The following is a 55,291-nucleotide window of genomic DNA, read 5'->3' as shown; positions in this document are numbered from 1 at the left end:
CCAGCTCAGGCTGGAGGGCGGCTTCAAGCCTGCCAACTGGGCCTGCAAAGGCAGCAAAAGGCTGTGCCAAGGGCTGTCGCCACCTTGACCCAGGCCGATCCAGCGGGCCACGGAAAACCCGAGTCCCAGCAGACCACAGGCCCAGGTCAGGCCGTTGAGCAGGCGCGAGAGGCGTTGGAAGGCCGGGGATTGGAGCGTGTTGTTCATGGGGTGTAGACAGGCATTAATTTCTGTAAAACAATAATATTTTGTTGATTTGCAGAAATTTAGTCAAACCCTGAGAGGTATGCTTATGTCTTTTGTGCGTCTTTGTGTGCCGCTTGGGCGGGCTTTTTCAGTGGCCTTGCTGGTGCTGGGGTTGGCCGGCTGCGGCAGCGTGCCCTTGGCCTCGTTGTGGAAGTTGCGGGCCTTGCAGCTGGAGGAACTGGACCCTGGCGCCGTGCGTGCGGCCCTGGTGGCGCCTGCGTCCTTGCGCCTGAGCCCGCTTTCCATGACCCTGGACGTGACGGTGGCCCGCGAGCTGCCCCCCGTGAACGGGCAGGCCGCCTGGGAGACGCTGGAGGAGAAGCTGCCGCTCGAAGAGTTGCGGGGCGCGGCCGAACTCAGTCCCTTGGCGGGCGAGGTGGGCCCAGGGCTGCAGTTGCATGTCTGGCGCATCGCACCGACCAGCCTGGCCCGCCTGCAGGCCTTGCGCAGCCGGGCCCTGGGCTGGAAAGGCAGTGAGGGCAAGCGCCGGCTCGGCCTGGGCCTGGCCTTTGAGGGCTGTCAGCCGCCGGGGGCGTCGCGCAGCCTGCGGGTGAGCACGCTGCTGCGCTTCCAGGCCCAGGGCGAGTACATCGCCGTGCTGCGCGATGCCGACCTGAGCACCCTGCTGCCGAAGGAGGAGCAGGCCCGGCGCTTCCCGAGCTGTGCCCCGTGATCAGTCGGGCTGGCGCTCCAGCAGCATCGCATCCCCATAGCTGAAGAAGCGGTACCGCTGGTCGATGGCGTGGCGGTACAGGGCCATGATGCGTTCGTAGCCGGCCAAGGCGCTGACCAGCATCATCAGCGTGCTCTTGGGCAGGTGGAAGTTGGTGATCAGCACATCGACCACCTTGAAGGCAAAGCCGGGCGTGATGAAGATCTGCGTGTCGCCCGAGGTCTGGCCCGACTGGGCCCAGGATTCGAGGGTGCGCACGGTGGTGGTGCCCACGGCGACCACGCGGCCGCCGCGCTGGCGGCAGCGCTCCAGGGCGGCCAGGGTCTCGAGCGGCACCTGGTACCACTCGCGGTGCATCTTGTGTTCGGCCAGGTTCTCGGTCTTCACGGGCTGGAAGGTGCCGGCGCCCACATGCAGGGTGACGCTGGCGCGCTCAATGCCGCGCGCGGCCAACCGGGCCAGCAGGGGCTCGTCAAAGTGCAGGGCGGCCGTCGGGGCGGCCACCGCACCGGGGTGGCGGGCGAACACGGTCTGGTAGCGCTGCTCGTCCTCGGCCGAGTCGCCGTGCTCGATGTAGGGCGGCAGGGGCACATGGCCGTGGGCGGCCATCAGGGCATGGGGCTCGCCGCTGAAGCGAAAGCGGAACAACGCGCCGTCCTCATCCGGCCAGCGGCCCAGCAAGGTGGCGCTGAAGCCGCCGACCATCTCCAGCGTGCTGCCCACGGGCGGCTTTTTGCTGACCTTCATGTGGGCCACCACCTCGTGGTCTTGCAGCACGCGCTCAACCAGCAATTCGACCTTGCCGCCGGTGGATTTCTCGCCGAACAGGCGGGCCTTGATCACCTGGGTGTCGTTGAACACCAGCAAGTCGCCCGCGCGCAGCAGATCAGGAAGTTCTTTGAAGATGCGGTCGATGGGCGAGGGGCCGGTGCCATCGAGCAGGCGGGAGGCGCTGCGCTCGGCAGCGGGGTGTTGGGCGATCAGTTCAGGTGGCAGCTCGAAGTCGAAATCAGCCAGGGTGAACGGACGGGATGCGGGATGAAGCGTCATGGTGCTTGAGGGCCTGACAGGCCCGTGCCAAGGTGGAAAAGGCGGAGATTTTCTCACGGGGTGGACGCACAGCTTGAAAGACTGGGTAAAAATACAGTCATGGCCCCCAAGCCCTCCGCCCCACTGCCGTCACCAGCCAAGCCTGCCAAGGCGGATCCAGCCGCTCCGGCCGGGCGTGAACTCTCGCCGCCGCAAAAAGCCCTGCTCAAGATGGGGCTGCGCCGTGACATCGACCTGGCCCTGCACCTGCCGCTGCGCTACGAGGACGAGACCCGCATCACCTTGCTGCGCAACGCCCGCGATGGCGACACGGTGCAGATCGAGGTCACGGTGGTGAAAAGCGAGATCACCATGCGCCCGCGCCGCCAGTTGGTGGTGACGGTGGAGGATGAGAGCGGCAGTTGCGAACTGCGGTTTTTCAGTTTCTACCCTTCGCACCAGAAGACGCTGGCGGCGGGTGCGCTGTTGCGCGTGCGGGGCGAGATCAAGGGCGGCTTCTGGGGGCGGCAGATGCTGCACCCTGCGTTTCGCCTGGCCGGGGGTGAACTTCCCACGGCGCTGACGCCGATCTACCCCACGGTGGCCCAGTTGCCACAGCCCTACCTGCGCCGTGCCGTGCAGTCGGGTCTGATGCGCGCCGACCTCAGCGAGACCATCCCGCCCGAGGTGCTGCAGGGCATCGATTTTCTGCGCCTGTCGGATCTGCGTTCAGCCCTGTCCTTTCTGCACCACCCCACACCGGATGTGTCGCTGGCCGCGCTGGAGGACCACAGCCACCCGGCCTGGCAGCGCCTGAAGGCCGAAGAGTTGCTGGCGCAACAGCTGTCGCAGCTTGAATCCAAGCGCGAGCGGGCGCGTCTGCGCGCCCCGGCGCTGCAGCCCCGGCACCAGCGAGGTGTGCTGTCCTTGCACGAGCAGTTGCTGTCGGTGCTGCCTTTTGCGCTGACGGCCGCGCAGCGCCGGGTGTGTGAGGAAATCGCCCACGATCTGGCGCGTGGCGTGCCCATGCACCGGCTGCTGCAAGGCGACGTGGGCTCAGGCAAGACGGTGGTGGCGGCGCTGGCGGCCGCGATCTGCATCGACGCCGGCTGGCAATGCGCCTTGATGGCCCCGACCGAAATCTTGGCCGAGCAACACTTCGGCAAGCTGGTCGGCTGGCTCGAGCCCCTGCTGGCGCCCCTGGGCAAAAAGGTGGCCTGGCTGGCGGGCGCCCAGAAAAAGAAAGAGCGGGGCGCGGCCCTGGCCCTGGTCGAAAGCGGCGAGGCCGCCCTGGTGGTGGGCACGCACGCGGTGATCCAGGATCAGGTCAAGTTCAAGAACCTGGCCCTGGCCCTGATCGACGAGCAACACCGCTTCGGCGTGGCCCAGCGCCTGGCCCTGCGCAGCAAGCTCGATGACGGCAGCGGGCGTGAGCCGCACCTGTTGATGATGAGTGCGACACCCATCCCGCGCACCCTGGCCATGAGCTATTACGCCGATCTGGATGTGTCCACCATCGACGAACTGCCACCGGGGCGCACCCCCATCGTGACCAAGCTGGTTTCCGACAGCCGGCGCGATGAGGTGGTTGCCCGCATTGCCGATCAAATTGCTCAAGGGCGCCAGGTCTATTGGGTTTGCCCGTTGATCGAAGAGAGCGAGGCCCTGGACCTGAGCAACGCCACGGCCACCCATGCCGACCTCAGCGATGCCTTGCCCGGCGTGATGGTGGGGCTGCTGCACTCGCGCATGCCCACGGCCGAGAAGAAGGCGGTGATGGAACTCTTCACCAGCGGCCAGATGGGCGTGCTGGTCAGCACCACCGTGATCGAGGTGGGGGTGGATGTGCCCAATGCCTCGCTGATGGTGATTGAGCACGCCGAGCGCTTCGGCCTGAGCCAGTTGCACCAGTTGCGTGGCCGGGTGGGGCGCGGCGCGGCGGCATCGGCCTGTGTGTTGCTGTATGCCACCAACGAGAGCGGGCGCCTGGGCGAAACGGCCCGCGAGCGCCTGCGCGCGATGGCCGAGACCGGCGACGGCTTTGAGATTGCCCGGCGCGACCTGGAGATCCGGGGGCCGGGGGAGTTCCTGGGCGCGCGTCAATCGGGGGCGCCGCTGTTGCGTTTTGCCGATCTGGCCACCGACACGGTGCTGCTGGACTGGGCCCGGGAGGCCGCGCCGCTGATGCTGGACCGTTACCCTGAAAAGGCCCAGACGCACGTGAGCCGCTGGTTGGGAGGAAAATCGGAGTTCCTCAAAGCCTGAGGACTGGCCGGGCCCCTTCGGACCCGGCGTGCAGCGAAGACCTTCATGACCCTGACTGAACTCAAATACATCGTGGCCGTGGCGCGCGAAAAGCACTTTGGCAAAGCGGCCGAGGCCTGCTTTGTCTCGCAGCCCACCTTGTCGGTGGCGATCCGCAAGCTCGAAGACGAGCTGGAGGTGAAACTGTTCGAGCGCAGCGCCAACGAGGTCAGTGTCACCCCGCTGGGTGAAGAGATCGTGCGCCAGGCGCAGAGCGTGCTGGAGCAGGCCGCCGCGATCAAGGAAATCGCCAAGCGTGGCAAAGACCCTTTGGCCGGCGCCTTGAAGCTCGGGGTGATCTACACCATCGGCCCCTACCTGCTGCCCGATCTGGTGCGCCAAGCCATCTCGCGCACGCCTCAGATGCCCCTGATGCTGCAGGAGAACTTCACCGTCAAGTTGTTGGAGATGCTGCGCACCGGCGAGATCGACTGCGCCATCATGGCCGAGCCCTTTCCGGACACCGGCCTGGCGCTGGCGCCGCTGTACGACGAGCCCTTCATGGCCGCAGTGCCCAGCACCCATGCGCTGGCTGCGCGCAAGAGCATCACAGCCGAGGAGATGAAGAGCGAGACCATGCTGCTGCTGGGCAACGGCCATTGCTTCCGTGACCATGTGCTGGAGGTGTGCCCCGAGTTCGCCCGTTTTTCAAGCAATGCCGAGGGCATCCGCAAGAGCTTCGAGGGCTCCTCGCTGGAAACCATCAAACACATGGTGGCCGCCGGCATGGGCGTGACCCTGGTGCCTCGCCTGAGCGTGCCCAAGGACGCCCTGGCCCCGCGCACGCGCCGGCGCAAGAGTGACGACGAGGCCCACGTGGTGTACCTGCCCTTTGAAGGCGATGTCCCCTACCGCCGCGTGGTGCTGGCCTGGCGCCGCAGCTTCACCCGTTACGAGGCGATTGCCGCCCTGCGCAACTCGATCTACGCCTGCGAGTTGCCCGGCGTCAAACGCCTGTCGTGATGCCTTGAGCGTTCGTCCTACGTGTACGACCTTCTGGCGCCGTTACATTGAATCCTCTGATTACAAATGGCTTGCCGTCCATCCCCCTGAGCATGGCGGTCCAAGCCCTTGTGGATGGTTTGTTTTTCAACACTGAAGGAGTGACCCCATGGCCAAAGCCCCCCGCAGCACCCCCAAGTCGGTGCCCGCGATCAACATCGGCATCAGTGACAAGGACCGAGCCGCCATTGCGAAGGGCCTGTCGCGCCTGCTGGCCGACACCTACACCCTGTACCTGACCACGCACAACTTCCATTGGAACGTGACCGGGCCGATGTTCAACACCCTGCACACCATGTTCATGGTGCAGTACACCGAACTGTGGAATGCGGTGGACCCGATTGCCGAGCGCATCCGCTCGCTGGGCCATGTGGCGCCAGGCTCGTACGCTGATTTTGGCAAGCTGGCCACCGTGCCCGACGCCCCGGGCACCCCGCCCAAGGCGCTGGAGATGGTGCGCATCCTGGTCACCGGCCACGAAGCAGTGGCGCGCACGGCGCGCGAGCTGTTCCCCTTGGCCGACAAGGCCAGCGATGAACCTACGTCCGACCTGCTGACCCAGCGCCTGACGGTGCATGAGCAGACCGCCTGGATGCTGCGCTCGCTGCTCGAAGAGTGATTTCGCGGTTCTGAACGGTTCCAGGTGGATCCGGCCCGGGGCGGCTTGCTGCGAAAATCGCCACCGCCCTTCTTTGACCGAGTCCGCCCGCGATGACCGCCTCCGCCCCCCCTTCTTCTCCCAAACCGACTCCCGCTTCGTCTTCGAGCCGACTGGCGCTTTACCTCAGCCTGATCCGCTGGGACAGGCCGGCCGGCTGGCTGTTGCTGCTGTGGCCCACGCTGAGTGCGCTGTGGGTGGCCAAGGGCGGCTTCCCGGGCTGGCACCTGCTGCTGGTGTTCACGCTGGGCACCATCTTGATGCGCAGTGCCGGGTGCTGTGTGAACGACGTGGCCGACCGCGGCTTTGACCGCCATGTGAAGCGCACGGCCAACCGGCCTGTCACCTCGGGGGCCGTCTCGGTGCGCGAGGCCCTGGTGGTAGGGGCCGTGTTGGCCTTGGTGGCCTTTGGCTTGGTGCTGACCACCAACGGGCCCACCATCCTGTGGTCTTTCGGTGCTTTGGCGGTCACCTTGTTCTACCCGTTTGCCAAACGCCTGGTGTCCATGCCGCAGGCCGTTCTGGGGGTGGCCTTCAGTTTTGGCATTCCGATGGCCTTCACGGCACAGGATGTGCCTTTGTCGCCACTGGTGGGCTGGTTGGTGCTCAGCAACCTGCTGTGGGTGCTGGCTTATGACACTGAATACGCCATGGTGGACCGCGACGATGACTTGAAGATCGGCATGAAGACTTCGGCCATCACGCTGGGCCGCTGGGATGTGCTGGCCGTCACCGCCTTTTATGTGCTGAGCCTGCTGATTTGGGGGCTGGTGTTGCAAGGGCGCGTGCCGGCGGTCTTTTTGGGTGGGGGGCTGCTGGTGGCCCTGGCCCAGGTTGGCTGGCATGTGGGCCTGATCCGGCACCGAAGCCGGGACGGCTGCTTCAAGGCCTTTCGCGCCAACCACTGGTTGGGCGCGACCTTGTTTGCCAGCCTGTTGCTGGCCGGCTGGCTGGCCTGAATGAAAAGGCCCGCTCGGGGCGGGCCTGTTCGATGCAGAGCGCTTAGGCCCTCAGAAGGTGTGAGCCTTGGCCTTGTGCGCGCTCTTGGCGTGCTTGGCATGCTTGCTCTTGGCCTTCTTGCCGTGTTTGCCGGCTTTTTTGGCATGTTTGCCCGAGGCCTTGGCGCTGTGCGGCGTCTTGGCGGCGGCTTCGGTGCTGGTCAGGGCCAGGGGCATGACCACCAGGGCGGCCGAGAGAATCGCGGTAAGCAGTTTTTTCATGTTGTGTCTTGGTTGGTTGAGGGTTGGCCGCCACGGCACCGTGCCGTATGGCTGCTGGCGCCTTGACGGGGGTATTTTCGCTGAAGTTGGACCGTCGCCAGGTTCAGGCCGCGCCGAATTCATCGCCCAGCTCCTGGGCGCGGGCGCGTGCCTTTTCCATGGCTTGCATGAAATGGGCCTTGACCTGGCTTTCTTCCAGCGAGCACAGGGCGGCGTAGGTGGTGCCCCCCTTGGAGGTGACGCGCTGGCGCAGCACCTCGGGCGGCTCGGTGGAGGCCCGGGCCAGTTCGGCCGCCCCCACAAAGGTGCCGATCGACAGCTTGAGGGCCTGGGCTTCGGTCAGCCCCATCTGGGCGCCTGCCGCCGCCATCGCCTCGATGAAATAGAACACATAGGCCGGGCCCGAGCCCGACAGGGCGGTGACCGCGTCGAGGTGGCTTTCTTCACTCACCCACAGCGAGTCGCCGGTGGTCTGGATCACCTGCTCGACCAGACTGCGGTCGGTCGGGGTGACCGCGGCGCGGGCAAACAGGCCGGTCATGCCTTTGCCCACCAGGGCGGGCGTGTTGGGCATGCAGCGCACCACGCGCTCGGTGCCGGTCCATTGGGCAATGCTGTCGCTGCGGATGCCGGCGGCCACGCTCAGGTGCAGGGCCTGGGTGGTGTGGGCACGCACCGCCAGGGCCGCGTCGCGGAAGGTTTGCGGCTTGACGGCCCAGACCACCAGGGCCGCTGGCGCCAGGCGGGCATCGGCGGTCTCGAAGGCCTGGATGCCGAAATCACGGGCCAGGCGCTCGCGGGCCTCGGCAAAGGGCTCGACGACCAGGATGTCCGAGGCCTGACGCCCCTGCTTGAGCAGGCCGCCAATGATGGCGCTGGCCATGTTGCCGCCGCCGATGAATGCGATTTGGGAGGTCATGAGGGTGCGTCCTGGTATTCGAAAGCTAGAAATTGGGTGATCTGGATCGGGCTGAAATTGTCGTCGCTCAGCACCACCAGGCTGCGCCGCCCGTTGCTCAGGGTAGGCCCCCAGCACAGGCATTCGCTGTTGTCCAGCCGGCTGATGCCGAGGCTGGCAAAGTCAGCGACCAGGGTTTTGGGCGCCACCGGCGCACTGGGCGGCAGGGTGCTGAGGTTCAGCACATCAGGCGCCTGGCGGGTGTCGATGCGGTACAGCGCCAGAGAGACTCCCACCCCCGTCATGTAGGCCCGCTCAAGCAGCAGCAGGTGGTGCTCGTCGGCCATGAGGATCTCGCTGATGCCGTTGTCGGCGGGTGCGCCCGGGGGCAGCGGGCTGCGCGGCACGGCATCGGGCTGGTAGGCAATCTGCCGGTCGGCCTGGCCGGTGCGCAGGTCAAAGCGGGTCAGCCGGCAAGGGCCGCCGCGTTGCCCTGCGGAAGGCAGCGGACCGTCCTGCACCAGCGGGGCTTCCATGGATACCCAGGCGTAGCGGCCACTGGGGCTCAGGGCCAGGCCTTCAAACGCGAGGTTGTTGCGCGGGCCGTGGGCATCGTCGGCACCCAGCTTCAGCACGTCGGGCAGGGTGAACTCACGCAGCAGTCGCCCGTCCAGCGACATTTCGCGCAGCGCGGGCGGCAGGCCGCGGTTGACATCGCCTTCGCTGGTCCAGAGCAGGGTGCCGGTCTCAGGCCGGAATCGGATCGACTCGGGATCGGGGATCTCGGGTCGGCTGGCATCAGCCTGTTTGCGGTTGGGGTAAGTGCGGCCCTGGGCGTCGCGCAGCAGGGTCACGTTCTGGACGGCCAGGCCGGTGATGCCAGCTTCGGACACCTTCATGGCGAGGGTGTAGAAGCGCGCCGGGTGGCGGTCGGAGCGGTCGTCGCTCAGGGCATACCAATGACCGCTGACCGGATCGCGGTCGAGGCCGGACAGGCCTCCCACCGTGGTGTCTTCAAATTTCAGGTGGTAGGGCAGACGCTCTTCGCCCAGCAGGCGCAACTGCGGCCGCAGCCCGGCGTTGCCGGGGCGCAGGCCCAACGGGGTGCAGCCTGGCAGGGCACTGGCCAGCAGAGGGGCAGCGCCCCATTTCAGCCATTGGCGGCGGGACAGTCCCCGGGCGCCCGGAAGGGAGGTGTTACTGGGAAATTTCACGGGCCGAAGTCTAGGCGCTTTTTAAAACGCCTAGCCTGCGGTGGGTGCTGCATCACAGATTTTCAGGTCGCAGTCGCCTGGCGCACGGCTCGTTCCCAGTGGGCGATGCGTTCGGTGGCCTGGTCGCGCGCCATTTGCGGCACGAAGGTGCGTTCGGCGCGCCATTGTTGGCTGAGTTCGTCCAGCCCGGCGTAAAGGCCCGAGCCCAGCCCGGCCAGGTAGGCCGCGCCCAGGGCCGTGGTTTCGATCACGGCGGGCCGAACCACGGGGATGCCCAGCAGATCGGCCTGCATCTGCATCAGCAGGTCGTTGACGCAAGCGCCGCCGTCCACGCGCAGTTCGGTGACCGGGCTGCCACCGGCGGCCACGGCGTCGCGGCTCATGGCCTCAAGCAGGGCGGTGCTCTGGAAGGCAATGCTCTCCAGCGCGGCGCGGGCAATGTGGGCCAGGGTGGTGCCACGGGTGATGCCGGTGATGGTGCCGCGCGCCTCGGGGTTCCAATACGGGGCGCCCAGACCGGTGAAGGCGGGCACCATCATCACACCGCCGGCGTCAGGCACGCTCTGGGCCAGTTGCTGCACTTCGCTGCTGGACTGGATGGCGTTGAGTCCGTCACGCAGCCACTGCACCACGGCGCCGCCCACGAACACGCTGCCCTCGATGGCGAACTCGGCACGTGGGCTGGCCTGGGCGGCACTGGTGGTCAACAGCCCATTTTGGGAGGTCTGGAAGCGCTCGCCGGTGTGCATGAGCATGAAGCAGCCCGTGCCATAGGTGTTCTTGGCCATGCCGGGGTGGAAACAGGCCTGCCCGAACAAGGCACTTTGCTGGTCACCCGCCACCCCATTGATGCGGATGGCCTGGCCCAGCAGATCGGGGCGCACCAGGCCGAAGTCGGCGTTGGAGGGGCGCACCTCGGGCAGCAGTTGGCGCGGGATGCCGAGCAGGGCCAGCAAGTCGTCGTCCCACTGATTGGTGCGGATGTTGAACAGCATGGTGCGCGAGGCATTGCTGACGTCGGTGACGTGCACGGCGCCGCCAGTGAGTTGCCACATCAGCCAGCTGTCGACGGTGCCGAAGGCCAGTTCGCCGGCCTCGGCCTGGGCCCGCGCGCCGGGCACGTTGTTCAGGATCCATTGCAGCTTGGTGCCCGAAAAATAGGCATCCACCAACAGGCCGGCGCGCTGCTGGATGAGGTCCGAATGGCCTTGTTCGCGCAATTGGGCGCAAGCTGGTTCGGCTCGGCGGTCTTGCCAGACGATGGCGTTGTGGATGGGCTGGCCGGTCTTGCGGTTCCAGACCACGGTGGTTTCGCGCTGGTTGGTGATGCCCAGGGCATGGATGTCACTCGCCTTGAGGCCGGCCTTCTGCAGCACGGCGCGAGCGGTGTCGAGCTGGGTCTGCCAGATCAGCATGGGGTCATGCTCAACCCAGCCGGGTTGAGGGTAGATCTGGGGCAGCTCTTGCTGGGCCTGGGCCACCACATGGCCAAGGGCGTCAAAAACAATGCTGCGTGAGCTGGAGGTGCCCTGGTCGAGGGCCAAGAGGTAGGTCATGTCGGGGTCCTGGAGATCCGGTCGGGCTGGGCGTTCAGGTCAGGCAGACGTCCAGGCGCACGCCGGCGTCTTCCAGCAATTGGGGGAAGGGGGCGGGGGGGGAGGCGTCGGTGAACAGGCGGTCGATCTGCGACAGGGTGGCGGCCTCGACCATGGCGGGGCGATTGAACTTGCTGGCATCGGCTGCCAGCCAGACCTCGCGTGCGTGTTCGATGATGGTCTGGGCGACTTTCACCTCCCTGTAATCGTAGTCACGCAATGATCCGTCGGACTCGATGCCGGAGATGCCGATGATGGCCAGGTCGACCTTGAATTGCCGGATGAAATCGACCGCTGCCTCACCCACGATGCCGCGGTCGCGGGGGCGCACCACACCGCCAGCCACGATCACTTCGAAGCTGGGGTTGCGGCACAGGATGGTGGCCACGTTGAGGTTGTTGGTGATCACCCTCAGGCCCTGGTGCTGCAGCAAGGCCTCGGCAATCGCCTCGGTGGTGGTGCCGATGTTGAGGATCAGTGAGCAGTCATCGGGCACCTGCTGGGCCACGGCGCGCGCAATGCGGGCCTTGCCCTCGGCGTGCAGCCCCTGGCGTTGCGGGTGGGCGATGTTTTCAGTGGTGGAGCTGGGAACGCGCACGCCGCCATGGAAGCGGCGCAGGGCGCCACTCTCGGCCACTTTTTGCACGTCGCGCCGCACGGTCTGCAGGGTGACTGACAGCTGTTCGGCCAGTTCTTCCACCGTGGCCGAGCCGCGCTCGCGGACCACTTCAATGAGTTTGAGTTGTCTGGGGTTGAAGTTCACGGTTCGCAGTCTGGCAGGGTTCGAGGCAGCGACTTTAAATGGAAAAAAAAGGAACGCGTTAGGGGAAAACCAGAATCAAAAACGAAAAAAAAGGAACAATAATCGAAAAGTTGCGAACATTCGAAGCCCCTGCCAGCGCGCAACAACTGGTGGCGGGACCCGAGACAAACAAGTGGAAAGGTTGCGTGATGCAGCTTGAATTGGAAGGCATCGGCAAGACGATGGGGGCGGAGACTTGGCTCCACCCCATGAATCTGGCCTTGCGAAGCGGCGCTGTGACGGTGCTGCTGGGGGCGACGCAGGCGGGCAAGACCAGCCTGATGCGCATCATGGCGGGGCTGGACACGCCAAGCCAGGGCCGTGTGCTGGTGGATGGCAAAGACGTGACCGGGATGCCGGTGCGTGAGCGCGATGTGTCCATGGTGTACCAGCAGTTCATCAATTACCCGTCGATGACGGTGGCGCGCAACATCGCGTCGCCGCTGCTGTTGCGCAAGGCCCCCAACATCGATCAGCGTGTTCGGGAGCTGGCGACCAAGCTGCACATCGAGATGTTCCTGGAGCGCCTGCCGGCCGAGCTGTCGGGCGGGCAGCAGCAGCGCGTGGCTTTGGCCCGGGCGCTGGCCAAGCAAGCCCCGCTGATGCTGCTGGACGAACCCCTGGTGAACCTGGATTACAAGTTGCGCGAGGAGTTGCGCGAAGAGCTGACCTCACTGTTTGCCAGCGGTGACTCGACCGTGGTGTATGCCACCACCGAGCCCGGCGAGGCTCTGCTGCTGGGGGGCTACACCGCGGTGCTGGATGAGGGTGAACTGCTGCAGTACGGCCCCACGGCCGAGGTGTTCCATCGCCCGCGTTCGCTGCGCGTGGCACGCGCTTTCAGCGACCCGCCGATGAACCTGCTGCAGGCCGATGCCTGCGAAGGGGGCGTGCGCCTGCGCGGCGGGCCGGCGTTGCCGCTGGCCCTGCCAGCATCGGCCGGAGCTGCCCAGATGACGGTGGGTCTGCGCGCCAGTGCGCTGCGGGTGCATGGCCGCCCGGGTGATGTCAGCCTGCCGGGCACGGTGGAGTTGGCCGAGATCTCGGGCTCGGACACCTATGTTCATGTGCACACGCTGGTGGGTGAACTGGTGGCGCAACTGACCGGGGTGCATTACTTCGAGCTGGGGGCTCCGATCACCTTGTACGTGAGCCCCGCACAGGCCTATGTCTTTGATGCCATCGGTCAACTGGCCCTGGCCCCCGAACGCGCAGGAGGACACTGAGCATGGCCCGCATCGAACTCGATCTGGCGCATGCCTACCGCGCCAACCCGCAGCAGGACAGCGATTACGCGCTGCTGCCGCTCAAAATGACCTTCGACGACGGCGGCGCCTATGCGCTGCTGGGGCCTTCGGGCTGTGGCAAGACCACCATGCTCAACATCATGTCGGGGCTGCTGCAGCCTTCGCATGGCAAGGTGCTGTTCGACGGCCAGGACGTGACCCGCCTGAGCCCGCAGCAACGCAATATTGCGCAGGTGTTCCAGTTCCCGGTGATCTACGACACCATGACAGTGGCCGAGAACCTGGCTTTCCCGCTGCGCAACCGCAAGGTGCCTGAAGCGCAGATCAAGAAACGCGTGGGTGAGATTGCCGAGATGCTGGACATGAGCGGTCAGCTCAACCAGCGCGCTGCCGGACTGGCGGCCGACGCCAAACAGAAGATCTCGCTGGGCCGTGGCCTGGTGCGGCCTGACGTGTCAGCCGTGCTGTTCGATGAGCCACTGACGGTGATCGATCCGCACTTGAAATGGCAGCTGCGCCGCAAGCTCAAGCAGATCCACCACGAGCTCAAGCTGACCCTGATCTATGTGACGCACGACCAGGTCGAGGCCCTGACCTTTGCCGACCAGGTGGTGGTGATGACCCGTGGCCGGGCCGTGCAGGTGGGGCCGGCAGACGCTTTGTTCGAGCGCCCTCAGCACACGTTTGTGGGCCACTTCATCGGTTCGCCCGGCATGAACTTTCTGGCCGCTGACGTGGCTGGTGACAAGCTGGAGCTGGCGGGGCGGCACCTGCCGCTGCCAGTGGGCAAGGCCCTGCCGGATGGGGTGCTGAAACTGGGCATTCGCCCTGAGTACCTGACCCTGGCCAGCGCTGGGACACCCGGGGCCGTGCCGGCGCGGGTGCGCCAGGTGCAGGACGTGGGCACCCACCTGATGCTGAGCGCGGAGGTGCAGGGCACGGTGCTCAAAGCCCGTCTGGGGGTGGAGTGGCTGAAGCTGGCGGTGGGCGATGAGGTCTGGCTGCAGCTGTTGGGGCAGCACACCTGCTTTTACGTGAATGAGGAGCTGGTGTCATGAGCGCCGTGAACAAACCCGTGAACCAGAAGGCCTGGTTCCTGATCTTGCCCGTCATCCTGTGTGTGGCGTTTTCTGCCATCCTGCCCTTGATGACGGTGGTGAACTATTCGGTGCAGGACATCATCTCGCCCGAGCGCCGCGTGTTCGTGGGGACCGAATGGTTTGCTGCCGTGATGCGCGACGAGGAGTTGCATGGCGCGTTGCTGCGTCAATTGCTGTTCTCGTTGTCAGTGCTGCTGGTGGAGCTGCCGCTGGGTGTGCTGCTGGCGCTGTCGATGCCGGCGCAGGGCTGGAAATCATCAGCCGTGCTGGTGGTGGTGGCGCTGTCCTTGCTGATCCCCTGGAACGTGGTGGGCACCATCTGGCAGATCTACTGCCGTGACGACATCGGTTTGCTGGGCCACACGTTGCAGCAGATGGGCATCGAATACAGCTACACCGGCAACTCGACCCATGCCTGGCTGACGGTGCTGGTGATGGATGTCTGGCATTGGACGCCGCTGGTGGCCTTGCTGGGCTATGCCGGCCTGCGCAGCATCCCGGATGCTTACTACCAGGCGGCCCGCATTGATGGGGCCAGCAAGCTGGCGGTGTTCCGCTACATCCAGCTGCCCAAGATGCGTGGCGTGTTGATGATCGCGGTGCTGCTGCGCTTCATGGACAGTTTCATGATCTACACCGAACCCTTTGTGCTGACCGGGGGCGGCCCGGGCAATGCCACGACCTTCCTGAGCCAGTACCTGACACAGAAGGCGGTGGGTCAGTTTGACCTGGGGCCGGCGGCCGCTTTCTCGCTGATTTATTTCCTGATCATCTTGTTGCTCTGCTTCATCCTCTACAACTGGATGCAAAGCGTGGGCACGCAGAACCCGGAGGAGACCGGTCATGCATGAGAACCGCTTCCACAAGCGCTCGCTGTTCCTGCTGGCGTACATCGTGTTTGCCCTGTTGCCCATCTATTGGATGATCAACATGAGCTTCAAGACGAACGAGGAGATCCTGTCGAGCTTCTCGTTCTTCCCGGTTCACTTCACCTCGGCCAACTACGGGCTGATCTTCACCGACGCCTCGTGGTACTCGGGCTACATCAACTCGATGATCTATGTGGCCATCAACACCGTGATCTCGGTGTCCGTGGCCTTGCCGGCAGCGTATGCGTTCTCGCGCTACCGCTTTCTGGGTGACAAGCATGTGTTCTTCTGGCTGTTGACCAACCGCATGACCCCGCCCGCGGTGTTTCTGTTGCCCTTCTTCCAGCTCTACACCACGGTGGGACTGATGGACACGCACATCGCTGTGGCGCTGGCGCACCTCTTGTTCAACGTGCCGCTGGCGGTGTGGATTCTGGAAGGCTTCATGGGCGGCATCCCGCGTGAGATCGACGAGACCGCCTACATCGACGGCTACGGCTTTCCGCGTTTCTTCCTGACCATCTTCCTGCCCCTGATCAAGGCCGGGGTGGGGGTGGCGGCCTTCTTCTGCTTCATGTTCAGTTGGGTGGAGTTGCTGCTGGCGCGCACGCTGACCAGCGTGAACGCCAAGCCCATCGTGGCCACCATGACGCGCACGGTGTCGGCTTCGGGCATGGACTGGGCCACCCTGGCGGCGGCCGGCGTGCTGACCATCGTGCCAGGGGCCATCGTGATCTGGTTTGTTCGTCACTACATCGCGAAGGGTTTCGCGATGGGTCGAGTCTGAGGAGATTGGCATGTTTGAGTGGATGGCCTGGACCTTGCCGGTCGCCGTGTTCTTCAGTTGCATCGTGCTCATGCTGATTGGCATGACGGTGTGGGAAATCCGATCGCCCACGGTCGAGCGCAAAGGCTTTTTGCCGCTGCGCACCACGCGGGGGGATCGTCTGTTCATCGGGTTGCTGTCGGCGGCCTATGTGAACCTGGCCTTTGTCGGCCTGAGTGAAAAGCTGCAGGGGTGGTTGCACCTGGAGGCCGAGCCTTCGGTGTGGATCAGCTTTGTGCTGTCCATGGCCGTGCTGGCCCTGGTCATGCGCAAGGGTTGAGCACCACCCCCACGAATCAAGACAGGCATTCGGCTCGACCATTCCCCGGGGCCGGACGACTTCAACATCAACCGGGGATTTGCATCTGAGGAGACATCTCATGAAATTGCGTTACACGGCGCTTGCGCTGGCAGCGGCCCTGGCCGCCGGGTCATACGCCCACGCGGGAGAGGCTGAGGCGAAGAAATGGGTCGACAACGAGTTCCAGCCTTCGTCGCTTTCCAAGGACAAGCAGTTGGCCGAAATGAAGTGGTTCATGGAGGCCGCCAAGAAGCTGCAGGCCAAGGGCGTCAAGGAAATTTCGGTGGTGTCCGAAACCCTGACCACCCACGAATACGAGTCCAAGACCCTGGCCAAGGCCTTTGAGGAGATCACGGGCATCAAGGTCAAGCATGACCTGATCCAGGAAGGTGACGTGGTCGAGAAGCTGCAGACCTCGATGCAATCGGGCAAGTCGATTTACGACGGCTGGATCAGCGATTCCGACTTGATCGGAACCCACTACCGCTACGGCAAGATCATGAATCTGACCGATTACATGAGCGGCGCTGGCAAAGAGTTCACTGACCCCGATCTGGATCTGAAGGATTTCATCGGGACCAGCTTCACCACGGCGCCGGACGGCAAGCTGTACCAGTTGCCCGACCAGCAGTTTGCCAACCTGTACTGGTTCCGCGCTGACCTGTTTGCTCGCAAGGACCTGCAAGACAAGTTCAAGGCCAAGTACGGCTACGACCTGGGCGTGCCGCAGAACTGGAGCGCCTACGAAGACATCGCCGAGTTCTTCACCAACGACGTGAAGACCATCGACGGCAAGCCAATCTATGGCCACATGGACTACGGCAAGAAGGATCCGTCGCTGGGCTGGCGCTTCACCGATGCCTGGCTGTCGATGGCCGGCACCGCCGACAAGGGCATCCCGAACGGCATGCCGGTGGACGAGTGGGGCATTCGCGTGGCCGACGACAAGTGCACCCCGGTGGGGGCCTCGGTCTCCCGCGGTGGCGCGACCAACTCGCCGGCGGCTGTGTATGCCTTGACCAAGTACATCGATTGGATGAAGAAGTACGCGCCCAAGGAAGCCATGGGCATGACCTTTGGCGAAGCCGGCCCGGTGCCGGCGCAGGGTCAGATCGCACAGCAGATCTTCTGGTACACCGCCTTCACCGCCGACATGACCAAGAAGGGTCTGCCCGTGGTGAATGAGGATGGCTCGCCGAAGTGGCGCATGGCCCCTGGCCCCAATGGTCCCTATTGGAAGCAGGGCATGCAAAACGGCTACCAGGACGTGGGCTCGTGGACCTTCTTCAAGGACCAGGACCCCAACCGCACGGCCGCTGCCTGGCTGTACGCCCAGTTCGTGACCTCGAAGACCGTGTCGGCCAAGAAGTCGGTGGTGGGTCTGACCTTCATCCGCGACAGCGATATCCGTCATGAGTACTTCACCAAGAACGCCGCCAAGTACGGTGGTCTGATCGAGTTCTACCGCAGCCCGGCCCGCGTGGCCTGGACGCCCACCGGAACCAACGTGCCTGACTACCCGAAGCTGGCTCAGCTGTGGTGGAAGAACGTGGCCCAGGCCGTGACGGGTGAAAAGACCCCGCAAGGCGCCATGGACACGCTGGCGGAGGAGATGGACCAGGTGATGGGGCGTCTGGAGCGCGCTGGCATGAGCCATTGCGCCCCCAAGCTGAATGCGAAGAGCGATCCGTCCAAGTGGTTGAGCGACAAGGGTGCTCCGTGGGCCAAGTTGGCCAACGAGAAGCCCAAGGGCGAGACCATCAACTACGACAAGCTGCTGCAGGCCTGGAAGGACGGCAAGGTTCGCTGAGACCCGCACAGCGAACAGGTTCCGGCGGGGTGCTTGACATCCCGCCGGTTTGATATTCCAACAGGGCACCCGGGAGGCCCTGAAGCAATGGCGGCGCCGGTGGCACCAGGTGCACCGGCCCGCCCCAAGATCATGAGCGAAACTGCACTGCCCCAAGCGACTGACCGAGCCCGGCTGATCGAGCGATTGGCCGAGTCACGCACCTACGACCTGGCGGTCATCGGCGGTGGGGCGACAGGGCTGGGGGTGGCGCTTGATGCCGCACTGAGAGGGTTGAGCGTCGTGCTGGTCGAGTCGCACGACTTTGCACAGGGCACTTCGTCACGGGCGACCAAGCTGGTGCACGGCGGGGTTCGTTACCTGGCCCAGGGCAATGTGTCGCTGGTGCGTGAGGCCCTGCATGAGCGCACGACCTTGCTGCACAACGCGCCACACCTGGCGCAGCCCTTGCCCTTTGTGATGCCGTCCTACCACTGGTGGGAATCGCCCTTCTATGGCATCGGGCTCAAGATGTATGACGCCCTGGCAGGCAAGGCCGGCCTGGGTGCCACCGAATTTCTGGGCAAGGCGCGCACCCGTGAATGCCTGCCCACGATCATCCAGGAGCACCTCTGGGGCGGGGTCAAATACTGGGATGGTCAATTTGACGATGCGCGCCTGGCCCTGGTGCTGGCGCGCACGGCCGCGGCACAGGGCGCCTTGCTGGTCAACTATTGCAAGGCCACGGGCCTGGTCCACGAGGCGGGCCGACTGGCAGGCTTGCGTTGCGAAGACCGGGAAAGCGGGCGCTCGTTCGAGTTGCGTGCCCGCTGCGTGGTGAATGCCGCCGGGGTTTGGGTGGATGCGCTGCGTGAACTTGATGGCCAGGCCAGTGGCCGCGCCACCAAACCCATGGTGGCGCCCAGCCAGGGCGTTCACCTGGTGGTGGATCGGGATTTTCTGCAGGGTGATCACGCCTTGCTGGTGCCCAAGACCGCAGATGGCCGGGTCTTGTTTGCCGTGCCCTGGCTCGGCAAGGTGATTCTGGGCACCACCGACACGCCCCGCGAGGATCTGGCGCGCGAGCCCGAGCCGTTTGCCGACGAGGTGGCTTTCATCCTGGACGAGTCGGCGCGCTACCTCCAGCGGGCACCGCGCCGCGAAGACGTGCGCAGCGTCTGGGTGGGGTTGCGTCCGCTGGTCAAGCCGGTGGAAGACGACGGAAGCACCAAGGGCATCAGCCGCGAACACACGGTGGCGGTGAGCAAAAGTGGCTTGGTCACCGTCACGGGCGGCAAATGGACCACCTACCGGGCGATGGCCGAGGATGTGCTGGGTAAAATCCAGGAAGCGGGCCTGCTGCCCAGGCTCGCAGCCTCCAGCACAGACCACCACCGGTTGATCGGCGCACCGGCGCCAGGCGCCGCCACTGTGCGTTTGAGCGACGCGCCGGGGGCTCATCTGTATGGTGATGAGGCCGCCTTGCTGGCGAGTCTGCCGGGGGCGGACGTCCTTGTCGCGCCGAACCTGACGGAAGCCATGGTTCGCTTTGCTGCGCGCTATGAATATGCGCGAAGCATCGAGGACGTGTTGGCACGGCGCAATCGCCTGCTGTTCCTGGATGCCCGGGCTGCCGCTGCAGCCGCCCCGGCGGTGGCTCGCATCCTGGAACAGGAGTTGGCCATTCCCCAGGCGACAGCCCCGTTTTTGGCGTTGGCTGAACGCTACGGCACCTTGCCCGCCTGACCTTCAAAAACGATTGACATCTTCTGGATAGTTTGCAATACTCACAGGCTTCGCTGTAAAAAGTGAAGTTTCTTGCCCAACGGAAGCGCATCAAAATGGTTTGCGGCGCGGACGACGGGCCCAAGACTGACTGGTGCTTTTGATGGTCAAGAGCCCTGGTACAAGTTGGGAATATTGAAATGATCCAGACAGAATCTCGGTTAGAGGTTGCCGACAACACTGGCGCCAAGTCCGTCCTGTGCATCAAGGTGCTCGGCGGTTCCAAGCGTCGCTACGCCAGTGTCGGTGACATCATCAAGGTGAGCATCAAGGAAGCCGCTCCGCGTGGCCGCGTCAAAAAAGGCGAGGTTTACAGTGCAGTAGTGGTTCGCACCGCCAAGGGCATCCGCCGTGGCGATGGCTCGCTCGTTAAGTTTGATGGCAATGCAGCAGTGCTGCTGAACGCCAAGCTGGAGCCAATCGGCACCCGCATCTTTGGACCCGTGACGCGTGAACTGCGTACCGAAAAGTTCATGAAGATCGTGTCCCTGGCTCCTGAAGTTCTCTGAGGACGCGAATCATGAACAAGATCCGCAAAGGCGATGAAGTGATCGTGCTCGCAGGGCGCGACAAAGGTAAGCGTGGCCAAGTGGTGCTGCGCAAGGATGACTCCCACGTGATCGTGGAAGGCATCAACCTGGTGAAGAAGCACACCAAGCCGAACCCTCTGAAGGGTACGACCGGTGGCATCGTGGAGAAGTCCATGCCCATCCACCAGTCCAACGTGGCCATTTTCAATGCTGCCACCGGCAAGGCTGACCGCGTCGGCATCAAGCTCCTGGCTGACGGCAAGCGCGTTCGCGTTTTCAAGTCCAGCGGCGAAGAAATCAAGGTGGCATGACCATGGCACGACTGCAACAACACTACCGTGAAAAAGTGGCTCCGGAGCTGATGGCCAAGTTTGGCTACACCTCTCCGATGCAAGTGCCGCGTCTGACCAAGATCACCCTGAACATGGGCGTGAGCGAAGCTGTCTCGGACAAGAAGGTCATGGACAACGCCGTGGCTGACCTGACCAAGATCGCCGGCCAAAAGCCTGTGGTGACCAAGGCCAAGAAGGCTATCGCCGGTTTCAAGATCCGCGAAGGTCAAGCCATCGGTTGCATGGTGACCCTGCGTGGCGTGCACATGTACGAATTCCTGGATCGTTTCGTGACCGTGGCTCTGCCCCGCGTCCGTGACTTCCGTGGTATTTCGGGTCGTGCTTTTGATGGCCGTGGTAACTACAACATCGGCGTCAAAGAACAGATCATCTTCCCGGAAATTGAGTACGACAAGGTTGACGCCCTGCGCGGTCTCAATATCAGCATCACCACGACGGCCAAGACGGACGAAGAGTGCAAGGCACTGCTCGCCGGCTTCCGTTTCCCGTTCAAGAACTGAGGTGTCGTGTGGCTAAAGTAGCTTTGATCGAGCGCGAGCTCAAGCGTGAAAAACTGGCAGCCAAGTTCGCGAAGAAATACGCTGAACTGAAGGCTGTTGCCAACGATGCCAAGCGTAGCGACGAAGAGCGTGCTGCTGCCCGTCTGGGTCTGCAAAAGCTCCCGCGCAACGCCAACCCCACCCGTCAACGCAACCGTTGCGAAATCACGGGCCGTCCGCGTGGCACATTCCGTCAATTCGGTCTGGGCCGTGCAAAGATTCGTGAACTGGCTTTTGCAGGTGATATCCCCGGTATCACCAAGGCCAGCTGGTAAGCAGGCAGGAGAGATTAAACATGAGCATGAGTGATCCCATCGCTGACTTGCTGACCCGCATCCGCAATGCACAAATGGTGGCCAAGGCTACCGTGTTGGTTCCTTCGTCCAAAGTGAAGGTTGCCATCGCCCAAGTGCTGAAGGATGAAGGCTATATCGACGGCTTCCAAGTGAAGACCAACGAAGGCAAGTCCGAACTTGAAATTTCCCTGAAGTACTACGCTGGTCGTCCGGTGATTGAGCGCATCGAGCGCGTCAGCCGCCCTGGTCTGCGTGTCTACAAGGGCCGTGACGCCATCCCCCAAGTCATGAATGGCCTCGGCGTGGCCATCGTCACCACTCCCAAGGGCGTGATGACCGATCGCAAAGCACGTGCTACCGGTGTCGGTGGCGAAGTGCTGTGCTATGTGGCTTAAACCGTGACATTGAGGAGAAACTGAAATGTCCCGCGTAGGCAAAGCACCGGTCGCCATCCCCCAAGGTGTGGATGTGTCGATCAAGGAAGACCAGATCAGCGTGAAGGGTACCGGCGGTACTCTGTCCCTGGCGCAAAACGCCCTGGTCAAGATCTCTAACGAAGAAGGCAAGCTGACGTTTGCCCCCGTGAATGACTCTCGCGAAGCCAATGCCATGTCCGGCACGCTGCGCCAGTTGGTCAACAACATGGTGGTGGGTGTTAGCAAAGGCTTTGAAAAGAAGCTGACTCTGATCGGCGTGGGCTACAAGGCCGCCGCTCAGGGCACCAAGCTGAACCTGGCGGTGGGCTACTCGCACCCCGTCAACATCGAAATGCCGCAAGGCATCACCGTGGCCACTCCGACCGCGACTGAAATTCTGATCAAGGGTGCTGACCGTCAGCGCGTGGGTCAGATCGCTGCTGAGATCCGTGCTGTTCGTCCCCCCGAGCCTTACAAGGGCAAGGGCATCCGTTATGCGGACGAGAAGATCACGATCAAAGAGACCAAGAAGAAGTAAGGAGCTGCAGCATGTTGACCAAAAAAGAGCAGCGTCTGCGTCGTGCACGTCAAACCCGCATCCGCATTGCCAATCAAGGCGTGGCGCGTTTGAGCGTGAACCGCACCAACCTGCACATCTATGCTCAAGTGATCTCTGGCTGCGGCACCAAGGTGCTGGCCAGCGCTTCGACTGCCGAAGCCGAAGTGCGCAGCTCGCTGGGTGCTTCCGGCAAGGGTGGCAATGCCGCCGCTGCCGCCATCATCGGCAAGCGCATTGCTGAAAAGGCAAAGGCTGCTGGCGTGGAGAAGGTTGCATTCGATCGCGCTGGTTTCGCTTACCACGGTCGCGTCAAGGCTCTGGCCGACGCTGCCCGTGAAGCAGGCCTGCAGTTCTAAGCGGACGGGAATAAAAAATGGCTAAGTTTCAACCCAAAGTTCAAGACGAAGGTCGCGACGACGGCATGCGCGAGAAGATGATCGCCGTGAATCGCGTGACCAAGGTGGTCAAGGGCGGCCGTATTCTCGGTTTCGCTGCCTTGACCGTGGTCGGCGATGGCGATGGTCGCGTTGGCATGGGCAAGGGCAAGTCCAAGGAAGTGCCTGCTGCCGTGCAAAAGGCGATGGAAGAAGCCCGTCGCAACATGACCAAGGTTTCCCTGAGGAACGGCACCATCCACCACAACGTGACCGGTCACCACGGCGCGGCTGTTGTGATGATGGCCCCGGCTCCCAAGGGTACCGGCATCATTGCTGGCGGCCCGATGCGTGCTGTGTTTGAAGTGATGGGTATCACCGATATCGTGGCCAAAAGCCATGGTTCGTCGAACCCTTACAACATGGTTCGCGCCACGTTTGACGCGCTGAAGAACTCGACCACTCCGTCGGACATCGCTGCCAAGCGCGGCAAGTCTGTCGAAGAGATCTTCGCCTAAGAAGGAGTCATTTCATGACGACCCAAAATATCGTGAAGATCCAGCTGGTTCGCAGCCCGATCGGCACCAAGGAATCGCACCGTGCGACCGTTCGTGGTCTGGGCCTGCGCAAGCTGAACAGTGTCAGCGAGCTCAAGGACAGCCCCGAAGTGCGCGGCATGATCAACAAGATCAGCTATCTGGTCAAAGTGCTCTGAGAGAAAGAACATGGAACTCAATAGCATCAAGCCCGCTGCTGGCGCCAAGCACGCCAAGCGTCGCGTTGGCCGTGGCATTGGCTCCGGTCTGGGCAAGACCGCTGGCCGTGGTCACAAAGGTCAAAAGTCGCGTTCCGGCGGCTACCACAAGGTGGGTTTCGAAGGCGGTCAAATGCCTCTGCAACGTCGCCTGCCGAAGCGCGGTTTCAAGTCGCATCTGCTGAAGTTCAATGCTGAGATCACTTTGTCTGATCTGGAAGCATTGGGTCAAGCCGAAGTTGATGTTGCCGCTCTGAAGGTCGCTGGTCTGGTTGGCGAATTGGCCAAGGTGGTCAAGGTCATCAAGACTGGTGAACTTACCAAGGCTGTGAAGCTCAACGGTATTGGCGCCACTGCTGGTGCCAAGGCTGTGATCGAAGCTGCCGGCGGCAGCTTCGCCTGATCCGTCTGAAAGACGTCCATCGTGGCAACTAGCGCAGCACAAATGGCAAAGACTGGGAAGTTCGGCGATCTTCGCCGACGCCTGGTGTTTCTGTTGCTCGCGCTCGTGGTGTATCGCATTGGCGCCCATATCCCAGTTCCGGGCATTGACCCGGCACAACTCCAGCAGCTCTTCCAAGGGCAGCAGGGTGGGATTCTGAACCTTTTCAACATGTTCTCCGGTGGAGCACTGTCGAGGTTCACGGTGTTCGCACTGGGCATCATGCCGTACATCTCGGCGTCGATCATCATGCAACTTCTGTCTTACGTCCTTCCTGCCATGGAGCAGCTCAAGAAGGAAGGTGAGGCAGGGCGTCGCAAGATCACCCAATACACCCGTTATGGGACGTTGGGGCTGGCGCTTTTCCAGTCGCTCGGCATTGCCGTGGCATTGGAAGGCACTGCAGGTCTGGTTATCTCTCCTGGTTTTGGCTTCCGCCTGACCGCGATGGTGAGCCTGACTGCCGGCACCATGTTTCTGATGTGGCTGGGTGAGCAGATCACTGAGCGCGGTCTGGGCAATGGTATCTCGATCCTGATTTTTGCCGGGATCGCGGCAGGTCTTCCGAAATCTATCGGTGGCTTGCTTGAACTGGTCAGCACCGGTGCGATGAGCATCGTGGTTGCGCTGTTCATCGTGGTCGTGGTGATCCTGGTGACCTACTTCGTCGTTTTCGTCGAGCGTGGTCAGCGGAAGATCCTTGTCAACTATGCGCGGCGTCAGGTAGGCAACAAGGTTTATGGTGGTCAATCCTCTCATCTGCCTTTGAAGCTGAACATGGCCGGTGTGGTGCCGCCGATCTTTGCTTCGTCGATCATTCTGCTTCCGGCAACGGTGGTGGGCTGGTTCAGCACTGGTGATTCGATGCGTTGGTTGAAGGATATTGCAGGTGCGTTGACCCCAGGTCAGCCCATTTATGTGATGTTTTATGCCGCCGCGATCGTATTTTTCTGCTTCTTCTATACGGCGCTGGTTTTCAACAGCCGTGAGACAGCAGATAACTTGAAGAAGAGTGGGGCTTTTGTTCCGGGAATCCGACCTGGTGAGCAAACAGCGCGTTATATCGACAAGATTCTCGTGCGTTTGACCCTGGCTGGTGCGGCATACATCACATTCGTGTGCTTGCTGCCAGAGTTCCTGATCCTGAAGTACAACGTTCCGTTCTACTTCGGTGGTACCTCGCTGCTGATCATCGTAGTGGTGACCATGGACTTCATGGCCCAGGTTCAAAACTACATGATGTCGCAGCAGTATGAGTCACTGCTCAAGAAAGCCAACTTCAAGACATCCATAGGCGGTTGATTTGACATGGCTAAGGACGATGTCATCCAGATGCAGGGTGAAGTGGTTGAAAACCTGCCGAACGCGACATTCCGCGTGAAGCTTGACAACGGCCATATCGTACTAGGACATATTTCCGGCAAGATGCGGATGCATTACATCCGCATTCTTCCCGGCGACAAGGTCACTGTTGAATTGACGCCCTACGATCTGTCTCGGGCACGTATTGTTTTCCGCGCCAAGTGATGGTTGCGGTTTGAAGAGTTTTAGGAGAATGAAATGAGAGTTTCGGCTTCGGTCAAGAAAATTTGCCGCAACTGCAAAATCATCCGCCGCAAGGGTGTGGTGCGCGTGATCTGCACGGATGCACGTCACAAGCAGCGCCAAGGCTGATTTACAAGTTATAGAGGACGCACATGGCACGTATTGCTGGGATTAACATTCCGCCGCACAAGCATGCGGAAATCGGTCTGACCGCCATTTTTGGCATTGGTCGCACCCGCGCTCGCAAGATTTGCGAAGCAACTGGTATCGCTTACACCAAGAAGATCAAGGATCTGACGGACGGCGATCTGGAAAAGATTCGCGAACAAATCGAGCAGTTCACCATTGAAGGTGATCTGCGTCGCGAAACCACCATGAACATCAAGCGCTTGATGGACATTGGTTGCTACCGTGGCTTCCGTCACCGTCGTGGCCTGCCGATGCGTGGTCAGCGTACCCGCACCAACGCTCGTACTCGCAAGGGTCCGCGCAAGGCAGCAGCCGCTCTGAAGAAATAATTGAGAGATCAATATGGCAAAAGCACCCGCCAATAACGCAGCACAACGAGTGCGCAAGAAGGTCCGCAAGAACGTTTCTGACGGTATTGCCCACGTTCACGCCTCGTTCAACAACACGATCATCACCATCACCGACCGCCAAGGCAATGCATTGTCCTGGGCTTCGTCGGGTGGTCAAGGCTTCAAGGGCTCCCGCAAGTCCACGCCCTTTGCGGCCCAGGTCGCGTCGGAAGTGGCTGGTCGTGCTGCCATTGAGCAAGGTATCAAGAACCTCGACGTTGAGATCAAGGGCCCTGGCCCAGGTCGCGAGTCTTCCGTTCGTGCACTGGGTGCCCTGGGCATCCGCATCACGTCCATCTCTGATGTGACGCCGGTGCCGCACAACGGCTGCCGCCCGCAAAAGCGTCGTCGTATCTGATTTTTTAAGCCCACCGCCATCGGCATCGCGCCGATGGCTCCCGCACGTTCAAACGTGTGGAAGATGACATAAAAGGAAGCTCAAGTGGCACGTTACCTCGGCCCCAAGGCCAAACTCTCCCGCCGTGAAGGCACCGACCTGTTCCTGAAGAGCGCCCGTCGCTCGATCGCGGACAAGGCCAAGTTCGACTCCAAGCCTGGTCAGCACGGCCGCACCTCGGGTGCCCGTACTTCTGACTTCGGTCTGCAACTGCGTGAAAAGCAGAAGGTCAAGCGCATGTACGGCGTGCTGGAAAAGCAATTCCGCCGCTACTTCGAAGAAGCCGATCGTCGCCGTGGCAACACCGGCGCCAACCTGCTGTTCATCCTTGAGTCCCGTCTGGACAACGTGGTGTACCGCATGGGTTTCGGTTCGACCCGCGCAGAAGCCCGTCAGTTGGTTTCGCACAAGGCCATTACCGTGAATGGTCAATCGGTCAACATCCCGTCGTATCTGGTCAAGGCCGGTGACGTGGTGGCCGTTCGCGAAAAGTCCAAGAAGCAAGGCCGTGTGGTCGAAGCTTTGCAACTGGCTCAACAAGTCGGCATTCCGGCTTGGGTTGAAGTCAATGCGGACAAGGCGGAAGGTACCTTCAAGAAGTCCCCGGATCGTGATGAATTCGGTGCAGACATCAACGAATCGCTGATCGTTGAACTGTATTCGCGTTAATCGTCCGTTCAATTGAAATCGTTCCTATACCGCGGGGCACCGCGGTATAGGTGCTTCACCAGCCTTACCGGTGTAACGAGCCGGGGGTATTGAGAGGAAGTCTGAATGCAAACCAACTTGCTGAAACCCAAAGCAATCACCGTGGAACAGCTTGGCAACAACCGCGCCAAGGTCGCCCTGGAACCGTTCGAGCGTGGCTATGGCCATACGCTGGGCAACGCAATCCGGCGAGTGCTCCTGTCCTCCATGGTGGGGTACGCAGCGACTGAAGTCACGATTGCAGGTGTTCTGCACGAGTACTCCTCCATTGACGGCGTTCAAGAAGATGTGGTCAACATCCTCCTGAACCTGAAGGGCGTGGTGTTCAAGCTGCACAACCGCGACGAAGTTACCCTGAGCCTGCGCAAAGACGGTGAAGGTGTTGTCACTGCTGGCGACATCCAGACCCCGCATGATGTTGAGATCATCAACCCCGAGCACGTGATTGCCACGTTGTCGGCGGGTGGCAAGCTCGACATGCAGATCAAGGTCGAAAAAGGCCGTGGCTATGTGCCCGGCAACATTCGTCGTTTCGCCGATGAGCCCAGCAAGTCGATTGGCCGCATTGTTCTCGACGCATCGTTCTCGCCGGTTCGCCGCGTGAGCTACACCGTCGAAAGCGCTCGTGTGGAACAACGTACCGACCTGGACAAACTGGTCGTCGAAATCGAAACCAACGGTGCCATCACGGCTGAAGACGCAGTGCGCGCTTCGGCCAAGATCCTGGTGGAACAACTGGCCGTGTTTGCTCAGCTGGAAGGCGGCGAACTGGCTGCGTTCGATCAGCCGGCTCCGCGCGGTGGTGCTTCGTTCGATCCGATCCTGCTGCGTCCTGTGGACGAGCTGGAGCTGACCGTGCGTTCGGCCAACTGCTTGAAGGCCGAGAACATCTACTACATCGGCGACCTGATTCAGCGTACCGAAAACGAGCTGCTCAAGACCCCTAACCTGGGTCGCAAGTCGCTCAATGAGATCAAGGAAGTTCTGGCCTCTCGTGGCCTGACTCTGGGCATGAAGCTGGAAAGCTGGCCGCCTGCTGGTCTCGACAAGCGTTAAGTTATAATCGCAGGCTTCGCTTTTTTGGCGAACCTGCTTCATCCGTCACGATGGCGGATGAAAAGTGCATCAACCAGTACCTGATCCGGCTGGTTGTCATCAATAAAGAAAGGAAAGCACTATGCGTCACGGACACGGCCTTCGTAAACTGAATCGCACCAGCTCGCACCGCCTGGCGATGCTGCAGAACATGATGAACTCGCTCATTGCGCACGAAGTCATCAAGACCACCGTTCCCAAGGCCAAGGAACTGCGCCGCGTGATCGAACCCATGATCACCTTGGCCAAGGTGGACACCGTTGCCAACCGTCGTCTGGCTTTTGACCGTCTGCGCGACCGCGACAGCGTCACCAAGCTGTTCAACGATCTGGGCAAGCGCAACAGCGCTCGTCCTGGTGGTTACACCCGCATCCTGAAGATGGGCTACCGCGTGGGCGACAACGCTCCGATGGCCCTGGTTGAGTTGGTTGAACGCGCTGAAGCAAATAATTCTGCCGAAGCCGCTCAAGCAGCTGCAGAATAAGTTATAATTCCATCTTGCCGCGCGATGGAGCAGTCTGGTAGCTCGTTGGGCTCATAACCCAAAGGTCGGAGGTTCAAATCCTTCTCGCGCAACCAATCCAAAGCAGCTTCTTGGCTGCTTGCAAAAAGCCCACTTCGGTGGGCTTTTTTGTTTTCTGACAGTTCTCGCTGCCCCGGTCAGATACGCCCAGTCATCTGATGACTGGGGTGCACCAGAATCGCTCTGAGCCCGGGGTGTCAATCAGTGGCCGGGGCATGCATTCACACGCTGCCGTGGGGGTTTGCAACGCTGGCCATGCAGGGTTCGAAATGCGTCAGGTCGGGACCGCACCAGCCCTGAACTTTGGCCAGGTCGTCATAACGGCGCAGTCGAACAGCGACGGCGGCGTGTTCTTGAGTCATGAACCTGGTGGCCTCGTCGCTGCTGAAAGCGCCACCTTGCAATGCAAGGCTGGCCTGGGACGCTGCCGACAGCCCCTCTGCATAGCCTGTCTCTGTGGCGCACAGAAAGCGCTTGGCATCCACATGCAGTCGAATCGGGGCCAGCACGGCCTCAGGGAACGTTCCCCGCAAAAAGGGCAACACGACAAACTGGTGCAGCTCATCGCGGCTGTTGTCTGGCTCGTCGAGGCCCTCGCGCTCTGCCACGATCAAGTGCCCTAGATCGTGCAGCAGGGCTGCGACGACCACCTCAGGGCTTTCGCCGGCCTGTTCGGCCAGGGCGGCACATTGCAGGGCGTGCTGCAACTGCGACACGGCTTCGTCACCGTATTGGGCGTGGCCTCGCCGAAGCAGCAAGGCGGAGATGTCGGGCAGGGTCAAGGACACGTGGGGCTCCAGTGCAGGCATATGGCCATCATGCTCACCGCAAAGGATCCGACCCGAGGCAGATGGATCGGTCTTGCGGCGGCAGGGACGTGCGGGCTCAGGCACGCCCCTAGCCTTCAGGGTAGCGAGCCCTCATGAAACGTCCGTGACGGTCCCTGTCTGTCGCATGCGAGGGCCGACGCAGCCCCCGCTTCTACCGATGGCCGCGGTCGCCCGGTGCTCAGAGCGGGTGCGTCACCAACTTGAACTCCGGGTCTTCCGGGAAGGCCTTGACGCTGAACCCCAGTCCGCGCATCAGCTTAAGCATGGGTTGATTGTTCGCCAGCACCAGTCCATCCATCTCGCTGAGCCCTTTTTCGCGGGCGACGTCCATGATGCACTCCATCAGTCGTGACCCCAGGCCCTTGCCATTGAAGTCATCCGCCACCACCAGTGAAAACTCGCAACTGGTCTGGTCCGGGTTGGTGATGTAGCGCGACACCCCCACGATGCGCTCGGTCTCTGTGATCTCGCCCTCGGTGTTGGCTGTGCGCTCCTTCACCACCGCCACCAGCGCCATCTCCCGGTCGTAGTCGATGAGGGTGAAGCGGGCCAGCATCTGGGGCGGCAACTCAGCGATCGAAGACACAAAGCGGAAATAGCGGCTTTCCTGCGACAGGTGATGCATGAGGTCTTGCAGCATTTGCGCGTCGTCGGGGTGAATCGGCCGGACTGTGTACTCGCCACCGCCGCGCAAAGGCAGCACCTGCTCGTAACGAGCCGGGTACGGCAGGATGGACAGGTGGTGGTAATTGCTCAGACGTCCGCTGGAGGCCTGCGGTGCACTGTCGATCACGATGCGCGCATCCACCGCCACCGCACCGCTTTCGTCGACGATGATGGGGTTGATGTCCATCTCACGCAACTGAGGGAGCTCGCACACCATTTCCGACACGCGCAACAGCACCTGCTCAAGCGCATCCCGGTCTGCGGCCGTGGCGCCGCGCCACTCACCCAGGGTTTCGGCGACCCGTGAGCGGTCGATCATGCGGCGAGCCAGAAACAGGTTCAGCGGCGGCAGTTCCATGGCGCGGTCGTCGATCAACTCGATCATCGTTCCGCCGGCACCAAAAGTGATCACCGGGCCAAAGGGGGCATCCGTCACCAGGCCGACGCAGATTTCCCGGCCGCGTCGGTTGCGCGCCATTCTTTGCACCGTCACGCCGTTGATGCGGGCCTGGGGCAACAGGCGCGTCACGCGCTCGATCATGTCGCTGTAGGCATCGCGGGCGGCCGACCCGCTCATGATGTTGAGCACCACACCCTGCACATCGGATTTGTGGCTGATGTCGGGTGAATCGATTTTCAAGGCCACCGGAAAGCCCAGCTGGGTGGCGATCATCATGGCCTCAGTCGCGCTGCGAGCCAGCAGGGTCTCGGTCACGGGGATGTGAAACGCCGACAGCAGCGTCTTCGACTCCATCTCGGTCAGCACCTTGCGGCGCTCGGCCAGCACGCTTTCAATGACCAGGCGAGCACCTTCGATGTCGGGCTTGGCGAGGGTGGACAGCGGGGGGGGCGTCTGCTGCAGCAACTGCTGGTTCTGATAGAAGGCGGCCAGATTGCCAAAGGCGCCGACGGCGGCCTCGGGCGTGCGAAAGCTCGGGATGGCGGCGTCATTCAGGATGGCGCGCGCCGGCACCACCGAACGATCCCCCATCCAGCAAGCCAGCATCGGTTTGCCCACCTTGGGCTTGATGGCCGCCACGGCTTGAGCAATGGCACTGGTGTCCATGCCGACCTTGGGCGAGCAGATCACCAGCACGCCATCCACCTCACGGTCCTTGTGCGCCGCCTCGATGGCTGCTGCGTAATGGGCGGGGCCGGCTTCTTCCGACAGATCGATCAGGTCGGTCAGCGAGGCCAGGGCCGGCAGCTGGGGCTTCAGCGCCTGAACTGTGTCGTGCGACAGCTTGGCCAGTTGCAGGTTGATTTCGTTCACCCAGTCGGCAGCCAGCACACCGGGCCCACCTCCGTTGGTCACGATCGCCAGGCGCTTGCCCACAGGGCGGTAGCGCGAGGCCAGGCACTTGGCTGCCGAGAACAACTGCACAAAGGAGCGCACCCGCACCGCACCGGCACGACGCAGGGCCGCGTCGAAAACGTCGTCGCTGCCCACAATGGCGCCGCTGTGGGTTTGCGCCGCCTCATTGCCCGCGGGCTTGCGGCCTGCCTTCAGCACCACCACCGGCTTGGCATTGGCCGCCGAGCGCAGGGCACTCATGAAACGGCGTGCGTTCGAAATCCCTTCCAGGTAGACGATGATGCTGTGTGTCTTTGCATCATTGGCCAGAAAGTCCAACACATCGGCCATGTCGAGCACGGTATTGGGACCGAGTGACACCACGGTCGAAAAGCCCACCGCGTTGTTGCTCGCCCAATCCAGCATCGAGGCCGTCAGGGCCCCCGACTGCGAGATCAGCGCCAGCGACCCGGCGCGGGCCAGGCCACCGCTGGCGCTCGCATTGAGTTGCAGCGAGGGGCGTTGAAAGCCCAGGCAATTCGGGCCCAGCAGATGGATGCCCTCGCGGCGGGCAATCTTCTTCAACTCGGCCGCCTTGTCGGCGCTGATGCCGGTTGAAATCAGCAAAGCCGCTTTGCAACTCAGGCGCGCCGCCAATTCGAGGGCGGCATTCATGTCCTGTGCTGGCAGCGCGATGATGGCCAGGTCGGCCACAGTCTGGGCCAGATCGGCCAGCGTGCCCGTGGTGTGGATGTCGACGAACTGCAGCGTGCCCGAAAAACGCTGGGCCTTCAGGGCTTCCAGCAAGGCCTGGTTGAGTGCCGACGTGGCGTCGCCGGCCTCCGCCGGGTTGGCGAAGACCACGATGGATTCGGGAGAGAACAGGGGGGTGAGGTAGTGTTTGTCCATGGTCTTCAATCGGCGCCGATCAGCACCTTCACGTGGGCCCCGACACTGCGTGCCAGGGGGCTGAGCACATAGCCACCTTCAAGGCAGGAGATGACACGGCCCTGACAGTGGCGCCGCGCCACGGCCATCAATTGCTGCGTCACCCATTCGTAGTCCGATTCCAGCAGAGCCAGATTGCCCATGTCGTCGTCGCGGTGACCGTCAAAGCCGGCCGAGATGTAAATCAACTGCGGCTGGAACGCTTCCAACGCAGGCAGCCAGCGCTGCGTCACTGCATCGCGGAACGCCTCGCTGCCCGAGCGCGAAGGCAGACCCACGTTCACCATGCCGGGGCGCTTGTCGTCTCCGTCCGGGAAGGGGTACAGGCCTTTTTCATAGATCGAGCACATCAGCACGCGTTCGTCGTCGCGCAGGATGTCCTCGCTGCCGTTGCCGTGGTGCACATCAAAGTCGATCAAGGCCACCCGCTGCAGCCCGTGCACATCCAACGCATGGCGCAGACCCACCGCCACGTTGTTGAAAAAGCAAAAGCCCATGGCGGTGCGGTATTCGGCATGGTGACCGGGCGGGCGCACGCTGCAAAAGGCAGCACTCACCTCGCCACCCAGCACCAAGTCTGTGGCCTGCACGGCCGCACCGGCGGCCCGCAAAGCGGCCGTTGCGGTGAACGGGTTCATGCTGGTGTCCGGGTCCACCGGGTGGTAGCCCTCAGCGGGCGATGCGGCCAGGATCTCGCTCACATACAGCGAGGAATGAGCCCGCCCCAACTGCTCCTCGGTGGCCAAGGGGGCGTCATAGGGCAGCATGTAGTCCAGCAGGCCCTTGATGAGCAGGTGGTCATGGATGGCGGCAAGCCGCTCCGGGCATTCCGGGTGGTGGGGCCCCATCTCATGACGGGAACAGTCGGTGTGGGTGATATACGCTGCCAGCAAAACGGTCTCCGTCGGAGACCGGCACACCCGGCCTCTCTTCATGCCCACTTTAGGCCCCGCCGGGCGATAAAGACTTGACTTGAGGCAACTCTTGCTGACATCGCCGGCCCTCGCCATGGGGATGACCCTGGATCGGCTCACCTCCGCGACCGGTCTTACTCCGTGGTGCTCGGGCTCCAGAAGGCCTGTTGCACATAGCTCTCATTTTTCAGGCGCGCCACCAGCCCATCCAGTTCACTGCCGTCGACCGAGGTCGCCGACAAGGTGGCTTCGATTTCCACCTCGTGTTCGCCAAAGGCATGCACCGCCAGGTCGCGCACGGGGTGGTGCAGTTGTTCCAGCAGTGTGTGCAGTTGCGACATGGCGAGCTTTTGGTGCTCACGCGGTGCAATCACATAGACCGTGCAGCTCACCTCCACCGAGGCCGTGCCCATGGGTTGGCGGTTGATGCGATTCACCACCGGTCGCAGCAGCGTGTTGGCGGCCAGTACGAACAGCGTGCCGACAAACGACTCCACCACCAGATCGGCCCCTGCGCAGGCCCCCACGGCGGCCGAAGCCCACAAGGTGGCGGCGGTGTTCAAACCTCGCACGCTGCCCTCTTCGCGCATGATCACACCAGCCCCCAGAAAGCCGATGCCCGAGACCACATAGGCCACCACCCGCACGGCACCATCGCTGCCGCCCAGGCGATTGGCCATGTCGACAAAGATCGCCGCCCCCACTGCCACCAGCACATTGGTGCGCAAACCCGCGGTGCGTTGCCGGAACTGTCGCTCCAGACCGATCAGGCCCCCCGTCACAAAGGCGGCGCTCAGGCTCAACACCGAGTCGGCGAGAGAAGCGAGGTTGATGTTCTGCAAGGCTTGCATCGGCGGGCGTCCGGTTGTCTTTTGGGTGGCTCATTTTGCCCCGGACGCGTGTCGGGGGCATGGCAGGTGTACGTAGTTCCGCGCAGGTCTCAGGTCAGTCTTTGGTCAGGTGGTTCTCTTTACAGTCCGCCACGAAATGCAAAGACCACCCTCGGTCATTGCCCGGTTGAGAAGAGGTTCAGTGATGGCAAAGCAAGACAAACGTGGGCGCTCCACACGCCACGAAGGGCGCATCAGCCCGGTCATGGGTCTGATCGTGGGGCTGGTGCTGTTGGCCGCCGCGGGCGGGGCGGTCTATCTGCTCAGGGCCCCGGCCCCGGCCAAGACTGCGAGCGAGAGCGGCCCGGTGCTGGCCACCCGCACCGGCGTGGATGAGCTGCAGATGGCCCCCGAGCAGGTGGCCGAACTCCAGGTGGGCGAGGTGAAGACCCAACGCTTCGAACAGCAGCGCGAGGCCATTGGCATCATCGACCTCAACCAGGACAACGCGGTGCAGGTGTTCTCGCCCTACCAGGGGCGCATCGGGCAGATCGGCGTGAAAGCGGGCGATGACGTGAGCAAGGGCCAGGTGCTCTACACCGTGCAGATCCCCGATCTGGCCCAGGCCGCCTCGGCCCTGATCTCGGCCAGTGGCAACCTGCGGGTGGCCAACGAAACCCTGCGCCGCGCCCAGGCCCTGGCCGAGGCGCAGAGCATTCCGCAAAAGGAACTGCAGCAGAACCAGGCTGACCAACAGACGGCCGACGCCGCCTACCGAGCCGCCCGCAAGAACCTCGAACTGTTCGGCCTCGGCCCGCAAGACATCGAGGCCATCGAGACCACCCGCAAGATCGACACCGAGATGCCTGTGCGCAGCCCGCTCAGCGGCCGCGTGACTGCCCGTGCCGGCGCCCCGGGCCAACTGGTGCAGCCGGGCAACAACACGGCCCCGGTGGCCGTGGCCAACCTGCAGCAGCTGTGGATGGTGGCCAGCGTGCCTGAATCGGAAATCTCGGCCTACCAGAAAGGTCAGAACGTCACCGTGCGTGTCTCGGCCTACCCGGACAAACGCTTCAACGGCAAGGTCAGCTACATCGGCGATGTGGCCGATCCCGCCACACACCGCCTCACCGTGCGCGCCGACGTGGCCGATCCGCAGCATCTGCTCAAGGCTCAGATGCTGGCCAACTTTGTGATCCGCATCGGGGCCCCGATGGAGTCACCCGCCGTGCCGCAAAACGCGCTGGCCCGCGAGGGCGACGGCAGCCTGTCAGCCTGGGTGACTGCCGATGGCGTGCGCTTCAAACGCCGCGTGGTGCAGACCGGCCTGGTGCAAGACGGCCTCGTGCAGATCACCCAGGGCTTGAACCCGGGCGAGAAGATCGCGCGCGACAAGGGCTTGTTCTTGAGCAACCTCTACCTCATCACCACGAACTGAAAGAGGCCCTGCCGTGTTCCGTTCTTTACTGGCGTTCGTCCTGACGCGCCGCCCGGTGGTGCTGCTGGGGCTGCTGGCCTTCATGGCCGCCGGCGTGCTGGCCTTCATCAAACTCAATGTCGAAGCCTACCCCAACCCGGCCCCGGTGATTCTTGAAATCACGGCCCAGGCCCCCGGTCTGTCGGCCGAAGAGATGGAGCGCTACTACACCCGCCCCATGGAGATCGGCCTGGCCACCACCATGGGGGTGGACAACATCCGCTCCACCTCGTTCTATGGTCTGGCCTTTGTGCGCGTCACCTTCAAGTACGGTGTCGAGTACGTGCCTGCGCTCACCCAGACCGCGCTCAACCTGCAGCAGAACGTCAACTTGCCTGGCGGCGTGCAGCCGCAAATCCAGGCCTCCAGCCTGGTGGGTGAAATCCTGCGCTACCAGGTCAAGGGCCCGTCCACCTACAGCCTGACTGATCTGCGTGGCATCCAGGACTGGATCATCCAGCGCCGTCTGCTCACCGTGCCCGGGGTGGCCCAGGTCGTCACCTGGGGCGGCACCACCAAGGAGTACCACGTCGAAATCAACCCCGCCAAACTCGAAAGCTATGGCCTCACCCTGCAGCAGGTGCTCAGCGCCGTGGGCAATGCCAACAGCAACGTGGGCGGGCGCAACCTCAGCGTGGGCGAGCAATCGGTCAACGTGCGCGGCCTGGGGCTGGTGCGGGATGTGGCCGATGCCGGCAACATCGTCATCACCCAGCAAAACGGCTTGCCCGTCCTGGTCAAGGACGTGGCCTCGGTCAGCGTTGGCAGCGTGCCGCGCCTGGGCGAAGCGGGGCGCGATGCCGAGAACGACGTGGTCACCGGCGTGGTGGTGATGAACCGCCTGCAGCAGACCAAGGAGGTCATTGCCCGCGTCAAGGAGGCGGTGGACAAGCTCAATGTCGATGGCAGCCTGCCGCAGGGCGTTCAACTGGTGCCTTATTACGACCGATCCACCCTGGTCAACGTCACCACCCACACCGTCATCCACAACCTGATCTTCGGTTGCCTGCTGGTGTTCGTCATTCAGTGGATCTTTCTGGGCGACCTGCGCAGTGCAGTGATCGTGAGCGTCAACATCCCGTTTGCGTTGTTCTTCAGCATCATGATGCTGGTGCTCACGGGGGAGTCGGCCAACCTGCTGTCTCTGGGGGCGGTTGATTTCGGCATCATCGTCGACTCGGCGGTGATCCTGGTCGAAAACATCTTCCGCAACTTCCAGAAGAGCCCGCGTGAACGCATCAATGCCCTGCGCGCCATGACCCGCGGCCCGCACGGCATGGTCACCGACCCGGCCCTGGGCTGGACCCAGCGCCTGCGCATGATCTTCATGAGCTCGCTGCAGGTCGACAACTCGGTGCTGTTCTCCACGGTCATCACCATTGCCGCCTTCTCGCCGCTGTTCCTCATGACTGGGGTGGAGGGTCAGATTTTCGGCCCCATGGCCCGCACTTATGGCTATGCCCTGGCCGGCGCGCTGCTTGCCACTTTCACCGTCACGCCGGTGCTGGCCGCCTACCTGCTGCCGCGCCGCATCCAGGAGCACGAAACCCGCATCGTCGAGTGGGTGCGCAAGGCCTACGAGCCGGCCCTGCGCTGGTCACTGCAGCATGCCAAGACCGTGTGCGTGGGCGGTGTGGTGTTCCTGATCGCGGTCGGGGTGCTGGCCTCGCGACTGGGCAGCGAGTTCCTGCCGGCCCTGGAAGAGGGCAACCTGTGGATCCGGGCCTCCATGCCGCCCACCATCTCGCTGGAGGCCGGTACCGCCAAGGCCAACCGCATGCGCGAGATCATCAAGAGCTATCCCGAGGTGATCACCGTGGTGTCGCAGCACGGCAGGCCTGACGACGGTTCGGACGCCTCGGGCTTCAACAACGTCGAGTTGTTCGCCCCGCTCAAACCCTTTGACGAATGGCCCGCTGGCGTCAGCAAGGAGCAGTTGGTGGCCGAGTTGCAGGAGAAGTTCGCCCTCGAGTTCCCGGGGGTGGGCTTCAACTTCTCGCAGTACATCCAGGACAACGTGCAGGAGGGCCTGTCGGGCGTCAAGGGCGCCAACTCGGTGAAGATCATGGGGCCCGATCTGGTCACGCTGGAGAAGCTGGCCGTCGACGTGGTCGCCGTGATGAGCAAGGTTCCGGGCACCGCCGACATCGGCATCTTCAACACCCTGGGCCAGCCCAACCTCAACATCCAGATCGACCGCCAGAAGGCGGCCCGCTACGGGCTGAACACGGGTGACGTCAACACCGCCATCCAGGCGGCCATGGGCGGCACCGTGGCCACCACGGTGCTGGAGGGCGAACGCCAGTACGGCCTGAGCGTGCGCTACCTGTCGGCCCAGCGGCACGACCTTCAAAGTGTGCGTGATCTGCGCATCGGCTACACCACCACCGGTGGGGGCAACGCCTTCGTGCCCCTGCGCGACATCGCCGACATCACGCTGGACACCGGGGCCACCTACATCTACCACGAGCGCAACGAGCGCTACATCCCGATCAAGTTCAGCGTGCGCGAGCGCGACCTGGGCAGCACGGTGTCCGAGCTGCAACAGCGCGTGGCCGCCGAGGTCAAGCTGCCCGAGGGCTACCGCATCCAGTACGCGGGCGAGTTCGAGTCGCTGCAGCAGGCCAAGGCCCGCATGGGCGTCCTGATCCCGATGGCGATGGCGCTGATCCTGGTACTGCTGTATGCGCTGTTCAGCAGCTTTGCCTACAGCCTGCTGGCCTTGGCGGCCGTGCCCTTCACCGTGGCCTGCGGCATCCTGGCCCTGTACGTGTCCGACCAGGTGATCAGCATCTCGGCGGTGATCGGCTTTGTCTCACTGCTCGGGGTCTCCGTGATGGACGGCATCCTGATCCTGAGCTACTTCAAGGAGCTGCGCCTGGCCGGGCAGAGCCCTGAAGACGCCATCTATGACGCCTACATCCACCGCATGCGGCCTCTGTTGATGACGGCCCTGTCGGCCTGCATCGGCTTGTTTCCGGCCGCGCTCAGCCACGGCATCGGCAGCCAGGTGCAGCGCCCGCTGGCCACGGTGGTGGTGGGCGGCATGTTGCTGGGGCCGGTGTTCCTGCTGCTGGTGGTGCCCGCCATGCGGCTCACCGTGCTGCGCCACCTGAAACTCAAGAAACGCCGCAAAGGCCTGGGTGGCGATGCGCTGGCCCACGAGGAGGATGCCCATGCTTGATTCATCGCGCCACATCGGCGGCCCGCTGCGCACCCTGGCACTGGGCCTGCTCAGCGCCGGCCTGCTGTCCGCGTGCGCCGTCGGCCCCGACTACCACGCGCCCCAGGCGCCCCAGGTCAGCGCCTTCACGCGCCAGGCTGATCCAGCGCCCCCCGCCGCCACGGCCGAGCTTCGTCCCGATTGGTGGACGGCCTACGGCTCGCCCCGGTTGGTCCGGCTGGTGCAACGCGCCCTCCAGCACAACCCGGGCATCGATGCCGGTCTGGCCAACTTGCGCCAGGCGCAGGAGCTGGTCACGGCCCAGCGCGGCCTGTTTTTCCCGCAGGTGCAGGCGGGCTACAGCGCCAACCGCCAAAACTCGGGGCGCGTGTTGTCTTCGCCCCTGGCCTCGGGGGCCAGCCTGTTCACCTTGCACACGGCCCAGGTCAGCGTGGGCTTTGTGCCCGACGTCTTCGGTGGCAACCAGCGTCAGGTCGAATCCTTGCAGGCCACAGCCGACAGCCAGCGCCTGCAGCTGGAAGCCCTGCGTGTCACGCTGGCCAGCAACGTGGCCTCGGCCGTGATCCAGGAGCAGTTGCTGGTCGAGCAGATCGCCGTGCTGGAAGAAGCCTTGCAGCTGGCGCAGCAGCAGCTGCAGCACACCCGCGGCCTGAAGGCCCAGGGCTACGCCAGCGGCCTGGATCTGGCCCAGCAGGCATCGGCTTACGCCCAGACGGCGGCTCAGTTGCCGCCCCTGCACAAGCAACTGGAGCAGACGCGCAACCTGCTGGCCGTGCTGTGCGGCGACTTCCCGGCCGCGGACCTGGGCGCGGTGCAGCAAGCCCCCGTCCGCTTGCCGGCCGAGTTGCCCCAGGCCTTGCCCTCTCAACTGGTGAGCCGGCGCCCTGATGTTCAGGCCGCCGAGGCCCAGTTCCATGCGGCCTATGCCCAGATCGGTGTGGCCACCGCCAACATGCTGCCGCAGTTCTCGCTCAGCGCCAACCTGGCGTACGCGGGTGGAGCGGTGGGTGGTTTGCTGTCGGCTGGCAACAAGGCTTGGGGGCTGCTGGGTGGTGTGAGTGCGCCCTTGTTCTCTGCCGGCACCCTGTCGGCCCGCAAGCGCGCGGCCGAGGCCGGGGCCGAGGCGGCTCAGGCCCAGTACCAGGGGGTGGTGTTGACCGCTTTCCAGAACGTGGCCGACACCCTGGTCGCCCTGCAGCACGATGGCCAGGCCCTGAGCGTGGCCCGCGATGCCGAGGCCGCAGCGCAAAACCTGCTGGGTCTGACCCGTCAGCAGTTCGACCAAGGCTACGTGGCCCAGCCCCAGTGGCTCAGCACGCGGCAGGCCTGGCTGCAGGCCCGCCTGGCCCACCTGGCGGCGCAGGCGGTCTACCTGGGCGACACCGTGGCCCTGCACCAGGCCTTGGGCGGTGGCTGGCGCGATCAGCCAACGATGGCCGGTCGCTGAACCTGACTGAATCCGGAAAGCAAAAAGGGGCCGTTTTCACGGCCCCTTCTTCTTGGCGTGGTGCTTTCTTGCCGCTCAGAAACCCATGGCCAGACCGCTGTTGCGGCGCGGGTCATTGGCGCCATAGAAGCGGTTCTTGCCCACCGGCTTGCCGCCCAGCGAGGGCGCGCCGATCAGCACGGCGGCCAGGTGGTTGGCGGGTTGAGGTGCACCCAGCTTGTGGCCGGCAGCTTCCAGCAGCTTGCGGGTGTCGGGCGAGATGGCGAAGTTCTCCATGTTGGTCACATCGGGCAACCATTGCTGGTGGAAGCGCGGCGCATCCACGGCTTCTTGCACGTTCATGCCGTAGTCGATCACGTTCAGCAGCGTGTGCAGCACGGCGGTGATGATGCGGCTGCCGCCGGGCGTGCCGACCACCATCACGGGCTGGTTGTCCTTGCTGACGATGGTCGGGCTCATCGACGACAGCGGGCGCTTGCCCGGGGCGATGGCATTGGCCTCGCCCTGCACCAGGCCGTAGATGTTGGGCACGCCGATCTTCACGGTGAAGTCATCCATCTCGTTGTTCAGCAGCACGCCGGTGCCAGGCACCGTGACCTTGGCACCGAACCAGTCGTTCAAGGTGTAGGTGACCGACACGGCATTGCCCCAGCGGTCGGCAATCGAGTAGTGGGTGGTGTTGCTGCCCTCGTGCGGCGCCACCCCAGGCTTGATGTCCTTGGAGACACCGGCCTTGTTCGGGTCGATCACTGCGCGGATCTGGGCCGCATAGGCCTTGTCGGTCAGGCGGGCAATGGGGTTCTTCACAAAGTCGGGGTCACCCAGGTAGCTGTTGCGGTCCACATAAGCGTGGCGCATGGCCTCGATCTGGTAGTGCACCGACTGGGCCGAGCGGAACCCCAGGTCTTTCAGGGGGTAGCCCTCGAGGATGTTCAGGATCTCGCAGATGATCACCCCGCCCGAGCTCGGCGGCGGTGCCGACACCACGTGGTAGCCACGGTAATCGCATTCGACCGGCGGCATCTCGCGGGTTTTGTACTGGTCCAGGTCGGCCTGGGTGATCAGCCCGCCACCGGCCTGGCTGGACTGTGTCAGGGCCTGGGCCACCGGGCCTTTGTAAAAGCCCTCGGGGCCCTTGTCGCTGATCGCCTTCAGGGTGCGGGCCAGGTCTTTCTGCACCAGCTTGTCACCCACCTGGTAGGGCTCGCCCGACTTGAGGAAGATGGCCCCCGAGGCCGGATCCTTGCGGAAGTCGGCGGTCGCGGTGTGCAACATGTCGATGTCACCCTGATCCAGCACAAAGCCCTGTTCGGCCAGGGCGATCGACGGGGCCAGCAGTTCCTGACGCTTGAGCGTGCCGTACTTCTCGCGCGCCCATTCCAGGCCTGACACGCTGCCGGGCACACCCACGGCCAGGTGGCCATGCGTGCTCAGGCCTTTGATGACGTTGCCGTCCTTGTCGAGGTACATGTTCGGCGTGGCGGCCAGTGGGGCCTTCTCGCGGAAGTCCAGGAAGGTCTTGCGTCCATCCGCCAGTTGCAGCGTCATGAAGCCACCGCCGCCCAGGTTGCCGGCGGCCGGGTATACCACGGCCAGCGCGTAACCCACGGCCACGGCCGCATCCACGGCGTTGCCGCCTCGCTTGAGCACATCCACCCCCACTTTCGTGGCCAGGTGCTGGGCAGCCACCACCATGCCGTTCTCGGCGGCCACGGGGGCCACCGAGGCGGCGTGCGCGACCCAGTGGAAACTCAGGAACAGGCAGCCCGTGAGCACCGTGGTGCGCAGGCGGGGCAGGCGTCGGGGGAAATTCATCCGGCTTCTCCTCGTTGATGTCTTGCGGGGGGCATCCCGGCCTCCAGGGGCTGGGTCGGGCCAGTTTAGGGGGCGTTGCTCAATTTATGATCAGGGAAATTGCCCTTGGCGGCGAAATGACTGTTTCATGAAATTTGACAATCTGGCCGATCTCAAGGTGTTGGTCGCGGCCGCAGAGACCGGGGGCTTCACACCGGCGGGGCGCCGCTGCGGCCTCAGCACGGCTGCGGTCAGCGCGGCCATCAAACGACTCGAGACCAGCCTGGGCGTGCGCCTGTTCGAGCGCAGCACGCGCAGCGTGCAGCCGACCCAGGAAGGCCGGGTGATGATCGACCATGCCCGCCGTGCGCTGGAGCTGGTGGCCGAAGGGCAGGCGCTGGTGCGGGGAGGCGCTGCAGCGCTCACCGGTAGCCTGCGCCTCACCACCTCATCGGCCCTGGCGCGGGGCCTGTTGCTCGACTGGTTGCCCGGATTTGCCGCGCAACACCCGGGGCTGGAGATCGACCTGCGTGTCACCGACACCCATGTCGATCTGGTGCGTGAAGCCATCGATGTGGCGGTGCGCTATGGGCCCTTGCCCGATTCGGGGCTGGCGGCCCGCTTGCTGGCGCCGTCGCACCGCATTGCCTGCGCCAGCCCGGCCTACCTGCGGCGCAGGGGTTGGCCGCAGCAGCCCCAAGACCTGACGCGGCACGAGTGCCTCACCTATGAAGTGCGGGGGCGCCTGTTGTGTGACTGGGCGTTCAGCCCCGTGGATGACGCCGATGGGGCTGCGGCGCCCATCACCGTGCCGGTGCGGGGCGCATTGCGCTGCAACGATGCCTCGGTGGCGCTGGACTGGGCTTTGCAGGGGCAGGGGGTGGTCTATCAGTCGGCCCTGCAGCTGGCAGCAGCCTTGGCCGACGGGCGCTTGCAGCGTGTGCTGCCCACCTGGCTGGGCGCGCCGGCACCGCTGTATGCGGTGCTGCCCAGCAATCGCTTTGTGCCGCCACGCGTGACGGCGCTGGTGGAGGCCCTGGCCGAGCTGTTCGCGCGCTCGGCTGCGGGGAAGATCGTGGGTTAAAAAAGGCTTGGCTGGTCAGGTGGGCCGCAGTGCGGCACCCGATGGCTGGCCAAAACGACCTTGGAGACACGGCTGTGGCCGTGCAAGGGTCGCCCCACGATGAAACTTTATTTGGTCAGGATCAGCTTGCCCAGACGGGTGGCCTGCAGGCGGTACAGCAGGCCGTTGTGCAAGATCTCGACCGTCTTCTGGCCGGCCAGCAGTTCCTGGCTGGGCACCACCCGGGGCGCCGAGCCGGCCGAGGCCGAAGGGCCACGCGACGGGGCCGGTGCGGTCTGAAACGGAGTGGACAGGGCGGTGAACTGGTTCATGGCGGCAAGTCGATGAAAAGGGGCTGGCTGGGTCTGCGGGACCGATGGTCGGCTCTGTAGACTGGCTGATGGGTGGATTATGCACTCAAATGAGAATGAATCTCATTAAAAAATTCAATCAACCCTGCTGCCGCCATGGCTCCAACCCTGCCACGGCGATCAGGCCAGCCGGCTGACCTGCACGGCGCAATCGTAGAAGGTGGGGCCGCGCCCCAGATCGGTCAGGGCCTGGCTGGTGAGTTCATTCACGTTGGTGCCGTTCAGGCCGAATTTGCGCCACCAGATGCCCAGGCCGTTGACCACGCCCGGGCGGGCCCGTTCGCTGACCTCGGCCTTGCAGTGGTAGTTGCCGCGGGCGTTGAACACGCGCACCACATCGCCGGTGCGGATGCTGCGCGGGCTGGCGTCGTCGGGGTGGATCTCCAGCACCGGCTCGGTCTCGATGTGGCGCAGGCTGGTCACGTTCACGAAGGTCGAGTTCAGAAAGTTGCGTGCCGGCGGCGAGATCATGGCCAGCGGCCAGGGCCCGGCCGGGTTGGGCAGCTCGTGATTGGGCAGGTGGTCGGGCAGGCCGTCCAGCCCCTGTGCCACCAGGGCGGGGCTGAGGAACTCGCAGCGCCCCGACGGGGTGGGAAAGCCCCCTTCGGCAAAGGGCGCATCGGCCAGCGGCAGGCTGGTAAAGCCCTGGCGCTGCAACTGCGCGTGGTCGATCCGGTCGCCAAAAGCCTGTCGGCACAGGGTTTCGTCGTCTTCGACAAAGCAGGGCTCGGTGTAGCCCATGCGCTGTGCCAGGCGGCGGAAGATCTCGCTGTTGGGCAGGGCCTCGCCCAAGGGGGCAATGGCCGGGCGGTTCAGCAGCACGTCGGTGTGGCCGTAGGCCAGGTGAATGTCCCAGTGCTCCAGCTGGGTGGTGGCCGGCAGCAGGTAGTCGGCGTAGTCGGCGGTGTCGGTCTGGAAATGCTCCAGCACAACGGTGAACAAATCCTCGCGGGCGAAGCCGGCCGCCACCCGGGCCGAATCCGGGGCCACGGCCACGGGGTTGCTGTTGTAGACCACCAAGGCCTCGATGGCCGGGCCAAAAGCGGGCGAGGCGGGCTGGTTGAGCGCATCGCCGATGGTGGACATGTTGATCAGGCGCGGTCGGCGTTCACCCAGCAGGTCCGGGCGCTGCAAGGTCTGGCGCTGCACCGGGAATTGCCCCGAGCTCGACAGCAACACGCCACCGCCGCGCTCGCGCCAGGCGCCCGTCAGCGCGGGCAGGCAGGCAATGGCGCGCACGGCATTGGCGCCGCCGCGCACGCGTTGCACCCCGTAGTTGAGTCGGATGGCCGCCGGCCGGGTATGGGCATAGTCGTGTGCCAGTCGCGTGATCTGTTCCACCGGCACGCCGCACACCTCGGCGGCGCGCTCAGGCGGCCACTGCAGGGCACGTTCGCGCAACTCGGCCCAGCCCAGCGTGTGGCGCTCGATGTAGTCATGATCCAGCCAGTCGTGCACGATCAGTTGCTGCATCAGCGCCAGGGCCAGCGCGGCATCGGTGCCGGGGCGCAGAGCGATGTGCTCATGGCATTTCTCGGCGGTCTCGCTGCGGCGCGGGTCGATGCATACCAGGCGGGCGCCCTGTCGCTTGGCCTCTTGCGCGATGCGCCAGAAGTGCAGGTTGCTGCCGATCGAGTTGCTGCCCCAGATCACGATCAGCCGGGCCTCGGCGAAAAACTGCACCTTCATGCCCACCTTGCCGCCCAGGGTGTGGACCAGGCCCGCGGTGCCTGCCGACGAGCAGATGGTCTGGTCCAGCCGGCTGGCGCCCAGCCGATGGAAGAAGCGTGCCGCCATGCCGTCGCCTTGCACCAGCCCCATGGTGCCGGCGTAGCTGTAGGGCAGCACGGCCTCGGGGTTGCGGCCTGCGATGGCGGTCAGGCGTTGTGCAATGTCGCTCAGGGCCTCATCCCAACCCACTTGCACGAACTTGCCCGAGCCCTTGGGCCCCACCCGCTTCATCGGGTGCAGCAGGCGATCCGGGTGGTAGGTGCGCTCGGGGTACTTGGACACTTTGGCGCACAGCACGCCACCGGTCAGCGGATGGGCTGGGTTGCCTTGCACGCGCGTGGCCACGCCATCCTTCACGGTGGTCAGCAGCGAGCAGGTGTCGGGGCAGTCGTGGGGGCAGGCGCCAAGCACCTGGGTGTCGTCAATGGGCTGGTTCATGGGGCGTTGTGGGTCGGTGGGCCGCATCGGCCCGCTGTGTTTCAACGCATTGTCATACAGCGTGACAGGCGTTATGGTCGAAAGCCCATGCTCGCACCACCGTCGCTCTCTCCGGCTGATTCACCGCGGCATCCGTCCAGGCGTCGCCTGGTGCAACTGACCTGTTCGGCCTGCGCGGCCAGCCTGGCCGGCCCGGCCTGGGCGCGTGGCCCGGGCGAGGTCCCGCTGGTGCTCGGTCAGTCGGTGCCCCTGACCGGCCCCACGGCCCACTTGGGGCGCCACTATGTCCAAGGGGCCCAACTGGCTTTTGACCAGGTCAATGCCGCCGGCGGCATCGCCCGGCGCGCCATCGAATTGCGCATCCAGGACGACGGTTATGAGGCCGACCGTTGCGCCGACAACACACGTCGTTTTATCCAGGATGATGTTTTTGCCTTGTTCGGGTATGTCGGGACGCCCACCAGCCTGGCCGCCATGCCGCTGGCCCTGGGCGCCCGCGTGCCCTTTGTGGCTCCCCGCACCGGCGCGCAAGCCGTGCGCGAACCTTTGCACCGCCCTGTCTTCGTCATCCGGGCCTCGTACCGCGAGGAGTTGGCGCTGATCGTGTCCAGCCTGCGCGCCCGAGGGGTGCGCCGAGTGGCGTTGCTGCGCCAGGGGGATTCGTACGGCGATGCCGGCCTGGACGGCCTGACCCGTGCGCTGGCGGCGCAGGGCCTGGGTCTGCTCGGCCAGGCCAGCATCGAGCGCAACTCGCTGGACGTCAGCGCCGCGGTGAGGGCCCTGGCCCCCTTGCGGCCGGAAGCCATCGTGCTGGTGTGCACTTACCAGGCCGCCACCGCCTTTGTGCGGGCGGTGCGCAAGGCGGGGTTTGCCGGCTTGTTTGCGGCGGTGTCCTTTGTGGGAACCCAGGACATGATCGACACCCTGGGGCGAGACGGCGCCGGGTTGATGATTTCTCAGGTCATGCCTTCACCCTACGTCAACGTCCATCCGCTGGCCGTGCAGTTCAGGGCGGCGGCCCACAGGGCGGGGGGGCGTGTGGCGCTGACCTATTCCGCCATCGAGGGGTATCTGGCCGGCTCGGTGCTGGTGGCCGGGCTGCAAGAGGCCCTGCGCCGGGGCCGCCTGAGCCGCGAGGGTCTGATTGAGGGGCTGGAGGCCCTCGGACGGCGAGAGATTGCAGGCTTTCCGATCGAATTGGGGTCGGCCAGCCACGTGGCCAGCCACTTTGTCGAGCTCTCCACGCTGGTGGGCGACGGCACGCTTCGAACCTGACTCAGGCTATTTCGCGCACCCCGCCCAGGCCTTGCAGAAACTGTTCGCAGCGGCCCAGTTGCTCCAGGCTCACGTACTCATCGGGCTGGTGAGCCTGCTCGATGCTGCCGGGCCCGCACACCACGGTGGGGATGCCGGCCTGCTTGAACAGCCCCGCTTCGGTGCCGAAGGCCACCAGTGTGGTGCCTGCTGCGCCGGCCAGGCGCTGCGCCAGGCGGGTCACGGCGTCGTCGGCCGAGCCCAGGAAGGCCGGCACCTCGCAGATCGGCTCGAAGCTGAAGCCCGTCTCAGGGCTCACCTTTTGCATGCCGGGCTCCAAGGCACGGGCCGCTGCCACCACCTGCGATTGCAGGGCCAGCGCGTCCACGGTGGGCAGGTTGCGGAACTCGTAGCGGAACTCGGCGTCGCGCGGCACCACGTTGTCGGCAATGCCGCCGTGGAACTGACCCACGCTGGCGGTGGTGTAGGGCACGTCAAAGCCCGCGTAGCGGGGCTCGTCGCGCTCGAAGCCCTCGGCCATGTCACGCAGCTTGCCCACCAGTCGGGCCGCCATCTCGATGGCGTTGACGGATTGAGGCGTCAGCGACGAGTGCGCCTCCTTGCCGCGCACACAGCAGCGGTAGCGGTACACGCCCTTGTGGGCAATGGCCGGCACCATCAGCGTGGGTTCGCCCACGATGCAGGCCAGGGGCTGGATCTGCGCGTCACGCAGGTCGGCGATCAACTCCTTCACCCCCAGGCAACCCACTTCTTCATCAAAACTCAGCGCCAGATGGATGGCGAACGGGGCCGGGCTGTCCAGAAAGTGCTGGGCCTGGGCCAGGGCGATGCCGATGAAGGCCTTCATGTCGGCCGAGCCCCGCCCATACAGGCGGCCATCGCGCACCATGGCCGACAGCGGGTCTGCGCTCCAGGCCTGGCCGTCCCAGGGCACCGTGTCGGTGTGGCCCGACAGAATCACCCCGGCCGGCTTGCCCTCACCCAGGGTGGCAAACAGATTGGCCTTGGTCTTGTCGGCATTCCAGGTCAGGCGGCTGCGCACCCCGAGGCGCAACAGCTCGTCGCGTACGAAGTGGATCAGTTCCAGGTTGGAGTTTCGGCTCACCGTGTCCATCCGGACCAGGGTCTGTGCCAATGCAAGGGCTCGATCGGAAATCATGGTTGGCATTGTGGATGATGTGCGCAGATGGCGCAGAACTTGCGGCAAAGCCCTGCCCATTGCTAGACTGATTCATTCAGCGCCCACTACATCACCATGCAAATCCTTGATTCCATCGTGGCCCAGGCGGCCGGCATCGCGGCTGTGCGCCGCGACATCCATGCTCACCCCGAGTTGTGTTTTGAAGAGCTGCGCACCGCCGACCTGATCGCGGCCAAGCTCACCGAATGGGGCATCCCGGTGCACCGCGGCCTGGGCAAGACCGGTGTCGTCGGCATCGTCAAGGGCGGTGACAGCCCGCGCGCCATCGGCCTTCGGGCCGACATGGACGCGCTGCCCATGCAGGAGTTCAACACCTTTGCCCATGCCAGCCGGCACGCCGGCAAGATGCACGCCTGCGGTCACGATGGCCACGTGGCCATGCTGCTGGCGGCGGCCCAGCACCTGGCCCGCCACCGTGATTTCGATGGCACGGTCTACCTGATCTTCCAGCCGGCCGAAGAGGGCGGTGGTGGCGCCCGCGAGATGGTCAACGACGGCCTGTTCGAGCAGTTTCCCATGCAGGCCGTGTTCGGCATGCACAACTGGCCCGGCATGCCGGTGGGCACCATGGCGGTCAGCCCCGGCCCGGTGATGGCCTCGACCAGCGAATTCAAGATCACCGTGCGCGGCAAGGGTGGCCATGCGGCGCTGCCGCACACCGGCATCGACCCGGTGCCGATTGCCTGCCAGATGGTGCAGGGCTTCCAGACCATCATCACCCGCAACAAGAAGCCGGTCGACGCGGGCGTGATCTCGGTCACCATGCTCCACGCGGGCGAGGCCACCAATGTGGTGCCCGACAGCTGCGAGATGCAGGGCACGGTGCGCACCTTCACCACCGAGGTGCTGGATCTCATCGAGCGCCGCATGTCCGAGATCTCGCACGGCGTGGCGGCGGCCTTCGGGGCCGAGTGCCATTTCGAATTCGTGCGCAACTACCCGCCCACCATCAACCATCCCGCCGAGGCCGAGTTCGCCCGCAGCGTCATGGTCGACCTGGTCGGTGCCGACAAGGTGTTGCCGCAAGAGCCCACCATGGGGGCGGAAGATTTCGCCTACATGCTGCAGGCCAAGCCAGGCGCCTACTTCTTCATTGCCAACGGCGACGGCACGCACCGTGAGATGGGTCATGGTGGCGGCCCCTGCATGCTGCACAACCCCAGCTACGATTTCAATGACGACCTGATCCCCTTGGGTGGCTCGCTGTGGGTGCGGCTGGTCCAGAAGTGGTTTGCCCAGCAGCCTGAAGGGGTTTGACCATGCTGGCGGTGCCCCAGGCCTTTGCCAGCCGTTACGCCGAGGCGCGCGTGCGGTTTCTGGAGGCTGCGGCCCAGGCCGGCCTGCCGATCGAGTCGCACCCTCACCCCTTGCCGGGCCGCGATGGCGAAGCCCTGGCCATGGACGTGGTGCGTGACGGCCCGGCGGACGCCCAGTCCCTGTTGATCGTCAGCAGCGGCTGCCACGGGCTGGAAGGCTTTTGTGGCTCAGGTGTCCAGGTGTTCGCATTGCACGATGCCGAATGGCGTGAGCGGGCCCACGCGGCCGGCGTGGCCGTGCTGTATGTGCACGCACTCAACCCCTACGGTTTTTCGCACCTGCGTCGGGTCACGCATGAAAACGTCGACCTGAACCGCAATTTTCAAGACTTCAGCCAGCCTCTGCCGCTCAACGAGGCCTACCGCGAACTGGCCCCCTTGCTGCTGCCCGAGGTGTGGCCACCCGATGCCGCCAATCAGGCGGCCATTGCCGACTTCATGGCCCGGCGCGGCGAGGCCGCCTTCCAGGCCGCGGTGGCGCGAGGCCAGCACGAGTTTCCCCAGGGCCTGTTCTTCGGCGGCCAGGCCCCCACCTGGAGCCACCAGACCCTGCGCAACGTGCTGCGCCAGCACGGCCGTCAGGTTGGCCGCCTGGGCTGGATCGACTTGCACACCGGTCTGGGGCCCAGCGGTGTGGGCGAGCGCATCTTTGCCGGCCGCAACGACCCGGCCGCCGTGGCCCGGGCCCGCGCCTGGTGGGGCGGTGCCGGCGCCACGCCGGTCACCTCGATCTACGACGGCTCCTCCAGCTCGCCCTTGCTCACCGGCCTGATGTGGGAGAGTGCCTACCAGGAATGCCCGCAGGCCGAGATCACCGGCATCGCCCTGGAGTACGGCACCCAACCGGTGTTGCAGGTGCTGCACGCCCTGCGTGCCGAGCATTGGCTGAACGGGCACCCCGAGGCCCCGGCGCCCCTGGCCGAGGCCATCCGCCAGCAGGTGCTGGCAGCCTTCTACACCGACACCGACGCCTGGAAAGGCCAGATCATCAGCCAGGCCCGCCAGGCCTTGTTCCAGGCTGTCGATGGTCTGGCCTGAGCCGAGCGCCCGCCTTTCACCTTCACCGCCCTGATCCGCCATGAACCTGATGAACCCTGGTGGCCTTCATGCCACCCGCCGGGCAGCCTTGCTGGCCCTGAGCCTGCTGGCCGCCCAATGGCTGAGCCCTTCGGCGCAAGCCGATACCGCGATGCCACCTGCCGCCCAGGCCCCGCTGTGGGCGGCTGCCGGCCAGGAGCAGCCCGCCCTGCTGGAGACCTTGCGCGCCTTGGTCGGTATCGAAAGCGGCAGCAGCGACCGCGAAGGCCTGGACCAGATCTCCGAGCTGATCGCCGGCCGCTTGCGCGAACTGGGGGGCGAGGTGAACTTCATCGACGCCGCACCGGCCGACCTGTACCGCATGGAGGACACGCCCCCCCGGCCTGGCCGAATGGTGCATGCGGTGTTCAAGGGGGTGGGGCAGCGCCGCATCCTGCTGATTGCCCACATGGACACGGTCTATCCCCGGGGCATGCTGGCCCAGCAACCGTACCGTGTGGAAGGCAACCGCGCCTATGGCCTGGGCATTGCCGACGACAAGCAGGGCGTGGCCACCGTGTTGCACACCGTGGCCCTGCTCAAGCGCCTGGGCGTGAACGATTACGGCCAGTTGACCGTGCTCATCAACGGCGACGAGGAGATCAGCTCGCCCGCCTCGCGCAAGACCCTGGCGCGCCTGGGGCGCGAGCACGATCTGGTGCTCTCGTACGAAGCCACCCGTGTCGGAGGCGACAAACTGTCGCTGGCCACCAGCGGCATTGCCATGGCCTCGCTCAAAGTGGTGGGGCGGGCCTCGCACGCGGGCGGCGCCCCTGAGGCGGGCGTCAACGCGCTGTATGAGCTGTCGCACCAGCTGCTGCAATTGCGGGATCTGTCGGCGCCCGAGCGCGGCCTGAAGGTCAACTGGACGATCGCCAAGGCTGGCGTGGTGCGTAACATGATCCCGCCCGAGGCCAGTGCCCAGGCCGATGTGCGCCTGCTGCGCGTGGGTGATTTGCAGGCCCTGGACAAAGAGCTGCAGTTGCGCACCCAGCGCCGCCTGTTGCCGGGCTCGGAGGTCAGCGTCACGCTGGAGAACCGCCGTCCGCCCCTGGAGCCCACCGATGCCGCGCGCCGCGTGGGGGCCCATGCCCAGCAGCTTTACCGCGAGATCGGCCATGCCTTGCAGATCGACGACCGACCGGAGGGCGGCGGCACCGATGCCGCTTTTGCCGCACTCGACACCCGGGCGCCCGTGTTGGAACGCCTGGGCTTGCAGGGCTTTGGCGCGCACTCCGACAAGGCCGAATACGTGCTGCTCGACTCCATCCAGCCGCGGCTTTACCTGGGGCTGCGCCTGATCGCCGACTTTGCCGCAGGCCGGGTGGCGGGCGCAGATTGAACAGTTGGCGACACTGTGGACGCGGATGGGCTGTCCAGCCCGTCGGCGTGGGCGTGCGCCGCTTAAGATGGGTGCTGACCGGGCCAAGCCCATGAAGACCCCCTTAACCAGGAAATCCGAGACATGTCCGACCTGAACACCTTGTTTGAAGCCGCTGTGGCCAACTCCAAGAACCTCAGCGAGCGCCCTGACAATCCCACCCTGCTGAAGATCTACGCCCTGTACAAGCAGGCCACCCAGGGGGACAACACCGAGAAGAAGCCCGGCTTCACCGATCAGGTGGGCCGCTTCAAGTGGGACGCCTGGGAAAAGCTCAAGGGCAAAACCCAGGACGAGGCCAAGCAGCTCTACATCGACCTGATCCAGTCGCTGAGCTGAGCCGGTCTCGCTGCACATCCCTCGACAGCCCCGGTTGCGCAAGCGCCGGGGCTGTCGCCGTTCAGGGGTCTTGGCCCGCAGGCCGAAGCCGTGCGGCCGGCTTCCCAGATTTCTCCCAAGTTGGTCTCTAACATGCAGCGAGGTCGGCCCCCCACCCCTGGAGGCGCGTCTGCCCCCATGTCTACCGCTGTCAACAGGAGAATCGCCATGCCCCAAGCCGTCAACCCATCTAACCCGCTGGGCCGTCGCCACGCCTTTGCCCTGGTGGGCACACTCGGTGCCCTGGCCTTGAGTTCCTGTGGCGGCGGAGGCAGCAGCACGAGCAGCACCACCTCCTCGGTGGCCACGCTGGCCGGCCTGAGCCTGTCCGCCGGCAGCCTGTCACCGGCCTTTGCCAGTGCCACCACGGTGTACGCCGCCAGCGTTGGCAACGCGGTCAGCAGCTTCACCGTCAGCCCTACGGCCACCGACAGCGGCGCCACCGTTCAGGTCAACGGCAGCACGGTGGCCAGCGGCAGCGCTTCGGCCGCGATCAGTCTCAGCGTGGGCACCAACACCGTGACGGTGGTGGTCACCGCCAGCGATGGCAGCACCACCAAGACCTACACGGTGGTGGTGACCCGTGCGGCGGCCACTTTGTCGTCCGATGCGACGCTCAGCGCGCTCACCCTGTCTGCGGGCAGCCTGTCGCCGGCCTTTGCCAGTGCCACCACGGCGTACACGGCCACCGTGGCCAACAGCGTGAGCAGCCTCACGGTCAGCGCCACGCTGGCGGGGGCGGGCACGCTCAAGGTCAACGGCAGCACGACCAGCAGTGGCGCGGCCTCCAGCAGCGTGGCACTCTCGGTGGGCAGCAATACCATCACGGTGCTGGTGACGGCGGCCGATGGCGTCAGCACCCAGACCTACACCGTGACGGTCACCCGCTCGGCGGCCGGCAGTTGCACGCTGACCGCTACCGAAACCGATGGTCCTTACCCGCTGTACGCCATCCTGACCAATTCGGCCATCGCGCGCAGCGACATCCGCGAAAGCAAGACCGGCATCCCGTTGACGCTCACCCTCACGGTGTTGAGCGCAGGCAGCAGCTGTGCACCCATCAGCGGTGCGGGCATCTACATCTGGCATTGCGACAAGGATGGGCTGTACTCGGGCTACAGCACCAGCACCAACGCAGGTCAGAGTGGCCTGACCTATCTGCGCGGCATCCAGGTGACCGACAGCAACGGACAGGTTACTTTCACCACGATCTACCCCGGTTGGTATGCGGGCCGCATCACCCACATCCACGTGCAGGTGTACCTCAACGACAACCTGGCGGTTTCGGCCACGGCCACCACCCAGTTGGCCTTTCCGCAGACCATCACCACGGCGGTGTACAACAGCGCGCTCTACACCAAGGGGCAGAACACCTCAATCACCAGTTTCTCGGCCGACAACGTGTTCAGTGACGGCACCAGCACCGAGATGCTCACGTTGAGCGGTGACATCAGTGCTGGCTACAGCGCCAACATGACGATCACCATCGCCTGAGCGCCGCTTTGGCACCCGTACCTCACAGGTGCCGGCTCATGAACAGGCTGTGCGGGTCGGAGCGGTAGTCTGCAAATGGCCCGCAGGGCAGAAAGCCGTTGCGCCGGTACAGCGCATGGGCCGGCGCGAACGAGGGGGCGGTGCCGGTCTCCAGGCTCAGGCGCAGCAGGCCACGTGCCCGACCCTGCGCCAGGATGTGGTCGAGTACGGCCTGACCCACGCCCTGGCGCAAGAACGCGCCGTGGGTGCGCATCGACTTGAGCTCGCCATGCCGGGCATCCAGCGTCTTGAGCGCGCCGCAACCGCACAGGCGGTCACCGCGCCAGACCGACCACAGCGTGATGCCGGGTTGGCGCAGCGCCGCCAGCGGCAGCGCGTGCACGCTCTCGGGTGGGGTGTCGGCCTGCATGCCGGCCAGGTGCTCGCGCAGCAAGGCCTGGATCTCGGGGCCGCTGAGGTCGTCCTGACGGATCTCGAAACTCATGGAGGTGCTCCGGCTGGGGCGGCCCGGGGCGGGCCACTGGCCTGGACTTTAAGCCATGGCCCGGCAGGGGGCCGGGGCGGGCTCATTCGAGCGTGATGTGGGCGGTCTGGATGATCTGGCCCCAGCGCTTGAGTTCGGATTGGGTGAACTCGGCCAATTGACGGGGGCTCATCTGTTCGACATCGGTGCCGGATTCTTCGGCCTTCTTGCGGGTGTCGCCGCTGGCCAGGATGCGGTTGATCTCGGTGTTCAAGGTCTGCACCACGTCGGACGGCGTGTTGGCGGGGGCGTACAGCGCAAACCAGGAGTCCAGCTCATAGCCCGGCAGCCCGCCCTCGATGGTGGTGGGCACATCGGGCAGCGAGCTCAGGCGCTTCTTGCTGGTCACGCCCACACCCTTCAGGCGGCCCCCCTGGATCTGGCTCACCACGCCGGCGGGGGTGGTGATGAAGATGTCCACCTGGCCGGCCATCAGGTCTTGTACCGCGGGGCCCGAGCCCCGGTAGGGAATGTGGGTGATGAAGGTGCCGGTGAGCTGCTTGAACAACTCGCCCGCAATGTGCTGGATCGAGCCGTTGCCCGAGGACGCAAAGTTCAGCTTGCCCGGGTTGGCCTTGGCGTAGGCGATCAGTTCCTTGAGGTTGTTCACCGGCAGCTTGGGGTTGATGGCGATCACCTGGGGTGCGCGGGTCATCATCGCCACGGGGGTGAAATCCTTGATCGGGTCCCAGCCCGCCTGCTTGAACAGGTGGGGGTTGCCCACGTGGTAGCCGCTGTACGACACCAGCAGGGTGTAACCATCGGGTTTGGCCCGTGCCACGATCTGGTTGCCGATGTTGCCCGAGGCGCCGGGCTTGTTGTCCACGATCACGGGTTGGCCCAGCGCCCGACCCAGGGGTTCGGTGATCAGCCTCGCCGTGAAGTCGGTGGTGCCGCCGGGGGCGGTGGGCACCACCAGGGTGATGGGGCGTTGCGGGAATTTGCCCTGGGCCCAGGCCTCTCGGCCCAAGCCCGCTACAGCCGCGAGTGAG

Annotated in this window: 57 protein-coding genes and 1 tRNA gene (2 of these 58 running past the window's edge); 41 read left to right on the top strand and 17 right to left on the bottom strand. The window is 64.3% G+C overall.

Features of this window, described 5'->3' with window-relative positions; translation table 11 throughout:
- Positions 1 to 207 carry the beginning of a DUF2975 domain-containing protein gene (locus AC3WUT_RS22490; protein ID WP_492349308.1) on the bottom strand. It extends 366 nt beyond the left edge of the window, so the window shows 207 of its 573 coding nt (coding positions 1-207); its start codon is at positions 205 to 207; the stop codon falls past the left edge of the window.
- A gap of 85 nt (positions 208 to 292) precedes the next feature.
- On the opposite strand from AC3WUT_RS22490, the gene AC3WUT_RS22485 reads away from it, so the two are divergent.
- Entirely contained in the window at positions 293 to 919 is a 627-nt protein-coding gene (locus tag AC3WUT_RS22485; RefSeq protein WP_492349307.1) for a hypothetical protein, read from the top strand.
- Here AC3WUT_RS22485 and queA read toward each other — a convergent pair whose 3' ends face one another.
- Positions 920 to 1,969, bottom strand: coding sequence for a tRNA preQ1(34) S-adenosylmethionine ribosyltransferase-isomerase QueA (gene queA / locus AC3WUT_RS22480; protein WP_492349306.1), 1,050 nt, complete (start codon positions 1,967 to 1,969; stop codon positions 920 to 922).
- 99 nt (positions 1,970 to 2,068) lie between these two features.
- Here queA and recG point away from each other — a divergent pair, with 99 nt between their 5' ends.
- The 4 genes from recG (at position 2,069) to ubiA (ending at position 6,871) form a co-directional block, all read left to right on the top strand.
- Entirely contained in the window at positions 2,069 to 4,213 is a 2,145-nt protein-coding gene (recG, locus tag AC3WUT_RS22475) for an ATP-dependent DNA helicase RecG (RefSeq protein WP_492349305.1), read from the top strand.
- Between the two features lie 45 nt (positions 4,214 to 4,258).
- Complete coding sequence (locus AC3WUT_RS22470) at positions 4,259 to 5,215, top strand: LysR substrate-binding domain-containing protein (protein WP_492349304.1); 957 nt, start codon at positions 4,259 to 4,261, stop codon at positions 5,213 to 5,215.
- Positions 5,216 to 5,363: 148 nt separating this feature from the next.
- Positions 5,364 to 5,873 (top strand): Dps family protein, encoded by a 510-nt coding sequence (locus tag AC3WUT_RS22465; protein ID WP_492349303.1) that lies wholly within the window; start codon positions 5,364 to 5,366, stop codon positions 5,871 to 5,873.
- Between the two features lie 92 nt (positions 5,874 to 5,965).
- Complete coding sequence (gene ubiA / locus AC3WUT_RS22460; protein ID WP_492349302.1) at positions 5,966 to 6,871, top strand: 4-hydroxybenzoate octaprenyltransferase; 906 nt, start codon at positions 5,966 to 5,968, stop codon at positions 6,869 to 6,871.
- Between the two features lie 51 nt (positions 6,872 to 6,922).
- Here the strand turns inward: ubiA and AC3WUT_RS22455 are convergent, their stop codons facing one another.
- The 5 genes from AC3WUT_RS22455 to AC3WUT_RS22435 form a co-directional block, all read right to left on the bottom strand.
- Positions 6,923 to 7,132: a hypothetical protein gene (locus AC3WUT_RS22455; protein ID WP_492349301.1), complete on the bottom strand. Its 210-nt coding sequence runs from the start codon at positions 7,130 to 7,132 to the stop codon at positions 6,923 to 6,925.
- 103 nt (positions 7,133 to 7,235) lie between these two features.
- Entirely contained in the window at positions 7,236 to 8,051 is an 816-nt protein-coding gene (gene proC, locus AC3WUT_RS22450) for a pyrroline-5-carboxylate reductase (protein WP_492349300.1), read from the bottom strand.
- Positions 8,048 to 9,244, bottom strand: coding sequence for an esterase-like activity of phytase family protein (locus AC3WUT_RS22445; protein ID WP_492349299.1), 1,197 nt, complete (start codon positions 9,242 to 9,244; stop codon positions 8,048 to 8,050). Before AC3WUT_RS22445 ends, proC begins: the two co-directional genes overlap by 4 nt.
- Positions 9,245 to 9,306: 62 nt before the next feature.
- On the bottom strand, positions 9,307 to 10,800 hold the full coding sequence (gene glpK / locus AC3WUT_RS22440) for a glycerol kinase GlpK (protein ID WP_492349298.1): 1,494 nt from the start codon (positions 10,798 to 10,800) through the stop codon (positions 9,307 to 9,309).
- Between the two features lie 34 nt (positions 10,801 to 10,834).
- Complete coding sequence (locus tag AC3WUT_RS22435; protein ID WP_492349297.1) at positions 10,835 to 11,602, bottom strand: DeoR/GlpR family DNA-binding transcription regulator; 768 nt, start codon at positions 11,600 to 11,602, stop codon at positions 10,835 to 10,837.
- A gap of 188 nt (positions 11,603 to 11,790) precedes the next feature.
- Between AC3WUT_RS22435 and AC3WUT_RS22430 the strand changes: the two genes are divergently transcribed.
- The 26 genes from AC3WUT_RS22430 to AC3WUT_RS22305 all read left to right on the top strand — a co-directional run bounded on the left by AC3WUT_RS22430 (position 11,791) and on the right by AC3WUT_RS22305 (position 28,723).
- A complete protein-coding gene (locus AC3WUT_RS22430) occupies positions 11,791 to 12,867 on the top strand; it encodes an ABC transporter ATP-binding protein (RefSeq protein WP_492349296.1) in 1,077 nt (358 codons plus the stop codon).
- Positions 12,868 to 12,869: 2 nt separating this feature from the next.
- Entirely contained in the window at positions 12,870 to 13,946 is a 1,077-nt protein-coding gene (locus AC3WUT_RS22425; RefSeq protein ID WP_492349295.1) for an ABC transporter ATP-binding protein, read from the top strand.
- The gene (locus tag AC3WUT_RS22420; protein WP_492349294.1) at positions 13,943 to 14,839 is read left to right on the top strand and encodes a carbohydrate ABC transporter permease; all 897 of its coding nucleotides are present in this window, start codon (positions 13,943 to 13,945) and stop codon (positions 14,837 to 14,839) included. Before AC3WUT_RS22425 ends, AC3WUT_RS22420 begins: the two co-directional genes overlap by 4 nt.
- Positions 14,832 to 15,644, top strand: coding sequence for a carbohydrate ABC transporter permease (locus AC3WUT_RS22415; RefSeq protein WP_492349293.1), 813 nt, complete (start codon positions 14,832 to 14,834; stop codon positions 15,642 to 15,644). The genes AC3WUT_RS22420 and AC3WUT_RS22415 overlap by 8 nt, the downstream gene beginning before the upstream one ends.
- Before the next feature lie 10 nt (positions 15,645 to 15,654).
- The gene (locus AC3WUT_RS22410) at positions 15,655 to 15,963 is read left to right on the top strand and encodes a DUF2160 domain-containing protein (RefSeq protein ID WP_027476456.1); all 309 of its coding nucleotides are present in this window, start codon (positions 15,655 to 15,657) and stop codon (positions 15,961 to 15,963) included.
- A gap of 100 nt (positions 15,964 to 16,063) precedes the next feature.
- Positions 16,064 to 17,794: an ABC transporter substrate-binding protein gene (locus tag AC3WUT_RS22405; RefSeq protein ID WP_492349292.1), complete on the top strand. Its 1,731-nt coding sequence runs from the start codon at positions 16,064 to 16,066 to the stop codon at positions 17,792 to 17,794.
- Between the two features lie 132 nt (positions 17,795 to 17,926).
- Entirely contained in the window at positions 17,927 to 19,519 is a 1,593-nt protein-coding gene (locus AC3WUT_RS22400; protein ID WP_492349291.1) for a glycerol-3-phosphate dehydrogenase/oxidase, read from the top strand.
- Between the two features lie 179 nt (positions 19,520 to 19,698).
- Positions 19,699 to 20,067: a 50S ribosomal protein L14 gene (gene rplN / locus AC3WUT_RS22395; protein ID WP_007861702.1), complete on the top strand. Its 369-nt coding sequence runs from the start codon at positions 19,699 to 19,701 to the stop codon at positions 20,065 to 20,067.
- An 11-nt stretch (positions 20,068 to 20,078) separates the two neighbouring features.
- On the top strand, positions 20,079 to 20,399 hold the full coding sequence (gene rplX / locus AC3WUT_RS22390; RefSeq protein WP_492349290.1) for a 50S ribosomal protein L24: 321 nt from the start codon (positions 20,079 to 20,081) through the stop codon (positions 20,397 to 20,399).
- Between the two features lie 2 nt (positions 20,400 to 20,401).
- Positions 20,402 to 20,941, top strand: coding sequence for a 50S ribosomal protein L5 (gene rplE, locus AC3WUT_RS22385; RefSeq protein WP_027476453.1), 540 nt, complete (start codon positions 20,402 to 20,404; stop codon positions 20,939 to 20,941).
- Between the two features lie 8 nt (positions 20,942 to 20,949).
- Positions 20,950 to 21,255, top strand: a complete 306-nt coding sequence (rpsN, locus tag AC3WUT_RS22380; protein ID WP_027476452.1) for a 30S ribosomal protein S14 — start codon at positions 20,950 to 20,952, stop codon at positions 21,253 to 21,255.
- 20 nt (positions 21,256 to 21,275) lie between these two features.
- On the top strand, positions 21,276 to 21,671 hold the full coding sequence (rpsH, locus tag AC3WUT_RS22375) for a 30S ribosomal protein S8 (RefSeq protein WP_019576353.1): 396 nt from the start codon (positions 21,276 to 21,278) through the stop codon (positions 21,669 to 21,671).
- Positions 21,672 to 21,696: 25 nt separating this feature from the next.
- On the top strand, positions 21,697 to 22,230 hold the full coding sequence (gene rplF, locus AC3WUT_RS22370) for a 50S ribosomal protein L6 (RefSeq protein WP_492349289.1): 534 nt from the start codon (positions 21,697 to 21,699) through the stop codon (positions 22,228 to 22,230).
- 11 nt (positions 22,231 to 22,241) lie between these two features.
- Positions 22,242 to 22,607 (top strand): 50S ribosomal protein L18, encoded by a 366-nt coding sequence (gene rplR / locus AC3WUT_RS22365; protein ID WP_492349288.1) that lies wholly within the window; start codon positions 22,242 to 22,244, stop codon positions 22,605 to 22,607.
- Between the two features lie 17 nt (positions 22,608 to 22,624).
- Positions 22,625 to 23,143: a 30S ribosomal protein S5 gene (gene rpsE / locus AC3WUT_RS22360; protein ID WP_492349287.1), complete on the top strand. Its 519-nt coding sequence runs from the start codon at positions 22,625 to 22,627 to the stop codon at positions 23,141 to 23,143.
- Between the two features lie 14 nt (positions 23,144 to 23,157).
- Positions 23,158 to 23,340, top strand: a complete 183-nt coding sequence (gene rpmD, locus AC3WUT_RS22355; protein WP_492349286.1) for a 50S ribosomal protein L30 — start codon at positions 23,158 to 23,160, stop codon at positions 23,338 to 23,340.
- A gap of 10 nt (positions 23,341 to 23,350) precedes the next feature.
- Entirely contained in the window at positions 23,351 to 23,782 is a 432-nt protein-coding gene (gene rplO / locus AC3WUT_RS22350; protein WP_492349285.1) for a 50S ribosomal protein L15, read from the top strand.
- Between the two features lie 21 nt (positions 23,783 to 23,803).
- Positions 23,804 to 25,123: a preprotein translocase subunit SecY gene (gene secY, locus AC3WUT_RS22345; protein ID WP_492349284.1), complete on the top strand. Its 1,320-nt coding sequence runs from the start codon at positions 23,804 to 23,806 to the stop codon at positions 25,121 to 25,123.
- 6 nt (positions 25,124 to 25,129) lie between these two features.
- On the top strand, positions 25,130 to 25,348 hold the full coding sequence (gene infA / locus AC3WUT_RS22340) for a translation initiation factor IF-1 (protein WP_019576346.1): 219 nt from the start codon (positions 25,130 to 25,132) through the stop codon (positions 25,346 to 25,348).
- Between the two features lie 33 nt (positions 25,349 to 25,381).
- On the top strand, positions 25,382 to 25,495 hold the full coding sequence (gene rpmJ / locus AC3WUT_RS22335) for a 50S ribosomal protein L36 (RefSeq protein ID WP_019576345.1): 114 nt from the start codon (positions 25,382 to 25,384) through the stop codon (positions 25,493 to 25,495).
- A 23-nt stretch (positions 25,496 to 25,518) separates the two neighbouring features.
- On the top strand, positions 25,519 to 25,884 hold the full coding sequence (gene rpsM / locus AC3WUT_RS22330) for a 30S ribosomal protein S13 (RefSeq protein WP_019576344.1): 366 nt from the start codon (positions 25,519 to 25,521) through the stop codon (positions 25,882 to 25,884).
- A gap of 13 nt (positions 25,885 to 25,897) precedes the next feature.
- Entirely contained in the window at positions 25,898 to 26,302 is a 405-nt protein-coding gene (gene rpsK, locus AC3WUT_RS22325) for a 30S ribosomal protein S11 (protein ID WP_019576343.1), read from the top strand.
- Positions 26,303 to 26,386: 84 nt separating this feature from the next.
- Entirely contained in the window at positions 26,387 to 27,010 is a 624-nt protein-coding gene (gene rpsD, locus AC3WUT_RS22320) for a 30S ribosomal protein S4 (protein WP_019576342.1), read from the top strand.
- 105 nt (positions 27,011 to 27,115) lie between these two features.
- Positions 27,116 to 28,105 carry a DNA-directed RNA polymerase subunit alpha gene (locus AC3WUT_RS22315; protein WP_019576341.1) on the top strand — a complete coding sequence of 330 codons (990 nt, stop codon included), beginning with the start codon at positions 27,116 to 27,118 and terminating at the stop codon, positions 28,103 to 28,105.
- Between the two features lie 121 nt (positions 28,106 to 28,226).
- Complete coding sequence (rplQ, locus tag AC3WUT_RS22310) at positions 28,227 to 28,628, top strand: 50S ribosomal protein L17 (protein ID WP_492349283.1); 402 nt, start codon at positions 28,227 to 28,229, stop codon at positions 28,626 to 28,628.
- 18 nt (positions 28,629 to 28,646) lie between these two features.
- Positions 28,647 to 28,723: transfer RNA gene (locus AC3WUT_RS22305), tRNA-Met, on the top strand.
- A gap of 165 nt (positions 28,724 to 28,888) precedes the next feature.
- Here the strand turns inward: AC3WUT_RS22305 and AC3WUT_RS22300 are convergent.
- The 4 genes from AC3WUT_RS22300 to AC3WUT_RS22285 form a co-directional block, all read right to left on the bottom strand.
- The gene (locus AC3WUT_RS22300) at positions 28,889 to 29,455 is read right to left on the bottom strand and encodes a phosphonate degradation HD-domain oxygenase (RefSeq protein ID WP_492349282.1); all 567 of its coding nucleotides are present in this window, start codon (positions 29,453 to 29,455) and stop codon (positions 28,889 to 28,891) included.
- A gap of 220 nt (positions 29,456 to 29,675) precedes the next feature.
- Entirely contained in the window at positions 29,676 to 32,366 is a 2,691-nt protein-coding gene (locus tag AC3WUT_RS22295; RefSeq protein ID WP_492349281.1) for a bifunctional acetate--CoA ligase family protein/GNAT family N-acetyltransferase, read from the bottom strand.
- 5 nt (positions 32,367 to 32,371) lie between these two features.
- Positions 32,372 to 33,298 (bottom strand): histone deacetylase family protein, encoded by a 927-nt coding sequence (locus AC3WUT_RS22290; RefSeq protein WP_492349280.1) that lies wholly within the window; start codon positions 33,296 to 33,298, stop codon positions 32,372 to 32,374.
- A gap of 155 nt (positions 33,299 to 33,453) precedes the next feature.
- Positions 33,454 to 34,170 (bottom strand): MgtC/SapB family protein, encoded by a 717-nt coding sequence (locus tag AC3WUT_RS22285; protein WP_492349279.1) that lies wholly within the window; start codon positions 34,168 to 34,170, stop codon positions 33,454 to 33,456.
- A gap of 184 nt (positions 34,171 to 34,354) precedes the next feature.
- Between AC3WUT_RS22285 and AC3WUT_RS22280 the strand changes: the two genes are divergently transcribed.
- Genes AC3WUT_RS22280 through AC3WUT_RS22270 form a run of 3 tightly spaced genes read left to right on the top strand, consistent with a single transcriptional unit; the run spans position 34,355 to position 40,257 of the window.
- Positions 34,355 to 35,587, top strand: a complete 1,233-nt coding sequence (locus AC3WUT_RS22280; RefSeq protein ID WP_492349278.1) for an efflux RND transporter periplasmic adaptor subunit — start codon at positions 34,355 to 34,357, stop codon at positions 35,585 to 35,587.
- A gap of 13 nt (positions 35,588 to 35,600) precedes the next feature.
- Positions 35,601 to 38,810: an efflux RND transporter permease subunit gene (locus AC3WUT_RS22275; RefSeq protein WP_492349277.1), complete on the top strand. Its 3,210-nt coding sequence runs from the start codon at positions 35,601 to 35,603 to the stop codon at positions 38,808 to 38,810.
- Positions 38,803 to 40,257, top strand: coding sequence for an efflux transporter outer membrane subunit (locus AC3WUT_RS22270; protein ID WP_492349276.1), 1,455 nt, complete (start codon positions 38,803 to 38,805; stop codon positions 40,255 to 40,257). The genes AC3WUT_RS22275 and AC3WUT_RS22270 overlap by 8 nt, the downstream gene beginning before the upstream one ends.
- A 75-nt stretch (positions 40,258 to 40,332) precedes the next feature.
- Here the strand turns inward: AC3WUT_RS22270 and ggt are convergent, their stop codons facing one another.
- A complete protein-coding gene (gene ggt / locus AC3WUT_RS22265) occupies positions 40,333 to 42,072 on the bottom strand; it encodes a gamma-glutamyltransferase (protein ID WP_492349275.1) in 1,740 nt (579 codons plus the stop codon).
- 127 nt (positions 42,073 to 42,199) lie between these two features.
- Here ggt and AC3WUT_RS22260 point away from each other — a divergent pair, with 127 nt between their 5' ends.
- Positions 42,200 to 43,135 carry a LysR family transcriptional regulator gene (locus AC3WUT_RS22260; RefSeq protein ID WP_492349274.1) on the top strand — a complete coding sequence of 312 codons (936 nt, stop codon included), beginning with the start codon at positions 42,200 to 42,202 and terminating at the stop codon, positions 43,133 to 43,135.
- A 107-nt stretch (positions 43,136 to 43,242) separates the two neighbouring features.
- Here AC3WUT_RS22260 and hemP read toward each other — a convergent pair whose 3' ends face one another.
- Positions 43,243 to 43,446, bottom strand: coding sequence for a hemin uptake protein HemP (gene hemP / locus AC3WUT_RS22255; RefSeq protein ID WP_492349273.1), 204 nt, complete (start codon positions 43,444 to 43,446; stop codon positions 43,243 to 43,245).
- A 159-nt stretch (positions 43,447 to 43,605) separates the two neighbouring features.
- Positions 43,606 to 45,654 carry a molybdopterin-containing oxidoreductase family protein gene (locus AC3WUT_RS22250; protein ID WP_492349272.1) on the bottom strand — a complete coding sequence of 683 codons (2,049 nt, stop codon included), beginning with the start codon at positions 45,652 to 45,654 and terminating at the stop codon, positions 43,606 to 43,608.
- A 150-nt stretch (positions 45,655 to 45,804) separates the two neighbouring features.
- On the opposite strand from AC3WUT_RS22250, the gene AC3WUT_RS22245 reads away from it, so the two are divergent.
- Positions 45,805 to 46,929 carry an ABC transporter substrate-binding protein gene (locus AC3WUT_RS22245; RefSeq protein ID WP_492349271.1) on the top strand — a complete coding sequence of 375 codons (1,125 nt, stop codon included), beginning with the start codon at positions 45,805 to 45,807 and terminating at the stop codon, positions 46,927 to 46,929.
- Between the two features lies 1 nt (position 46,930).
- Here AC3WUT_RS22245 and argE read toward each other — a convergent pair whose 3' ends face one another.
- Entirely contained in the window at positions 46,931 to 48,088 is a 1,158-nt protein-coding gene (gene argE, locus AC3WUT_RS22240; protein ID WP_492349270.1) for an acetylornithine deacetylase, read from the bottom strand.
- A gap of 96 nt (positions 48,089 to 48,184) precedes the next feature.
- Between argE and AC3WUT_RS22235 the strand changes: the two genes are divergently transcribed.
- The 5 genes from AC3WUT_RS22235 to AC3WUT_RS22215 all read left to right on the top strand — a co-directional run bounded on the left by AC3WUT_RS22235 (position 48,185) and on the right by AC3WUT_RS22215 (position 53,776).
- A complete protein-coding gene (locus tag AC3WUT_RS22235) occupies positions 48,185 to 49,387 on the top strand; it encodes a M20 aminoacylase family protein (protein WP_492349269.1) in 1,203 nt (400 codons plus the stop codon).
- A gap of 2 nt (positions 49,388 to 49,389) precedes the next feature.
- Positions 49,390 to 50,484, top strand: a complete 1,095-nt coding sequence (locus AC3WUT_RS22230) for a M14 family metallopeptidase (protein WP_492349268.1) — start codon at positions 49,390 to 49,392, stop codon at positions 50,482 to 50,484.
- A 40-nt stretch (positions 50,485 to 50,524) separates the two neighbouring features.
- Positions 50,525 to 51,865 carry a glutamate carboxypeptidase gene (locus AC3WUT_RS22225; RefSeq protein ID WP_492349267.1) on the top strand — a complete coding sequence of 447 codons (1,341 nt, stop codon included), beginning with the start codon at positions 50,525 to 50,527 and terminating at the stop codon, positions 51,863 to 51,865.
- A 123-nt stretch (positions 51,866 to 51,988) separates the two neighbouring features.
- Complete coding sequence (locus AC3WUT_RS22220; protein WP_492349266.1) at positions 51,989 to 52,243, top strand: acyl-CoA-binding protein; 255 nt, start codon at positions 51,989 to 51,991, stop codon at positions 52,241 to 52,243.
- Between the two features lie 207 nt (positions 52,244 to 52,450).
- A complete protein-coding gene (locus AC3WUT_RS22215; RefSeq protein WP_492349265.1) occupies positions 52,451 to 53,776 on the top strand; it encodes a cadherin-like beta sandwich domain-containing protein in 1,326 nt (441 codons plus the stop codon).
- Positions 53,777 to 53,798: 22 nt separating this feature from the next.
- Here the strand turns inward: AC3WUT_RS22215 and AC3WUT_RS22210 are convergent, their stop codons facing one another.
- Positions 53,799 to 54,260, bottom strand: coding sequence for a GNAT family N-acetyltransferase (locus AC3WUT_RS22210; RefSeq protein ID WP_492349264.1), 462 nt, complete (start codon positions 54,258 to 54,260; stop codon positions 53,799 to 53,801).
- A gap of 82 nt (positions 54,261 to 54,342) precedes the next feature.
- Positions 54,343 to 55,291, bottom strand: the 3' portion of a protein-coding gene (locus AC3WUT_RS22205) for a Bug family tripartite tricarboxylate transporter substrate binding protein (protein WP_492349263.1). 32 nt of this gene lie beyond the right edge of the window; only the last 949 of its 981 coding nucleotides appear in the window; its start codon lies beyond the right edge, outside the window; its stop codon occupies positions 54,343 to 54,345.

The sequence above is a fragment of the Curvibacter sp. EU05-FHT14A10 genome (genome assembly GCF_058791075.1).
This window is presented reverse-complemented; position numbering and strand designations above follow the sequence as displayed.

Bases quoted from the DNA above. Each gene is read 5' to 3' on its own strand.
- AC3WUT_RS22485 (WP_492349307.1), top strand. From the start codon at position 293: ATGTCTTTTGTGCGTCTTTGTGTGCCGCTTGGGCGGGCTTTTTCAGTG.
- queA (WP_492349306.1), bottom strand. From the start codon at position 1,969: ATGACGCTTCATCCCGCATCCCGTCCGTTCACCCTGGCTGATTTCGAC.
- recG (WP_492349305.1), top strand. From the start codon at position 2,069: ATGGCCCCCAAGCCCTCCGCCCCACTGCCGTCACCAGCCAAGCCTGCC.
- AC3WUT_RS22470 (WP_492349304.1), top strand. From the start codon at position 4,259: ATGACCCTGACTGAACTCAAATACATCGTGGCCGTGGCGCGCGAAAAG.
- AC3WUT_RS22465 (WP_492349303.1), top strand. From the start codon at position 5,364: ATGGCCAAAGCCCCCCGCAGCACCCCCAAGTCGGTGCCCGCGATCAAC.
- ubiA (WP_492349302.1), top strand. From the start codon at position 5,966: ATGACCGCCTCCGCCCCCCCTTCTTCTCCCAAACCGACTCCCGCTTCG.
- AC3WUT_RS22455 (WP_492349301.1), bottom strand. From the start codon at position 7,132: ATGAAAAAACTGCTTACCGCGATTCTCTCGGCCGCCCTGGTGGTCATG.
- proC (WP_492349300.1), bottom strand. From the start codon at position 8,051: ATGACCTCCCAAATCGCATTCATCGGCGGCGGCAACATGGCCAGCGCC.
- glpK (WP_492349298.1), bottom strand. From the start codon at position 10,800: ATGACCTACCTCTTGGCCCTCGACCAGGGCACCTCCAGCTCACGCAGC.
- AC3WUT_RS22430 (WP_492349296.1), top strand. From the start codon at position 11,791: ATGCAGCTTGAATTGGAAGGCATCGGCAAGACGATGGGGGCGGAGACT.
- AC3WUT_RS22425 (WP_492349295.1), top strand. From the start codon at position 12,870: ATGGCCCGCATCGAACTCGATCTGGCGCATGCCTACCGCGCCAACCCG.
- AC3WUT_RS22420 (WP_492349294.1), top strand. From the start codon at position 13,943: ATGAGCGCCGTGAACAAACCCGTGAACCAGAAGGCCTGGTTCCTGATC.
- AC3WUT_RS22415 (WP_492349293.1), top strand. From the start codon at position 14,832: ATGCATGAGAACCGCTTCCACAAGCGCTCGCTGTTCCTGCTGGCGTAC.
- AC3WUT_RS22410 (WP_027476456.1), top strand. From the start codon at position 15,655: ATGTTTGAGTGGATGGCCTGGACCTTGCCGGTCGCCGTGTTCTTCAGT.
- AC3WUT_RS22405 (WP_492349292.1), top strand. From the start codon at position 16,064: ATGAAATTGCGTTACACGGCGCTTGCGCTGGCAGCGGCCCTGGCCGCC.
- AC3WUT_RS22400 (WP_492349291.1), top strand. From the start codon at position 17,927: ATGAGCGAAACTGCACTGCCCCAAGCGACTGACCGAGCCCGGCTGATC.
- rplN (WP_007861702.1), top strand. From the start codon at position 19,699: ATGATCCAGACAGAATCTCGGTTAGAGGTTGCCGACAACACTGGCGCC.
- rplX (WP_492349290.1), top strand. From the start codon at position 20,079: ATGAACAAGATCCGCAAAGGCGATGAAGTGATCGTGCTCGCAGGGCGC.
- rplE (WP_027476453.1), top strand. From the start codon at position 20,402: ATGGCACGACTGCAACAACACTACCGTGAAAAAGTGGCTCCGGAGCTG.
- rpsH (WP_019576353.1), top strand. From the start codon at position 21,276: ATGAGCATGAGTGATCCCATCGCTGACTTGCTGACCCGCATCCGCAAT.
- rplF (WP_492349289.1), top strand. From the start codon at position 21,697: ATGTCCCGCGTAGGCAAAGCACCGGTCGCCATCCCCCAAGGTGTGGAT.
- rplR (WP_492349288.1), top strand. From the start codon at position 22,242: ATGTTGACCAAAAAAGAGCAGCGTCTGCGTCGTGCACGTCAAACCCGC.
- rpsE (WP_492349287.1), top strand. From the start codon at position 22,625: ATGGCTAAGTTTCAACCCAAAGTTCAAGACGAAGGTCGCGACGACGGC.
- rpmD (WP_492349286.1), top strand. From the start codon at position 23,158: ATGACGACCCAAAATATCGTGAAGATCCAGCTGGTTCGCAGCCCGATC.
- rplO (WP_492349285.1), top strand. From the start codon at position 23,351: ATGGAACTCAATAGCATCAAGCCCGCTGCTGGCGCCAAGCACGCCAAG.
- infA (WP_019576346.1), top strand. From the start codon at position 25,130: ATGGCTAAGGACGATGTCATCCAGATGCAGGGTGAAGTGGTTGAAAAC.
- rpmJ (WP_019576345.1), top strand. From the start codon at position 25,382: ATGAGAGTTTCGGCTTCGGTCAAGAAAATTTGCCGCAACTGCAAAATC.
- rpsM (WP_019576344.1), top strand. From the start codon at position 25,519: ATGGCACGTATTGCTGGGATTAACATTCCGCCGCACAAGCATGCGGAA.
- rpsK (WP_019576343.1), top strand. From the start codon at position 25,898: ATGGCAAAAGCACCCGCCAATAACGCAGCACAACGAGTGCGCAAGAAG.
- AC3WUT_RS22315 (WP_019576341.1), top strand. From the start codon at position 27,116: ATGCAAACCAACTTGCTGAAACCCAAAGCAATCACCGTGGAACAGCTT.
- rplQ (WP_492349283.1), top strand. From the start codon at position 28,227: ATGCGTCACGGACACGGCCTTCGTAAACTGAATCGCACCAGCTCGCAC.
- AC3WUT_RS22295 (WP_492349281.1), bottom strand. From the start codon at position 32,366: ATGGACAAACACTACCTCACCCCCCTGTTCTCTCCCGAATCCATCGTG.
- AC3WUT_RS22285 (WP_492349279.1), bottom strand. From the start codon at position 34,170: ATGCAAGCCTTGCAGAACATCAACCTCGCTTCTCTCGCCGACTCGGTG.
- AC3WUT_RS22280 (WP_492349278.1), top strand. From the start codon at position 34,355: ATGGCAAAGCAAGACAAACGTGGGCGCTCCACACGCCACGAAGGGCGC.
- AC3WUT_RS22270 (WP_492349276.1), top strand. From the start codon at position 38,803: ATGCTTGATTCATCGCGCCACATCGGCGGCCCGCTGCGCACCCTGGCA.
- ggt (WP_492349275.1), bottom strand. From the start codon at position 42,072: ATGAATTTCCCCCGACGCCTGCCCCGCCTGCGCACCACGGTGCTCACG.
- AC3WUT_RS22260 (WP_492349274.1), top strand. From the start codon at position 42,200: ATGAAATTTGACAATCTGGCCGATCTCAAGGTGTTGGTCGCGGCCGCA.
- hemP (WP_492349273.1), bottom strand. From the start codon at position 43,446: ATGAACCAGTTCACCGCCCTGTCCACTCCGTTTCAGACCGCACCGGCC.
- AC3WUT_RS22250 (WP_492349272.1), bottom strand. From the start codon at position 45,654: ATGAACCAGCCCATTGACGACACCCAGGTGCTTGGCGCCTGCCCCCAC.
- argE (WP_492349270.1), bottom strand. From the start codon at position 48,088: ATGATTTCCGATCGAGCCCTTGCATTGGCACAGACCCTGGTCCGGATG.
- AC3WUT_RS22235 (WP_492349269.1), top strand. From the start codon at position 48,185: ATGCAAATCCTTGATTCCATCGTGGCCCAGGCGGCCGGCATCGCGGCT.
- AC3WUT_RS22230 (WP_492349268.1), top strand. From the start codon at position 49,390: ATGCTGGCGGTGCCCCAGGCCTTTGCCAGCCGTTACGCCGAGGCGCGC.
- AC3WUT_RS22225 (WP_492349267.1), top strand. From the start codon at position 50,525: ATGAACCTGATGAACCCTGGTGGCCTTCATGCCACCCGCCGGGCAGCC.
- AC3WUT_RS22220 (WP_492349266.1), top strand. From the start codon at position 51,989: ATGTCCGACCTGAACACCTTGTTTGAAGCCGCTGTGGCCAACTCCAAG.
- AC3WUT_RS22215 (WP_492349265.1), top strand. From the start codon at position 52,451: ATGCCCCAAGCCGTCAACCCATCTAACCCGCTGGGCCGTCGCCACGCC.
- AC3WUT_RS22210 (WP_492349264.1), bottom strand. From the start codon at position 54,260: ATGAGTTTCGAGATCCGTCAGGACGACCTCAGCGGCCCCGAGATCCAG.